General features: G+C 41.6%; 58 protein-coding genes, 17 tRNA genes, 1 rRNA gene, 3 pseudogenes and 2 other annotated features (1 of these 81 cut by a window edge). Of the genes and pseudogenes, 69 read left to right on the plus strand and 10 right to left on the minus strand.

What is annotated here, in order from left to right; translation table 11 throughout:
* Positions 1–33 precede the first annotated feature (33 nt).
* The 23 genes from rrf (at position 34) to TZ94_RS06355 (ending at position 6,625) form a co-directional block, all read left to right on the plus strand.
* A 5S ribosomal RNA gene (gene rrf, locus TZ94_RS06245) occupies positions 34–149 on the plus strand.
* A 4-nt stretch (positions 150–153) separates the two neighbouring features.
* A tRNA-Val gene (locus TZ94_RS06250) sits at positions 154–226 on the plus strand.
* Between the two features lie 2 nt (positions 227–228).
* Positions 229–301 (plus strand) — tRNA-Asp (locus tag TZ94_RS06255).
* Positions 302–319: 18 nt separating this feature from the next.
* Positions 320–392 (plus strand) — tRNA-Lys (locus tag TZ94_RS06260).
* A gap of 5 nt (positions 393–397) precedes the next feature.
* A tRNA-Leu gene (locus TZ94_RS06265) sits at positions 398–479 on the plus strand.
* A 12-nt stretch (positions 480–491) separates the two neighbouring features.
* Positions 492–564: transfer RNA gene (locus TZ94_RS06270), tRNA-Thr, on the plus strand.
* Between the two features lie 27 nt (positions 565–591).
* Positions 592–663, plus strand: a tRNA-Gly gene (locus TZ94_RS06275).
* Positions 664–670: 7 nt separating this feature from the next.
* Positions 671–756, plus strand: a tRNA-Leu gene (locus tag TZ94_RS06280).
* An 11-nt stretch (positions 757–767) separates the two neighbouring features.
* Positions 768–841: transfer RNA gene (locus TZ94_RS06285), tRNA-Arg, on the plus strand.
* 13 nt (positions 842–854) lie between these two features.
* Positions 855–928, plus strand: a tRNA-Pro gene (locus tag TZ94_RS06290).
* Between the two features lie 5 nt (positions 929–933).
* Positions 934–1,007 (plus strand) — tRNA-Met (locus TZ94_RS06295).
* A 13-nt stretch (positions 1,008–1,020) separates the two neighbouring features.
* A tRNA-Ile gene (locus tag TZ94_RS06300) sits at positions 1,021–1,094 on the plus strand.
* Between the two features lie 10 nt (positions 1,095–1,104).
* Positions 1,105–1,194, plus strand: a tRNA-Ser gene (locus tag TZ94_RS06305).
* Between the two features lie 10 nt (positions 1,195–1,204).
* A tRNA-Met gene (locus TZ94_RS06310) sits at positions 1,205–1,278 on the plus strand.
* Positions 1,279–1,282: 4 nt separating this feature from the next.
* Positions 1,283–1,355 (plus strand) — tRNA-Phe (locus TZ94_RS06315).
* Positions 1,356–1,374: 19 nt separating this feature from the next.
* Positions 1,375–1,445, plus strand: a tRNA-Gly gene (locus TZ94_RS06320).
* A 31-nt stretch (positions 1,446–1,476) separates the two neighbouring features.
* Positions 1,477–1,550 (plus strand) — tRNA-Ile (locus tag TZ94_RS06325).
* 6 nt (positions 1,551–1,556) lie between these two features.
* Positions 1,557–1,644: transfer RNA gene (locus TZ94_RS06330), tRNA-Ser, on the plus strand.
* A gap of 143 nt (positions 1,645–1,787) precedes the next feature.
* Complete coding sequence (locus tag TZ94_RS06335) at positions 1,788–2,933, plus strand: DUF4767 domain-containing protein (protein ID WP_045615237.1); 1,146 nt, start codon at positions 1,788–1,790, stop codon at positions 2,931–2,933.
* 135 nt (positions 2,934–3,068) lie between these two features.
* Positions 3,069–3,518 (plus strand): MarR family winged helix-turn-helix transcriptional regulator, encoded by a 450-nt coding sequence (locus tag TZ94_RS06340; RefSeq protein WP_052689736.1) that lies wholly within the window; start codon positions 3,069–3,071, stop codon positions 3,516–3,518.
* 18 nt (positions 3,519–3,536) lie between these two features.
* Positions 3,537–4,391 carry an SDR family oxidoreductase gene (locus tag TZ94_RS06345; protein ID WP_045615239.1) on the plus strand — a complete coding sequence of 285 codons (855 nt, stop codon included), beginning with the start codon at positions 3,537–3,539 and terminating at the stop codon, positions 4,389–4,391.
* Positions 4,384–5,112, plus strand: a complete 729-nt coding sequence (locus TZ94_RS06350) for an ABC transporter ATP-binding protein (protein ID WP_045615241.1) — start codon at positions 4,384–4,386, stop codon at positions 5,110–5,112. The genes TZ94_RS06345 and TZ94_RS06350 overlap by 8 nt, the downstream gene beginning before the upstream one ends.
* A complete protein-coding gene (locus TZ94_RS06355) occupies positions 5,105–6,625 on the plus strand; it encodes an ABC transporter permease/substrate-binding protein (protein WP_045615242.1) in 1,521 nt (506 codons plus the stop codon). The genes TZ94_RS06350 and TZ94_RS06355 overlap by 8 nt, the downstream gene beginning before the upstream one ends.
* 52 nt (positions 6,626–6,677) lie before the next feature.
* On the opposite strand, the gene TZ94_RS06360 is transcribed toward TZ94_RS06355, so the two are convergent.
* From TZ94_RS06360 to TZ94_RS06370, 3 genes are read right to left on the minus strand one after another with little or no spacing between them, the layout of a single operon-like run.
* Entirely contained in the window at positions 6,678–7,013 is a 336-nt protein-coding gene (locus TZ94_RS06360) for a hypothetical protein (protein ID WP_045615243.1), read from the minus strand.
* Positions 7,014–7,047: 34 nt separating this feature from the next.
* Positions 7,048–7,518: an HXXEE domain-containing protein gene (locus TZ94_RS06365; RefSeq protein ID WP_045615244.1), complete on the minus strand. Its 471-nt coding sequence runs from the start codon at positions 7,516–7,518 to the stop codon at positions 7,048–7,050.
* Positions 7,519–7,533: 15 nt separating this feature from the next.
* A complete protein-coding gene (locus TZ94_RS06370) occupies positions 7,534–8,073 on the minus strand; it encodes a TetR/AcrR family transcriptional regulator (protein WP_045615245.1) in 540 nt (179 codons plus the stop codon).
* A gap of 132 nt (positions 8,074–8,205) precedes the next feature.
* Here TZ94_RS06370 and TZ94_RS06375 point away from each other — a divergent pair, with 132 nt between their 5' ends.
* Positions 8,206–9,108 (plus strand): cation diffusion facilitator family transporter, encoded by a 903-nt coding sequence (locus tag TZ94_RS06375; protein WP_045615246.1) that lies wholly within the window; start codon positions 8,206–8,208, stop codon positions 9,106–9,108.
* 79 nt (positions 9,109–9,187) lie between these two features.
* A pseudogene (locus TZ94_RS09805) lies at positions 9,188–10,225 on the plus strand (zinc-binding dehydrogenase).
* A gap of 214 nt (positions 10,226–10,439) precedes the next feature.
* Here TZ94_RS09805 and TZ94_RS06390 read toward each other — a convergent pair.
* Complete coding sequence (locus TZ94_RS06390) at positions 10,440–11,441, minus strand: LacI family DNA-binding transcriptional regulator (RefSeq protein WP_045615248.1); 1,002 nt, start codon at positions 11,439–11,441, stop codon at positions 10,440–10,442.
* A 168-nt stretch (positions 11,442–11,609) separates the two neighbouring features.
* Here TZ94_RS06390 and TZ94_RS06395 point away from each other — a divergent pair, with 168 nt between their 5' ends.
* The 4 genes from TZ94_RS06395 (at position 11,610) to TZ94_RS06410 (ending at position 15,414) form a co-directional block, all read left to right on the plus strand.
* Complete coding sequence (locus TZ94_RS06395; RefSeq protein WP_045615249.1) at positions 11,610–12,788, plus strand: galactokinase; 1,179 nt, start codon at positions 11,610–11,612, stop codon at positions 12,786–12,788.
* Between the two features lie 11 nt (positions 12,789–12,799).
* Positions 12,800–13,459 carry an HAD family hydrolase gene (locus tag TZ94_RS06400; RefSeq protein WP_045615250.1) on the plus strand — a complete coding sequence of 220 codons (660 nt, stop codon included), beginning with the start codon at positions 12,800–12,802 and terminating at the stop codon, positions 13,457–13,459.
* Positions 13,459–14,940, plus strand: coding sequence for a UDP-glucose--hexose-1-phosphate uridylyltransferase (locus TZ94_RS06405; RefSeq protein WP_045615251.1), 1,482 nt, complete (start codon positions 13,459–13,461; stop codon positions 14,938–14,940). The genes TZ94_RS06400 and TZ94_RS06405 overlap by 1 nt, the downstream gene beginning before the upstream one ends.
* Positions 14,941–15,009: 69 nt before the next feature.
* On the plus strand, positions 15,010–15,414 hold the full coding sequence (locus tag TZ94_RS06410; RefSeq protein WP_045615252.1) for a PaaI family thioesterase: 405 nt from the start codon (positions 15,010–15,012) through the stop codon (positions 15,412–15,414).
* Positions 15,415–15,477: 63 nt separating this feature from the next.
* Here the strand turns inward: TZ94_RS06410 and TZ94_RS06415 are convergent, their stop codons facing one another.
* Positions 15,478–15,864, minus strand: a complete 387-nt coding sequence (locus TZ94_RS06415) for a bleomycin resistance protein (protein WP_045615253.1) — start codon at positions 15,862–15,864, stop codon at positions 15,478–15,480.
* 11 nt (positions 15,865–15,875) lie between these two features.
* Positions 15,876–16,703 (minus strand): exodeoxyribonuclease III, encoded by an 828-nt coding sequence (locus TZ94_RS06420; protein WP_006152698.1) that lies wholly within the window; start codon positions 16,701–16,703, stop codon positions 15,876–15,878.
* Between the two features lie 262 nt (positions 16,704–16,965).
* On the opposite strand from TZ94_RS06420, the pseudogene TZ94_RS09340 reads away from it, so the two are divergent.
* From TZ94_RS09340 to trpA, 12 genes and pseudogenes are all read left to right on the plus strand, one after another.
* A pseudogene (locus TZ94_RS09340) lies at positions 16,966–18,711 on the plus strand (ABC transporter ATP-binding protein).
* Positions 18,701–20,443, plus strand: coding sequence for an ABC transporter ATP-binding protein (locus tag TZ94_RS06435; RefSeq protein WP_045615256.1), 1,743 nt, complete (start codon positions 18,701–18,703; stop codon positions 20,441–20,443). The pseudogene TZ94_RS09340 and the gene TZ94_RS06435 overlap by 11 nt, the downstream one beginning before the upstream one ends.
* Positions 20,444–20,548: 105 nt before the next feature.
* Positions 20,549–21,241: a sugar transferase gene (locus TZ94_RS06440; protein WP_045615258.1), complete on the plus strand. Its 693-nt coding sequence runs from the start codon at positions 20,549–20,551 to the stop codon at positions 21,239–21,241.
* A 39-nt stretch (positions 21,242–21,280) separates the two neighbouring features.
* Positions 21,281–22,507: a DegT/DnrJ/EryC1/StrS family aminotransferase gene (locus tag TZ94_RS06445; RefSeq protein WP_045615260.1), complete on the plus strand. Its 1,227-nt coding sequence runs from the start codon at positions 21,281–21,283 to the stop codon at positions 22,505–22,507.
* Between the two features lie 60 nt (positions 22,508–22,567).
* Positions 22,568–22,799: a binding site (T-box leader), on the plus strand.
* Between the two features lie 161 nt (positions 22,800–22,960).
* Positions 22,961–24,139, plus strand: coding sequence for a tryptophan synthase subunit beta (trpB, locus tag TZ94_RS06450; protein ID WP_045615262.1), 1,179 nt, complete (start codon positions 22,961–22,963; stop codon positions 24,137–24,139).
* Positions 24,131–24,362, plus strand: a binding site (T-box leader). Its footprint overlaps the gene before it by 9 nt.
* Before the next feature lie 71 nt (positions 24,363–24,433).
* Complete coding sequence (gene trpE, locus TZ94_RS06460) at positions 24,434–25,795, plus strand: anthranilate synthase component I (protein WP_045615264.1); 1,362 nt, start codon at positions 24,434–24,436, stop codon at positions 25,793–25,795.
* Positions 25,792–26,358 carry an aminodeoxychorismate/anthranilate synthase component II gene (locus TZ94_RS06465; protein WP_045615265.1) on the plus strand — a complete coding sequence of 189 codons (567 nt, stop codon included), beginning with the start codon at positions 25,792–25,794 and terminating at the stop codon, positions 26,356–26,358. Before trpE ends, TZ94_RS06465 begins: the two co-directional genes overlap by 4 nt.
* Positions 26,359–26,368: 10 nt before the next feature.
* Positions 26,369–27,373, plus strand: a complete 1,005-nt coding sequence (trpD, locus tag TZ94_RS06470) for an anthranilate phosphoribosyltransferase (RefSeq protein WP_045615267.1) — start codon at positions 26,369–26,371, stop codon at positions 27,371–27,373.
* On the plus strand, positions 27,370–28,137 hold the full coding sequence (trpC, locus tag TZ94_RS06475; protein ID WP_045615269.1) for an indole-3-glycerol phosphate synthase TrpC: 768 nt from the start codon (positions 27,370–27,372) through the stop codon (positions 28,135–28,137). The genes trpD and trpC overlap by 4 nt, the downstream gene beginning before the upstream one ends.
* Complete coding sequence (locus TZ94_RS06480) at positions 28,124–28,723, plus strand: phosphoribosylanthranilate isomerase (protein ID WP_045615271.1); 600 nt, start codon at positions 28,124–28,126, stop codon at positions 28,721–28,723. Before trpC ends, TZ94_RS06480 begins: the two co-directional genes overlap by 14 nt.
* Positions 28,701–29,924, plus strand: coding sequence for a tryptophan synthase subunit beta (gene trpB / locus TZ94_RS06485; RefSeq protein WP_006149843.1), 1,224 nt, complete (start codon positions 28,701–28,703; stop codon positions 29,922–29,924). The genes TZ94_RS06480 and trpB (TZ94_RS06485) overlap by 23 nt, the downstream gene beginning before the upstream one ends.
* Positions 29,917–30,699, plus strand: a complete 783-nt coding sequence (gene trpA, locus TZ94_RS06490) for a tryptophan synthase subunit alpha (protein WP_045615272.1) — start codon at positions 29,917–29,919, stop codon at positions 30,697–30,699. Before trpB (TZ94_RS06485) ends, trpA begins: the two co-directional genes overlap by 8 nt.
* Here the strand turns inward: trpA and TZ94_RS06495 are convergent.
* Entirely contained in the window at positions 30,668–31,330 is a 663-nt protein-coding gene (locus tag TZ94_RS06495; RefSeq protein WP_045615274.1) for a prepilin peptidase, read from the minus strand. The genes trpA and TZ94_RS06495 overlap by 32 nt on opposite strands.
* Before the next feature lie 70 nt (positions 31,331–31,400).
* Here TZ94_RS06495 and TZ94_RS06500 point away from each other — a divergent pair, with 70 nt between their 5' ends.
* From TZ94_RS06500 to TZ94_RS10030, 8 genes and pseudogenes are all read left to right on the plus strand, one after another.
* Positions 31,401–31,856, plus strand: coding sequence for a GNAT family N-acetyltransferase (locus tag TZ94_RS06500; protein WP_045615562.1), 456 nt, complete (start codon positions 31,401–31,403; stop codon positions 31,854–31,856).
* Between the two features lie 85 nt (positions 31,857–31,941).
* On the plus strand, positions 31,942–32,691 hold the full coding sequence (gene truA / locus TZ94_RS06505) for a tRNA pseudouridine(38-40) synthase TruA (RefSeq protein ID WP_045615276.1): 750 nt from the start codon (positions 31,942–31,944) through the stop codon (positions 32,689–32,691).
* Positions 32,681–33,454 carry a bifunctional hydroxymethylpyrimidine kinase/phosphomethylpyrimidine kinase gene (locus tag TZ94_RS06510; RefSeq protein WP_045615278.1) on the plus strand — a complete coding sequence of 258 codons (774 nt, stop codon included), beginning with the start codon at positions 32,681–32,683 and terminating at the stop codon, positions 33,452–33,454. The genes truA and TZ94_RS06510 overlap by 11 nt, the downstream gene beginning before the upstream one ends.
* Positions 33,432–33,893, plus strand: coding sequence for an ECF transporter S component (locus tag TZ94_RS06515; protein WP_045615280.1), 462 nt, complete (start codon positions 33,432–33,434; stop codon positions 33,891–33,893). The genes TZ94_RS06510 and TZ94_RS06515 overlap by 23 nt, the downstream gene beginning before the upstream one ends.
* 58 nt (positions 33,894–33,951) lie before the next feature.
* Positions 33,952–34,176, plus strand: a complete 225-nt coding sequence (locus TZ94_RS06520) for a YqgQ family protein (protein ID WP_000646475.1) — start codon at positions 33,952–33,954, stop codon at positions 34,174–34,176.
* A gap of 5 nt (positions 34,177–34,181) precedes the next feature.
* Positions 34,182–34,562 (plus strand): rhodanese-like domain-containing protein, encoded by a 381-nt coding sequence (locus TZ94_RS06525; protein WP_045615282.1) that lies wholly within the window; start codon positions 34,182–34,184, stop codon positions 34,560–34,562.
* Between the two features lie 91 nt (positions 34,563–34,653).
* Entirely contained in the window at positions 34,654–34,881 is a 228-nt protein-coding gene (locus TZ94_RS06530; RefSeq protein ID WP_006149827.1) for a hypothetical protein, read from the plus strand.
* A 191-nt stretch (positions 34,882–35,072) separates the two neighbouring features.
* Positions 35,073–35,301, plus strand: a pseudogene (locus TZ94_RS10030) (hypothetical protein).
* A gap of 38 nt (positions 35,302–35,339) precedes the next feature.
* Here TZ94_RS10030 and TZ94_RS06540 read toward each other — a convergent pair.
* Positions 35,340–36,062 (minus strand): pseudouridine synthase, encoded by a 723-nt coding sequence (locus TZ94_RS06540; protein ID WP_045615284.1) that lies wholly within the window; start codon positions 36,060–36,062, stop codon positions 35,340–35,342.
* Between the two features lie 159 nt (positions 36,063–36,221).
* On the opposite strand from TZ94_RS06540, the gene typA reads away from it, so the two are divergent.
* Both typA and TZ94_RS06550 read left to right on the plus strand, forming a co-directional pair.
* Positions 36,222–38,063: a translational GTPase TypA gene (gene typA, locus TZ94_RS06545; protein ID WP_016465495.1), complete on the plus strand. Its 1,842-nt coding sequence runs from the start codon at positions 36,222–36,224 to the stop codon at positions 38,061–38,063.
* Between the two features lie 19 nt (positions 38,064–38,082).
* Positions 38,083–38,337 (plus strand): DUF3165 family protein, encoded by a 255-nt coding sequence (locus TZ94_RS06550; RefSeq protein ID WP_045615287.1) that lies wholly within the window; start codon positions 38,083–38,085, stop codon positions 38,335–38,337.
* Between the two features lie 54 nt (positions 38,338–38,391).
* Here TZ94_RS06550 and TZ94_RS06555 read toward each other — a convergent pair whose 3' ends face one another.
* Both TZ94_RS06555 and sstT read right to left on the minus strand, forming a co-directional pair.
* Positions 38,392–39,360 carry an aromatic acid exporter family protein gene (locus TZ94_RS06555; protein ID WP_045615289.1) on the minus strand — a complete coding sequence of 323 codons (969 nt, stop codon included), beginning with the start codon at positions 39,358–39,360 and terminating at the stop codon, positions 38,392–38,394.
* 60 nt (positions 39,361–39,420) lie between these two features.
* Positions 39,421–40,626, minus strand: coding sequence for a serine/threonine transporter SstT (gene sstT / locus TZ94_RS06560; protein ID WP_045615291.1), 1,206 nt, complete (start codon positions 40,624–40,626; stop codon positions 39,421–39,423).
* A 150-nt stretch (positions 40,627–40,776) separates the two neighbouring features.
* On the opposite strand from sstT, the gene TZ94_RS06565 reads away from it, so the two are divergent.
* The 18 genes from TZ94_RS06565 to rsmB form a co-directional block, all read left to right on the plus strand.
* A complete protein-coding gene (locus TZ94_RS06565; RefSeq protein ID WP_045615293.1) occupies positions 40,777–41,343 on the plus strand; it encodes a mechanosensitive ion channel family protein in 567 nt (188 codons plus the stop codon).
* Positions 41,344–41,394: 51 nt separating this feature from the next.
* Complete coding sequence (locus tag TZ94_RS06570) at positions 41,395–42,300, plus strand: magnesium transporter CorA family protein (protein ID WP_045615295.1); 906 nt, start codon at positions 41,395–41,397, stop codon at positions 42,298–42,300.
* A 16-nt stretch (positions 42,301–42,316) separates the two neighbouring features.
* Positions 42,317–42,844, plus strand: coding sequence for a YqeG family HAD IIIA-type phosphatase (locus TZ94_RS06575; RefSeq protein ID WP_045615297.1), 528 nt, complete (start codon positions 42,317–42,319; stop codon positions 42,842–42,844).
* A 2-nt stretch (positions 42,845–42,846) separates the two neighbouring features.
* The gene (gene yqeH / locus TZ94_RS06580) at positions 42,847–43,953 is read left to right on the plus strand and encodes a ribosome biogenesis GTPase YqeH (protein WP_006149823.1); all 1,107 of its coding nucleotides are present in this window, start codon (positions 42,847–42,849) and stop codon (positions 43,951–43,953) included.
* Positions 43,954–44,162: 209 nt separating this feature from the next.
* Positions 44,163–44,474: a ribosome assembly RNA-binding protein YhbY gene (gene yhbY / locus TZ94_RS06585; protein WP_045615299.1), complete on the plus strand. Its 312-nt coding sequence runs from the start codon at positions 44,163–44,165 to the stop codon at positions 44,472–44,474.
* Between the two features lie 50 nt (positions 44,475–44,524).
* On the plus strand, positions 44,525–45,154 hold the full coding sequence (locus tag TZ94_RS06590) for a nicotinate-nucleotide adenylyltransferase (protein ID WP_045615301.1): 630 nt from the start codon (positions 44,525–44,527) through the stop codon (positions 45,152–45,154).
* Positions 45,154–45,747, plus strand: a complete 594-nt coding sequence (gene yqeK, locus TZ94_RS06595) for a bis(5'-nucleosyl)-tetraphosphatase (symmetrical) YqeK (protein WP_045615303.1) — start codon at positions 45,154–45,156, stop codon at positions 45,745–45,747. Before TZ94_RS06590 ends, yqeK begins: the two co-directional genes overlap by 1 nt.
* Positions 45,748–46,098: a ribosome silencing factor gene (gene rsfS / locus TZ94_RS06600; protein ID WP_045615305.1), complete on the plus strand. Its 351-nt coding sequence runs from the start codon at positions 45,748–45,750 to the stop codon at positions 46,096–46,098. It abuts the gene before it with no gap.
* Positions 46,099–46,410: 312 nt separating this feature from the next.
* Positions 46,411–47,151, plus strand: coding sequence for a class I SAM-dependent DNA methyltransferase (locus TZ94_RS06605; protein WP_045615564.1), 741 nt, complete (start codon positions 46,411–46,413; stop codon positions 47,149–47,151).
* Between the two features lie 9 nt (positions 47,152–47,160).
* Positions 47,161–48,258, plus strand: coding sequence for a nucleotidyltransferase (locus TZ94_RS06610; protein WP_045615307.1), 1,098 nt, complete (start codon positions 47,161–47,163; stop codon positions 48,256–48,258).
* A gap of 133 nt (positions 48,259–48,391) precedes the next feature.
* Positions 48,392–48,646: a type II toxin-antitoxin system Phd/YefM family antitoxin gene (locus TZ94_RS06615; protein ID WP_198921333.1), complete on the plus strand. Its 255-nt coding sequence runs from the start codon at positions 48,392–48,394 to the stop codon at positions 48,644–48,646.
* Positions 48,647–48,649: 3 nt separating this feature from the next.
* The gene (locus TZ94_RS06620; protein WP_045615310.1) at positions 48,650–48,904 is read left to right on the plus strand and encodes a Txe/YoeB family addiction module toxin; all 255 of its coding nucleotides are present in this window, start codon (positions 48,650–48,652) and stop codon (positions 48,902–48,904) included.
* Positions 48,905–49,123: 219 nt separating this feature from the next.
* Positions 49,124–50,737 (plus strand): ribonuclease Y, encoded by a 1,614-nt coding sequence (locus tag TZ94_RS06625; protein WP_045615311.1) that lies wholly within the window; start codon positions 49,124–49,126, stop codon positions 50,735–50,737.
* A gap of 135 nt (positions 50,738–50,872) precedes the next feature.
* Positions 50,873–51,499 (plus strand): guanylate kinase, encoded by a 627-nt coding sequence (gene gmk, locus TZ94_RS06630; protein WP_045615312.1) that lies wholly within the window; start codon positions 50,873–50,875, stop codon positions 51,497–51,499.
* 24 nt (positions 51,500–51,523) lie between these two features.
* Complete coding sequence (rpoZ, locus tag TZ94_RS06635) at positions 51,524–51,838, plus strand: DNA-directed RNA polymerase subunit omega (RefSeq protein ID WP_006149960.1); 315 nt, start codon at positions 51,524–51,526, stop codon at positions 51,836–51,838.
* A gap of 84 nt (positions 51,839–51,922) precedes the next feature.
* A complete protein-coding gene (locus TZ94_RS06640; protein ID WP_045615313.1) occupies positions 51,923–54,319 on the plus strand; it encodes a primosomal protein N' in 2,397 nt (798 codons plus the stop codon).
* Between the two features lie 12 nt (positions 54,320–54,331).
* Positions 54,332–55,267, plus strand: coding sequence for a methionyl-tRNA formyltransferase (gene fmt, locus TZ94_RS06645; RefSeq protein ID WP_045615315.1), 936 nt, complete (start codon positions 54,332–54,334; stop codon positions 55,265–55,267).
* Positions 55,260–56,269, plus strand: partial view of a 16S rRNA (cytosine(967)-C(5))-methyltransferase RsmB gene (gene rsmB, locus TZ94_RS06650; protein WP_045615565.1) — the 5' portion only. Its footprint extends 304 nt past the window's final position; only the first 1,010 of its 1,314 coding nucleotides appear in the window; the start codon lies at positions 55,260–55,262; its stop codon lies beyond the right edge, outside the window. Before fmt ends, rsmB begins: the two co-directional genes overlap by 8 nt.

A 56,269-nucleotide genomic window follows, 5' to 3' on the forward strand; every position in this document is an offset into this window, starting at 1 on the left:
AGATATTCAATTTTGAGTAGGTATTACTCAGAGTTAAGTGACGATAGCCTAGGAGATACACCTGTACCCATGCCGAACACAGAAGTTAAGCCCTAGAACGCCGGAAGTAGTTGGGGGTTGCCCCCTGTGAGATATGGAAGTCGCTTAGCTCTAGGGAGTTTAGCTCAGCTGGGAGAGCATCTGCCTTACAAGCAGAGGGTCAGCGGTTCGATCCCGTTAACTCCCATAGGTCCCGTAGTGTAGCGGTTATCACGTCGCCCTGTCACGGCGAAGATCGCGGGTTCGATTCCCGTCGGGACCGTAATAACGAAAGTTATTTGACTCGTTAGCTCAGTTGGTAGAGCAATTGACTTTTAATCAATGGGTCACTGGTTCGAGCCCAGTACGGGTCATATTTGCGGGTTTGGCGGAATTGGCAGACGCACCAGATTTAGGATCTGGCGCTTAACGGCGTGGGGGTTCAAGTCCCTTAACCCGCATAATAGAAATTAGCCGGCTTAGCTCAGTTGGTAGAGCATCTGATTTGTAATCAGAGGGTCGCGTGTTCAAGTCATGTAGCCGGCATTTTTTTTAATATAAACCAGAGTCGATGCGAACGTAGTTCAGTGGTAGAACACCACCTTGCCAAGGTGGGGGTCGCGGGTTCGAATCCCGTCGTTCGCTTAGAGAGGCCGGGGTGGCGGAACTGGCAGACGCACAGGACTTAAAATCCTGCGATTGGTAACGATCGTACCGGTTCGATTCCGGTCCTCGGCATATAAAAATGAGCACCCTTAGCTCAACTGGATAGAGTACCTGACTACGAATCAGGCGGTTAGAGGTTCGACTCCTCTAGGGTGCATTACAATTTAATTCGGGAAGTAGCTCAGCTTGGTAGAGTACTTGGTTTGGGACCAAGGTGTCGCAGGTTCGAATCCTGTCTTCCCGATTGATGGCGGTGTAGCTCAGCTGGCTAGAGCGTCCGGTTCATACCCGGGAGGTCGGGGGTTCGATCCCCTTCGCCGCTATAATGATCTTGTTGGACCTTTAGCTCAGCTGGTTAGAGCTCTCGGCTCATAACCGAGTGGTCGTAGGTTCAAGTCCTACAAGGTCCATTGAAATGTTGGAGGATTACCCAAGTCCGGCTGAAGGGAACGGTCTTGAAAACCGTCAGGCGTGTAAAAGCGTGCGTGGGTTCGAATCCCACATCCTCCTTTATTATTAACGCGGGATGGAGCAGCTCGGTAGCTCGTCGGGCTCATAACCCGAAGGTCGTAGGTTCAAATCCTGCTCCCGCAATATTGGCTCGGTAGCTCAGTTGGTAGAGCAATGGATTGAAGCTCCATGTGTCGGCGGTTCGATTCCGTCTCGCGCCATTTTTTTATTAAGTATCATGCGGGTGTAGTTTAGTGGTAAAACTACAGCCTTCCAAGCTGTTGTCGCGAGTTCGATTCTCGTCACCCGCTTTGAACTTTGTTCAAGTACCAAGTTTTACTTGGGCGCGTAGCTCAGGTGGTTAGAGCGCACGCCTGATAAGCGTGAGGTCGGTGGTTCGAGTCCACTCGTGCCCATTAATAGGAGAATTACTCAAGAGGCTGAAGAGGACGGTTTGCTAAATCGTTAGGTCGGGTAACTGGCGCAAGGGTTCGAATCCCTTATTCTCCGTAATTAAAGAGCTGTAAAGCTCTTTTTTTATTTTCAAAAATTAATCTTGTAGTCTTTTATTATCCTTTCTAAAATGGTAAATTATTTGCTATAATGTAAGTGAAATCTAACACTAGTTGTTATTAAACTTAGAGGAGAAATTTATGAAATACCTTAAATTTTTAGGAAGTTTTTTTGTCTTATCCTTTAGTTTCTGTTCGTTTGGTTGTAGTAATCATCATACTGAAGTTTCTAGTAAAGATTCGAATTTATCTACTACTAGTCAATCTTTAACAACTATTGAGCAAACAACTGAAGTATCTAAAAAGGATTATAAAGTTTTATATAAGTCCGTATTTGATGATTATCAAAAAATACTTTCAACGTCTAAAGATCAAACTGCAATTGCAAATCTATATAAAAGTTTGAATGTTGCTGATCGTCCAATCAATAGTTGGTCTGTTGAAAATGCGGTGTATCAAGCGGATAAGATGCACTATGTTTATACAGATCTGAATCAGGATGGTGTTGAAGAATTATTAATAGGTGTTGAACAATCTAGTGATGATTATTTTATATTAGGTTTATATTATTTGGTGAACGAGAAACCTGTTCTTTTAGCAGAAGGATTTGTAGCTGGTCATGGTGGTGCAAGAAATTCTATGAATATCTATAAGGGTGGAGATATCCTAGAATTGAGTTGGTCCTCTGGTACTGGAGAAGGGAGAGGAGTCCTTTATCGTCTTAATTTAAATCCTCAAGCTGCAAGCAAACTGCAAGAACAGGATATTCGAGTCCCTGGGAATAAAAGCTTGCATTCGGATTTTGGTAAGAGTGAAGCCGAATTGCTGGATATTAAACAACTTGATTGGCAGAAATTCGAAACTTCTACTAGCAGGACTATTTCTGGTGAGAAACAAAAGGCTCCTTGGAATACTAATAAATCTGCGAAATTGGAAGCCTTTATTAAAGGATGGGGAGAAAGACTTGGGCAACCCAATTACAAAAAGGGAATTTCAGGAGGAGATGTTGGTGCGGATAATCTCTATACCTTTGGAAATGGACCAAGCGAAAAAATGGATGCTGTATACACGGATACAGGTTTAGGGAACGCTAAGTACAGAATCGTGGAGCGCTATAGTAACTGGGATAAATATCCGGATGTGCACAGCTACTTCTTTGCGATAACCAATACAGGAGAAGCGATTGTCTTTCATTCACCGACAACTAATGGTGGGATTATGTACTTGAAACCAACCGAAAATACAGAAATACAAGCAGAGTTCAAACGCTTAGTTGAAGAAGAGTAATGAAAAAAGAGTTTAGCCTTGGCTAAACTCTTTTTTTTTTAAAAGTTAATATTTCGATATCGAAATAGTTGACAGATGTAACAAAAAGAGTTACAATTTTTTTGAAAGTTCGATATAGAACAAAAAGGAGACAAAATGGACAAGATGTTAGGTGGCTATCAAGCTTTACAGATTCGCTTGTTGAATGGGCGTATCTTTCAAAAACTCTTGAGCAAGGGACCAGATGCTCAATACCGTAGTGAACAAGGTAAGATTTTAACAGTGCTTTGGAAAAAAGAGGATGGTCGGGCAACTGCTACGGATATCGCTCTAGCTTCTGGGTTAGCTAACAATACCCTGACAAGCATGATTAAGAAGTTAGAAGACCAGGGATTGGTTTCTGTAAAAGCTTGCACTCAAGATAAGAGAAGAAAATTTGTTTGTTTGACAGAATTGGGTTGGGCGCAAAAAGAGATTGGAGACCGTGTTAGTAAAGAATTGGGTGAAATTTTCTACCAAGATTTTTCGGATCAAGAAATCCGAGAATTTGAAGCCTATCAAGAGCGAATTATCTCAAATCTAAAAGCTAAAGAAAATGAAATCTAGGGAAAGGAAGTGACAGTTATGATAGGAATTACAGGTGTAACAGGGAACATAGGCTCATATGTGGCTGATCTTGTCGATAAAAAAGGAATCGCTTCAGTCCATCTAGCACGAAGCCCAGAGCGTGCAAAAGTCTACGCGTCTGCAGAAATCCGTAAAATAGTGTATGCCAATACTCCAGAGGTGGTTGAGGCCTTAAAGGGTATCGATACCTTGTTGATGGTCTCTGCTCGGGAAAATCCAGAGCGTGTCAAGGAGCACAAGGAGTTTTTAGATGCTGCAAAACTAGCAGGGGTGCAGCATATTGTTTATACCTCCTTTTATGGGGCAGATGAGAAGGCAACTTTTACCTTGTCTCGAGATCATGCCCAGACTGAAGCCTATATCAAGGAGTTAGGGTTCACCTACACTTTTTTGAGAGATAATTTTTACTTGGAATTTCTGATTGATATGGCGCTTGAAAATGGAGAGATTCGTGGTCCGGCTGGCAGTGGCCTTGTGTCAGCTGTTGCCCGTAAGGATACATCTAAGGTTGCAGCAGAAATTCTTTTAAATCCTAAGGAGTGGGAAAATCAAACCTTGAATCTAACAGGACCAGAGGATCTCTCTATGGAAGAAATCGTAGAGCTTCTCTCAAAAAATACCGGTAAGACCATCACGTATGTGGATGAATCAGTAGAAGAAGCCTATGAGTCACGGGAAAAATGGCCAGCACAAACTTGGGAGTATGATGCCTGGGTCAGTACCTATACAGCGATTAAAGCTGGCGAACAGGCTGGGGTTTCAACAGATATCGAAAAAGTCCTAAGGCATCCAGCAAGCAGCCTTTTGGATATTCTTAGAGATAGAAAACTTATTGAGGAAAAAAATGATTGAATACAAACATGTAGCTTTGCGCTACACGGAAAAGACCATTTTAAAAGATGTCAATCTCCGCATTGAAAATGGAGAATTCATGGTGCTAGTGGGTCCTTCAGGATCTGGTAAGACTACCATGATCAAGATGGTGAACCGTCTTTTGGAGCCGACAGATGGCAATATCTATATGGATGGGAAACGCATCAAGGACTATGATGAACGGGAGTTACGTCTCAGTACCGGCTATGTCCTTCAAGCCATTGCCTTATTTCCTAACTTGACGGTTGCGGAAAATATAGCTCTCATTCCTGAGATGAAGGGCTGGAGCAAGGAGAAAATCACCTCTAAAACCGAAGAACTCTTGAACAAGGTGGGGCTACCTGCTGCAGAGTACGCTCATCGGTTACCAAGCGAGTTATCTGGTGGGGAGCAACAGCGGATTGGTATTGTGCGAGCCATCATTGGGGAACCAAAAATTCTATTGATGGATGAACCTTTTTCAGCCTTGGATGCTATCTCTCGCAAGCAGTTGCAGGCTCTTACAAAAGAATTGCACAAGGAGTTCGGTATGACGACCATCTTCGTAACCCATGATACGGATGAGGCTTTGAAATTAGGGGATCGAATTGCAGTTTTGCAGGATGGAGAAATTCGTCAGGTCGCAGAACCTGAAACAATTTTACAAGCACCTGCGACGGACTTTGTAGCAAATTTGTTTGGAGGTAGCCTTCATGTCTAATTTGATTTCAACATTTCAAGAACGTTTTGGGGAATGGTTAACAGCCCTTGGACAACACTTGCAATTGTCTCTTTTGACCTTATTGGTTGCTATTTTTCTGACGATTCCTCTGGCGGTTTATCTAAATAGCCACAAAAAAGCGGCGAACTGGGTGCTACAAGTTGCGGGTATCTTCCAGACCATTCCCTCAATGGCTTTGTTGGGACTCTTTATTCCTTTCATGGGAATTGGAACCTTACCAGCCCTCACAGCCCTTGTCATTTACGCTATTTTCCCGATTTTGGAAAATACAATCACAGCCTTGAACGGCATTGATCCTAGTCTTGAGGAAGCAGGGATTGCTTTTGGAATGACCAAGTGGGAGCGACTCAAGAAGTTTGAAATTCCACTTGCCATGCCTGTCATTGTATCGGGGGTTCGTACAGCAACCGTTATGATCATTGGGACAGCGACTTTAGCCGCTCTTGTGGGAGCTGGAGGATTGGGCTCCTTTATCCTTTTGGGAATTGATCGTCGGAATGCTAGTCTCATTTTAATCGGGGCAATCTCATCAGCCATTTTGGCCATTCTCTTTAATGTTGTTCTCAAATGGTTGGAAAAGGCAAAGTTGCGTACAATTGTTGCAGCCTTTGCTGTTATGGTGCTTGGTTTGGGAGCTAGTTATGCTCCAAGCATGATTCCAAATAAAGAGAAAGAAAATCTGGTTATAGCTGGGAAGTTGGGACCTGAACCTGAGATTCTCATGAATATGTACAAGCTTCTCATTGAGGAAAATACGGATATGACGGTGACGGTCAAGCCTAACTTTGGGAAGACAGATTTCCTTTATCAAGCGCTGAAAAAAGGGGACATTGATATCTATCCAGAATTTTCTGGAACAGTGACAGAGAGTCTCCTCCAACCATCTCCACAAATTGGGCATGACCCAGAAAAGGTTTACGAGGTGGCTCGTGACGGCATTGCCAAACAGGATCAACTAGCCTTTCTTAAACCCATGGCTTATCAAAATACTTATGCTATAGCAGTTCCTAAAAAAATTGCGCAAGAATATGGACTTAAGACGATTTCAGACTTGAAAAAAGTAGAAGGACAGCTCAAGGCGGGATTCACTCTGGAGTTTAATGACCGTGAGGATGGAAACAAGGGCTTGCAGTCTGTTTATGGATTGAATCTCAATGTGGCAACCATGGAACCAGCTCTTCGCTACCAAGCCATCCAGTCAGGTGACATTCAAATTACAGATGCTTACTCAACGGATGCTGAAATTGCTAGGTATGACTTGATGATTTTAGAAGATGATCAACACCTCTTCCCACCTTATCAAGGGGCTCCACTCATGAAAGCTGAATTAATTGAAAAACATCCTGAATTGGAAGCAGTCCTCAATAAACTAGCCGGTAAAATCACCGAGAGCCAGATGAGTCAGATGAACTATCAGGTTGGTGTGGAAGGTCAATCGGCTGAAGAGGTTGCGCATGAGTTTCTCCTTCAAGAAGGAATACTTAAGCAATAATCAAAGGAGTATTAGTTTATGAGTATACAAAAAAGGATCAAAAGATCCTTTTTTATTGTACCAAGGCTAACAAGATGGTAAGCACCAGTGCAATTCCAATTCGAATCAGATGGTGGGCTGGATGGAAGTTTTCTTTTTGTTTGCCATTCCAATAGGCTCCGTAGCAAATTAATCCACAGCCAATCAGCCAAAGAGATAGTGCGATAATCGGCAAAAAGAAGTAGAGGAAGATAGATAAGGTCGCAAGGCTACTTCCGATAAGGAGAAATGTATTTCCTAGAGTGTGATTCCCTTTTTTAACTTCAGACAGAGAAGCCAATAAGTGAAGAAGAACAAAAGCAAGGGCAAAGAAGGCCGTAAAAAAGCCGAGAAGAATGGGGAAGAACATAGGGTTTCCTTTCTAAGATATGATTGCCTGAGTACTATTTTTTATGACTGATTTTATGAAGAATCATAAATGATACTACAAGATTTAAAATAATAACCAATAAGGTAAAAAGAGAGTAACCATAAAGTTTAATTGGAAATTCATTTTTGAGATTGCAAAGAGCAAACAAACTCGTTAAAATGCCCGTCAACAATCCGGGCACATATTTTCGAATAACGACTGTCTGAATCAGATGTCCTAAGACATGGTAGATATAAGCAATCACAATTGTTGTGTAAATAGTATAGTTGTTAAACCAGTAACTAAGAAAAAGTGATAAAAGTAGGATAAGAAATTGCTCCAAGACAATAGCATTGAAGGCAAAAGGCGTGTAATAAGACAGGATTCGATTGTTTGGAAACTGTGTCGATAGTTTCTTGACAAAGGATGGCATCCATATGATTTCTTCAAGTTCGTGAAGCATGAAGAGTGATGGAAATAGAAAGTAAAATTGCAAGCTGGTCATTGAAAATACTCCTTTCTAGTTGGAACCCACTTTTAAAATCTCCAAATAAAACTGGATGACTTCTTGTTCGCTATAATTTTTGCCTTTCTTCAACCACCAACTGAGAGTTTCGATGAAGTGGCTGACAACCAGATGCTGGAGATAGGAGTGAGGGATGGTTGGATGAGTATGGATTAGTTCGTCGGCTACCATTGGATAGACATCGTGTTCTAGTTCTTTTTGTAGCTGACGGATAAAATAATCGTTTTTAGAGAGCAAAAGACTGGTTACGTGGTCTTGATTTTTTTTGAAATGCTGAAAGATATGGGCCAGGTAGTCTTGTGGGGATAGGTGTTCAGCACGCTCAAAGAGATGATGAAAGAGCTTTTGGCAGAGTTCATCCAGTAGTAACTCCTTACTCTCGTAATGGCTGTAAAAAGTTGAGCGCCCTACATCAGCAAGGTCTATGATTTCCTGAACGGTGATGACCTCGTAGTCTTTTTGGTTGAGTAAGTGCAAGAAAGCCTGATAGATAGCTTTTCGAGTCTTGGTAATGCGACGATCCTGACTAGTCATATGGACACTTTGAACAAACTGTTCAGTAACTTACAAAGTAAATAGTTTGCTCCTATCCTTTCTGTAATGAATGTTAGATAATGATAATGAACAGGATGTTCATGAATCTATTATATCAGAGGAAACAGAATTATGAAGACAAAACATGCAGTTTGGTTAGCTTTTTTCTTGAATTTGAGTTATGCTATTGTCGAGTTTATCGCTGGAGGAGTATTTGGCTCTAGTGCGGTTCTTGCTGATTCTGTCCATGATCTTGGAGATGCAATCGCAATTGGGATATCAGCCTTTCTTGAAACTATCTCCAATCGTGAAGAAGACAGCCACTATACCTTGGGTTACAAACGGTTTAGCCTTCTAGGTGCCTTGGTAACGGCTGTGATTCTCATGACAGGCTCTGTTCTGGTTATCTTGGAAAATATAACGAAACTCTTTCATCCACAACCGGTCAACGATGAGGGAATCCTCTGGTTAGGAATCATAGCTGTCAGTATCAATGTATTGGCGAGTCTAGTAGTTCGTAAGGGAAAAACAAAAAACGAATCCATTCTTAGCCTGCATTTTCTGGAAGATACCTTGGGTTGGGTGGCTGTTATCCTAATGGCCATTGTTCTGCGATTTACCGACTGGTATATTCTGGATCCGCTCTTATCTCTTGTCATCTCTATCTTTATTCTGTCAAAAGCTATTCCACGTTTTTGGTCCACGCTTAAGATTTTCTTAGATGCTGTACCGGAAGGAGTAGATATCAAGCAAGTAAAAAGCGACTTGGAGCAGTTGGACCATGTTGCTAGCCTTAATCAGCTCAATCTCTGGACCATGGATGGTTTGGAGAAAAATGCCATTGTCCATGTTTGTCTAAAAGAAATTGAACAGATGGAGCTTTGCAAGGAATCGATTCGAAGCAAACTCAAAGATTGTGGTTTTCAAAATATCACCATTGAGATTGACGCAGACCTAGCAAGTCATCAAACTCATAAGCGAAATATGGAAGAGCTAGAAGCAGTCCAAAACCATGGACATGAACATCATCATTGATGAGGCGTAGTATAAGAGAGCGAAAGCTTCATAAAAAGTGTATACTTGAAGTAAGTTAGATACAGAGAGGTAAATGTTTATGAAATCAGCAGTCTATACCAAGGCAGGTCAGGTAGGTATTGAGGAAATCAAGCGTCCAAGCATTCAAGAGGCGGATGATGTTATTATCCGTGTGGTTCGTGCTTGTGTTTGTGGTTCGGACCTTTGGAGCTATCGTAATCCAGATATTAAAGCGGGTCACAAAAATAGCGGACACGAAGCAATTGGAATCGTTGAAGAAACTGGAGAGGCCATTACAACAGTCAAGCCCGGTGATTTTGTGATTGTACCATTTACTCATGGCTGTGGGGAATGCGACGCTTGTCGTGCTGGATTTGATGGTTCTTGTGACAATCATATTGGAAATAATCTAGGAGGAAATTTCCAGGCTGAGTATATCCGTTTCCATTTTGCCAATTGGGCACTTGTGAAAATTCCAGGTCAACCTTCAGATTATAGCGAAGGCATGCTCAAGTCACTTTTAACACTTGCTGATGTCATGCCGACCGGTTACCATGCAGCGCGTGTGGCTAATGTGCAAAAAGGCGACAAGGTTGTCGTTATTGGGGATGGGGCTGTTGGCCAATGTGCTGTTATTGCGGCTAAGATGCGTGGAGCTTCACAAATTATCCTTATGAGTCGTCACGAAGATCGATAACAAATGGCCTTGGAGTCAGGAGTGACAGCTGTTGTGGCCGAACGTGGTGAAGAAGGCATTGCCAATGTGCGTGAAATCCTCGGAGGAGGAGCAGATGCAGCACTTGAGTGTGTTGGTACTGAGGCGGCTGTTGAGCAGGCTCTGGGTGTCCTTCATAATGGCGGTCGTATGGGAATTGTTGGTGTGCCTCACTATAATAACCGTGCACTTGGTTCGACCTTTGCTCAGAATATTTCTGTTGCGGGTGGAGCAGCTTCTGCAACAACATACGATAAGCAATTCTTGCTCAAAGCTGTTCTTGATGGTGATATCAATCCAGGTCGCGTCTTTACTTCAAGCTATAAACTGAAAGATATCGACCAAGCTTATAAGGCTATGGATGAACGCAAGACCATTAAGTCTATGATTGTGATGGATTAATACTCTTCGAAAATCTCTTCAAACCACGTCAGCTTCACCTTGGATTATATATGTGACTGACTTCGTCAGTTTTATCTACAACCTCAAAGCAGTGCTTTGAGCAACCTGCGGCTAGCTTCCTAGTTTGCTCTTTAATTTTCATTGATTATAAAAAGAAAAACCTAATAGGATTTGAGAATCTCTATTAGGATTTTTTTATGTTTAAGTGTCGTACTTAATGCAAGGTGCTTTCTCTTAACGTCAGTTTGGTTCCAAGCATGGTGAGGCTTGGAATTTTACGCCCATGAAGAACTTCTCTGTTCAAAATATCCATTCCTGTACGTCCCATTTCTTCAGTGTAGACTGAGATACTGGAAAGGGGTGGGAACACTTGCTTGGTTAGAATAGTATCATTAAAGGAAATAATGCTCACGCGCTCTGGTATGCTGATGCTGGCTTCTTGAAGGGCGCGAAGAGCACCGATTGCCAAACTATCACTAGCTGCAAAAAAGGCTTGTGGAAGTTCATCTCCTAATTTTTCGATAGCCTCTTTCATCAAGTCATATCCAGATTGGGCAGTAAATAGTCCTTGGAAAATGAATTTCTCGTTATAAATTCCCTTTTCTTGTGTATAGGATTTAAAGTAACCTAAGCGTTTATCTGCGATGACTTCTTCTTGGTCAGTAGTCGTTTCAAGACCGGATAAGATACCAATCTTCTTAAGTCCGTGGTCTGTAAAGTAATCGACTACCTGTCTAACAGCATTATTAAAATCTGTAATGACACAGGTGTGGCCCAAGGCTATGGTATCACTATCTAGAAAAACTAGAGGTTTTTGATACTCTTCAAATGATGCAATCTGTGCTTTGCTAAATTTTCCAATACAAAGAATTCCAATGACTTCTTCGCTAAGCGTAAAAGGTTGATCATTGAAATAGCGCAAAATTTCGTAATCTAATTCTTGTGCCCTATTTTCGATTCCTAGTCGAATCTGGTAGTAGTAGAGGTCTTCCAACTCACCTTGTTCGCTGACCCACTGGATAATGGCAATCTTTTGTTTAAGTTTGTGATTTTCGCCAGTTTTGAGATGTTTGGTATAGCCTAGTTCTTCGGCGACAGTTAAAATACGATGTCGGGTTTCTTCTGTGACAGATAGACTCTGATCGCGATTGAGGACACGGGATACAGTTGCGATCGAGACAGAGGCTAACTGAGCAATATCTTTGAGTGTAGCCATAATTCCCCTCTTTTTTAGGTTATTATAACATATTTTTCTTGCTTTTTACTCATAGTTTAGTAAAATAACGGTAAAAATATTGACCTAAGCAAAACCCTTGGGTACAATAGAAGAAAACGATTACAGGATAAACTTTTTTACCTAATATTTCGTAAAAGGAGAATTCATATGACACAACATCTTACTGCTGAAGCACTTCGCAAGGATTTTCTTGCTGTTTTTGGTCAAGAAGCAGACCAAACCTTTTTCTCACCAGGCCGTATCAACTTGATTGGGGAACATACTGACTATAACGGTGGGCATGTTTTCCCAGCAGCTATCTCACTAGGAACTTATGGAGCAGCTCGTAAGCGTGATGACCAAGTATTGCGTTTCTACTCCGCTAACTTTGAGGATAAGGGCATCATCGAAGTTCCACTAGCTGACCTTAAGTTTGAAAAGGAACACAACTGGACCAACTATCCAAAAGGTGTCCTTCATTTCTTGCAAGAAGCAGGACATGTGATTGATAAAGGGTTTGATTTCTATGTCTTTGGGAATATCCCAAATGGAGCTGGATTGTCTTCTTCAGCATCTTTGGAGCTTTTGACAGGTGTCGTGGCAGAATACCTCTTTGACCTAAAATTGGACCGTCTAGACTTAGTTAAAATCGGAAAACTGACAGAGAATAACTTTATCGGCGTTAACTCTGGGATTATGGACCAATTTGCTATCGGTATGGGTGCAGACCAACGTGCTATTTACCTAGATACTAACACTCTAGAATATGACTTGGTTCCTCTTGATTTGAAGGACAATGTTGTTGTTATCATGAATACCAACAAACGCCGTGAACTAGCAGATTCTAAATACAATGAACGCCGTGCTGAGTGTGAAAAAGCAGTAGAAGAACTTCAAGTTGCCTTGGATATCCAGACTTTAGGCGAGTTAGATGAATGGGCTTTTGATGAATACAGTTACCTGATCAAAGACGAAAATCGTTTGAAACGTGCTCGCCACGCAGTTCTTGAAAATCAACGTACCCTTAAAGCACAAGCAGCTCTTCAAGCAGGAGAATTGGACAAGTTTGGTCGTTTGATGAATGCGTCTCACGTTTCTCTTGAGCATGATTACGAAGTGACTGGCTTGGAATTGGATACTCTTGTACATACAGCTTGGGCTCAAGAAGGTGTTCTAGGCGCTCGTATGACAGGAGCAGGCTTTGGTGGTTGTGCCATTGCCTTGGTTCAAAAAGATGCGGTTGAGGCCTTTAAAGAAGCTGTTGGCAAGCACTACGAAGAAGTAGTTGGCTATGCACCAAGCTTCTATATCGCTGAAGTTGCAGGTGGTACTCGCGTTTTAGACTAGGAGAGAAGGATATGGAAGCTGTAATATTTGATTTAGATGGCTTACTAGCCGATACTGAAATCATTTCTCTAAAAGTTTATCAAGAATTGCTTAGAGATTTTGGAATTCCTTTCACAGAAGAAACTTATTCTAGAGACTACAGTGGACATAGGGAAGAGGAGAATGTTCAACGATTTTTGGACACCTATGATTTACCTTGGAACTTTGACCAAACCTTGGCAAAAGTTTATGAACTGGAAGCTCAAATCTTAGCTCAAGGTGTAAATTTAAAAAAAGGTGCTAAAAATTTGCTCACTTATTTGCAAAAAGAAGGTATTCCAATCGCTTTAGCAACTTCAAGTGTTGAATCTCGAGCTAGAATGATATTGGATAGCAATGGTATATTATCCCTATTTGACCATCTAGTTTTTGCAAAAGATGTAAAGCGAAGCAAACCATACCCTGATATATTTTTAAAGGCCTGTAGTGATTTGAACGTTTTACCAGAGAATTGCTTGGTACTAGAGGATAGTGAAGCAGGGATTGAAGCGGCATCTAGAGCTGGGATTCCAGTTATTTGTATTCCAGATTTAAAAATACCAGCACAGTCTTTCTTAAATAAAACAGAACAAGTTTTTCAGGATTTAGATGCTGTTAGAGACTATTTAGAAAGTAAGAAGGAGGTTTTCTAGTGACCTTAGTAGAAAAATTTGTGACCAAAGTCATTGCAGAAAGCACCTTTGAAGAGTTGGATCGGATTTATCTGAGCAATCGCGTCTTGGCACTGGTGGGAGATGGAGTTCTTGAAGTTGAGACTGACCAAGATAACTTGATTGACCTCAAAGACCAGCTTGTTGAGGAAGCCGTTCGCTTGGAAATGATTGAAGATAGTCTGGCTGCGCGTGAAATTCTCGGTACTGACCTCATGGACTTAGTAACCCCTTGTCCGAGTCAGGTTAATCGTGACTTTTGGGCTACTTATGCCCAGTCCCCAGAGCAGGCGATTGCGGACTTCTACCAACTCAGTCAAAAGAATGACTACATCAAACTAAAGGCTATTGCAAAAAATATTGCTTATCGTGTACCGTCTGACTACGGAGAACTGGAGATTACCATCAATCTGTCTAAGCCTGAAAAGGATCCGAAAGAGATTGCGGCAGCTAAGTTAGTCAAGTCTAGCAACTATCCTCAATGTCAGCTTTGTATGGAAAACGAAGGCTACCACGGTCGTGTCAATCATCCAGCTAGAAGCAATCACCGTATTATCCGTTTTGATATTTCTGGGCAGGAGTGGGGCTTCCAATATTCTCCTTATGCGTACTTTAATGAGCACTGTATTTTCCTAGACAGTCAACACCGTCCTATGGCTATCAGTCGCCAAAGTTTTGAGCGTTTGTTAGCAATTGTGGAGCAGTTCCCAGGCTATTTTGCAGGCTCGAATGCGGACCTACCAATTGTTGGTGGTTCAATCTTGACCCATGATCATTACCAAGGTGGGCGCCATGTATTCCCAATGGAAGTGGCTCCTATTCAGAAAAGCTTTACCTTTGAATGTTTTGAATCAGTCAAAGCAGGAATTGTTCAATGGCCTATGTCTGTGATTCGATTGACGTCGGATTCAAAAGACGATTTGACTAACCTTGCTGAGAAAATCTTACTGGCTTGGCGTCAGTACTCAGATCCAAGTGTGCATGTCTTGGCGGAAAGTGATGGGACACCACATCATACCATCACACCGATTGCGCGTAAACGAGATGGACAGTTTGAGTTGGATTTGGTTTTGCGAGACAATCAAACATCCCCAGAGCATCCAGATGGTATCTATCATCCTCATAAGGATGTCCAACATATCAAGAAGGAAAATATCGGCTTGATTGAGGTTATGGGCTTAGCAATCTTGCCCCCACGCTTGAAGGAAGAAGTAGAGCAAGTAGCAGCTTATCTAGTCGGAGAGGATGTTTTAGTAGCAGATTATCACCAAGAATGGGCGGATGAGTTGAAAGAAAGTCATCCTGGATTGACTGATAAAGACCAAGCTCTCGAAATTGTCCAAGAATCTGTGGGTAAAATCTTTGCTCGGGTATTGGAAGATGCAGGAGTTTATAAGCAAACAGAAGAAGGACAGGCAGCCTTTATGCGTTTCGTGGAGCAGGTTGGGATTTTACCTGAATAAGTGCTTCTCCCTTGCACAGAGTCATGAAAAGTAGTATCATAGTGTCGTTTGAAACATCAGGAGGAACGTATGAAAGATTTTCACTTTGACGCTATATCTGCCTTTGAAAACTATGAAATTGAAAAAATGAGAGATGGTCACGTTGTGGTGACGACAAAAGTAGTGGACTCCTCACTCAACTATTATGGGAATGCCCATGGAGGCTATCTATTTACCCTTTGTGACCAAATCAGTGGTCTTGTGGTGATTTCGCTTGGCTTAGATGGGGTGACGCTCCAGTCTTCCATTAACTACTTGAAAGCTGGAAATCTAGGGGACCTTCTCACTATCAAAGGAGAATGTATTCATCATGGACGCACAACTTGTGTCGTCGATGTTGATATCACCAACAAAGATGGCCGAAATGTCTGCAAGGCAACCTTCACCATGTTTGTCACAGGCCAACGGTCTGAAGATAGACAGGTGAGGATTTAGAAATAAGAAAAAGAGGTCTATGCCTCTTTTTTTATTACTTTCCCACTCTAATGCTTTATTATCCTATTCACTAAATCTTAAAAAATAGCCATCTGGGTCTAAAACTGCAAATTCATGAGGATAGATATATTGTTCACCAACTCGAAATTCTCTTTTGGTCAAAGGACGATGAATAGGATAGTTAGACTCTATTACTTTCTGATAGAGTCGAGGGACATCCTCTATGCCGAAGGAGATGTTGACTCCACGACCAAAGGGGGAGCTCAACTCAGCTAGTTCCTCCTTACTCCCCTCCTCTAGCATTAGCTGGCAATCTTCAAGAGATAAGAAGAGGAAGTTTTCTTCTGGTCGCTCGTATTCGATTGTAAAACCCAGTAAATCACAGTAGAAGGAACGGGACTGTTCTATATTTGATACCATAAACTCGGGAATAACTGCATTGTAGTTCATATAGAAAATCCTTATAATTCAATCTCCAAGACAATCGGTGTATGGTCTTGGCGTGCGCCTGAGTCAATCATATCTGACTTGGTAACCTTGTCTGCCACACGGTTACTTGTGAGCCAGTAGTCGATTCTCCAGCCTGTATTGTTGATTTTTGAAGTCTTGCTGCGTTGTGCCCACCAAGTATAGCGTTCTGGCACATCGCCATGGATATGGCGGAAGGTATCTGTAAATCCTTTGGCTAAAAGGTTTGTAAATCCTTCACGTTCTTCGTCTGTAAATCCTGGTGAACGACGGTTGCTGGCTGGGTTTGCAAGGTCAATTTCCTTGTGGGCAACGTTGTAGTCTCCTGTTGCTAGGACAGGTTTTTGCTTGTCTAGTTGAGCCAAGTACTCTGCATATTTGACATCCCAGACTTGACGTTCTTCCAAGCGTTTGAGCCCATCACCAGCGTTTGGTGTGTAAACTTGAGTCACGAAAAATGTATCAAATTCTAAAGTGATGATACGGCCTTCAGAGTCCATGGTAGAAGGTGCACCGATTTCCGGGAAGCTGATAGTTGGAGTCAGTTCTTTCTTATAGAGGAACATAGTTCCAGCATAACCTTTACGAGCAGGTTCTTGAGAGGAACGCCAAGTATTTTCATATCCAGGAAAGAGTTCTTCTAACACCTCGAGGTGTTTTTTAGTAGGCCCTGTAGCTGAAAGCTTGGTTTCTTGGATGGCGATGATATCAGCGTCTTCAGCAACCAATGTTTGGAGGACGTCTTGTGATAATTTCGCACGTGCAGAATCGCTCGTCAATGCTGCATTGAGGGAATCAATATTCCATGAGATCAATTTCATAATGTTTACCTTTTCATTCAGATTATAGACAATATTATACCAGAAAAAGAAGGAATTCCCCAGCGTATGGTTTGAAAAATCCAGGTCATTCCTATATAATAAAGAATGATTTTTGTAAAAGATTGAAAATTAATGAAATGTTACTCCTTTGAGTATCTTTATCACTGAATATGACAAAGTTTAAGTTAGTGTCATCACCTATGAATAAGAAAAACCTGAGGTAGTCGCCTCAGGTTTCCATTTGTCATTAGAAAGGAATTTTATGTCCATCATCCAAAAACTCTGGTGGTTTTTTAAATTAGAAAAACGCCGTTACCTAGTTGGAATTGTAGCTTTGGTTTTGGTTTCTGTACTAAACCTCATCCCACCTATGGTCATGGGGCGCGTGATCGATGCCATCACTTCGGGACGATTAACACAAGATGAGCTCCTGATTCATCTCTTTTATCTCCTGCTGGCAGCTTTCGGGATGTACTACCTGCGTTATGTTTGGCGCATGTATATCCTAGGGACCTCCTACCGACTTGGACAAATCATGCGTTCAAGACTATTTGAGCATTTTACAAAAATGTCGCCTGCTTTTTATCAGAATTATCGAACTGGGGATTTGATGGCTCACGCAACCAATGATATCAATGCTCTGACTCGTCTAGCAGGTGGTGGTGTCATGTCAGCGGTGGATGCCTCTATCACAGCCTTGGTAACTCTCTTGACTATGCTCTTTAGCATTTCTTGGCAGATGACCTTGGTTGCCATTCTGCCCTTGCCATTTATGGCCTATGCGACTAGTCGTCTGGGGAGAAAGACCCATAAGGCTTTCGGAGAATCACAAGCAGCCTTTTCTGAACTCAACAATAAGGTTCAAGAATCTGTATCGGGTATCAAGGTAACCAAGTCCTTTGGCTATCAATCTGATGAGTTGGCATCTTTCCAGGAAGTCAATGATTTGACCTTCCAAAAGAATCTGCAAACCATGAAATATGATAGCCTCTTTGACCCCATGGTTCTACTCTTTGTTGGTTCTTCCTATGCCTTAACTCTCTTAGTCGGTGCCTTTATGGTGCAAGCGGGACAAGTAACCGTCGGTAATCTGATCACCTTTATCTCTTACTTGGATATGTTGGTCTGGCCCTTGATGGCGATTGGTTTTCTCTTTAACATTACTCAGAGAGGGAAGGTTTCTTATCAATGAATTGATAGTCTTTTGTCCCAAGAGTCACCTGTCAAAGAACCAGAATCTCCACTTAACGGGATTGAAAATGGGCGCTTGGACTATGCCATTGATCGTTTTGCCTTTGAAGACGAAGAGACGCTGAGAGATATCCACTTTAGCCTCGAAAAAGGGCAAACCTTGGGCTTGGTTGGGCAGACTGGTTCAGGGAAAACTGCTTTGATTAAATTGCTCCTACGTGAGTATGACGTTGACCAAGGAGCTATTTATCTAAATGGTCATGACATTCGTGACTATCGACTAGCTGACTTACGAAGTTTGATGGGATACGTCCCACAGGACCAATTTCTCTTTGCTAGCTCTATCTTAGAGAATATTTGTTTTGGAAATCCTGACCTACCTTTCTCAGCAGTAGAAGAAGCGACTCAGTTGGCTCAAGTCTATCAAGACATTCAAGCCATGCCTGAGGGATTTGATACAGTTATCGGGGAAAAAGGCGTTAGTCTATCTGGTGGACAAAAGCAACGTCTGGCTATGAGTCGGGCTATGATTTTAAATCCTGATATCTTGATTTTAGATGATTCTTTGTCAGCAGTGGATGCTAAGACAGAGTTCGCGATCATCGATAATCTCAAGGAAACTCGCAAAGATAAAACGACCATCATCTCAGCCCATCGCCTCAGTGCAGTTGTCCACGCTGATTTGATCTTGGTTATGCAAAATGGACAGATTATCGAACGTGGGACTCATGAGGACTTACTAGCCTTGGATGGTTGGTATGCCCAGACCTATCAGTCCCAACAATTGGAAATGAAAGGAGAAGAAGATGCAGAATAAGCAAGAACAATGGACAGTATTGAAACGATTGCTTGAGTATCTCAAGCCCTATAGCCTCTTAACCCTGCTAGCCCTATCATTCCTCCTAGCAACAACGGTTATCAAGAGTATCATTCCTCTGGTTGCTTCACACTTTATCGACCAGTATCTGGGGAATCTGAGTCAGTTTGCTGTTACTGTTTTGATAGTCTATTATGGTCTTTATATCCTACAAACCTTGATTCAATATATCGGTAATCTACTTTTTGCGCGTGTATCTTATAGCATTGTTAGAGATATTCGCAAAGATGCCTTTGCCAATATGGAAAAACTAGGTATGTCTTATTTTGACAAGACACCTTCAGGTTCTATCGTTTCACGATTGACCAATGATACAGAGACCATCAGTGATATGTTTTCAGGGCTGTTGTCTAGCTTTATTTCAGCTATTTTTATTTTTGTGACAACTCTTTATACAATGATGGTCCTGGATTTTCGTTTGACAGGTTTGGTTCTTCTATTTCTACCTTTGATTTTTATCTTGGTTAATCTCTATCGAAAAAAATCAGTTAAAATCATCGAAAAAACGAGAAGCTTTTTGTCAGATATAAATAGCACGTTGGCAGAAAGTATTGAAGGTATTCGAATTATTCAAGCCTTTAATCAAGAAAAACGCCTGCAGGAAGAATTTGATGAGATTAATGAAGAACACTACGTTTATGCCAACCGTTCAGTAGCCTTGGACGCCCTCTTTTTACGTCCTGCCATGAGTTTGTTGAAGCTCTTAGGTTATGCCGTTCTCATGGCCTATTTTGGCTATAGAGGCCTCTATATCGGGATGACAGCAGGTACCATGTATGCCTTTATCCAGTATATCAATCGTCTCTTTGATCCTTTGATAGAGGTCACGCAAAACTTCTCAATTCTTCAGACTTCGATGGTATCAGCAGGGCGAGTCTTTGCACTGATTGATCAAAGCAATTATGAACCTGTCCAAGCTGACAGTGAGCTAGCAATCAGAGAAGGAAATATTCGTTTTGAGCATGTGTCCTTCTCCTATGATGGAAAACACCAAATTCTCGATGATATTTCTTTTACTGTCAATAAAGGTGAAACCATTGCCTTTGTGGGACATACAGGTTCAGGGAAGTCCTCTATTATCAATGTCCTCATGCGTTTTTACGAATTTCAGTCAGGACGGGTTTTGATTGATAATGTAGACATTCGTAACTATAGCCATCAAGAGCTAAGAAAAAACATGGGTCTTGTCTTGCAGGAACCCTTCCTCTATCATGGAACTATCAAGTCTAATATCGCCATGTACCAAGAAATTAGCGATGAGGAAGTTAAGGCGGCAGCAGAGTTTGTGGATGCAGATGCTTTTATTCAAGAATTGCCTCAAGGCTATAACTCTCCTGTTTCAGAGAGAGGTTCTAGCTTTTCAACTGGTCAACGTCAACTTATTGCCTTTGCCAGAACAGTCGCCAGTCAGCCTAAAATCTTGATTTTAGATGAAGCGACAGCCAATATTGATTCGGAAACAGAAACTCTGGTTCAGAATTCCCTGGAAAAGATGCGAAAAGGGCGGACAACCATTGCCATCGCGCATCGTCTTTCTACCATCCAAGATGCTAATTGTATCTATGTCTTAGATAAGGGCCGGATTATCGAGAGTGGAACACACGAGGAGCTCTTGACTTTAGGTGGAACTTATCACAAGATGTATAGCTTACAAGCAGGAGCCTTATCTTAAAAGGAAGATTTAAAATGCTAGATTTCTTTCACCTAGCTATCTAATTTGTGGTATAATGAAGGATATTGATAAATTTTACTATACTAAAAACAGAGGAGAATATGCATGCTGAAATGGGATGAACTACCCTTCGAGATGCAATTAAGCGAGGTAAAACCATACTACCAGCTTGTGTCTAGAAGAAAAGGCTCACTGATTTTCAAGCGTTGTCTAGATTTGTTTCTAGCCGTAGTCTTGTTAATCTTGACCTCCCCCTTATTTCTGATTCTAAGCATCTGGATCAAGCTAGATAGCAAGGGTCCAGTTATTTACAAGCAAGTGCGGGTAACACAGTACAACCGTCATTTCAAGATTTGGAAATTCCGGACCATGGTGACGGATGCTGATAAAAAAGGAAGTCTAGTAACTTCTGCAAATGACAGTCGTATCACAAAAGTTGGAAATTTCATTCGACGTGTTCGTTTGGATGAATTGCCGCAATTGGTCAATGTCCTCAAAGGAGAGATGTCTTTTGTAGGAACACGCCCAGAAGTACCACGCTACACAGAGCAGTATAGCCCTGAAATGATGGCTACCTTGCTCTTACCTGCGGGGATTACATCCCTTGCCAGCATTAACTATAAGGATGAGGATGCCATCATCAGTCAAATGACTGCAAAAGGTATGACGGTTGACCAGGCTTATGTGGAAAGAGTCCTTCCAGAGAAAATGCACTTTAACCTAGCCTACCTACGTGATTTTAATTTCTTCGGAGATATCAAGATCATGTTCCAGACTGTAGTTGAAGTTTTAAAATAAAGTAGTCACAAGAGTGAATACAGTAAAAGGAGTAAATCAATGACAAAGTATAATATTCCATTTTCACCACCCGATATTACCGAAGCTGAAATTGCTGAAGTAGCCGATACCCTTCGTTCTGGTTGGATCACAACAGGTCCAAAGACAAAAGAATTAGAGCGTCGTCTGTCCGTCTATACTCAAACGCCTAAGACAGTCTGCCTCAACTCTGCAACAGCAGCTCTTGAATTGATTTTGCGCGTGCTTGAAGTAGGGCCTGGCGATGAGGTCATCGTTCCAGCTATGACCTATACAGCTTCATGTAGTGTCATTACTCACGTAGGTGCGACACCAGTGATGGTTGATATCCAAGACGATACCTTTGAAATGGACTATGACAAGCTTGAGCAAGCAATTACTGAGAAGACAAAGGTTATCATCCCAGTTGAACTTGCAGGGATTATCTGTGACTATGACCGTTTGTTCCAAGTTGTAGAAAAGAAACGCGACCTCTTTACAGCTGCTAGCAAGTGGCAAAAGGCCTTTAACCGTATTGTGATTGTCTCTGATAGTGCTCATGCTTTAGGTTCAACCTATAAGGGACAACCAGCTGGTTCAATTGCTGACTTTACTTCATTCTCTTTCCATGCAGTCAAGAATTTTACAACTGCAGAAGGAGGAAGTGCGACTTGGAAAGCAAATCCAGCTATTGATGATGAAGAAATGTATAAGGAATTCCAAATCCTTTCCCTTCATGGTCAAACCAAAGATGCGCTTGCTAAGATGCAACTAGGTTCATGGGAATACGATATCGTAACACCAGCCTACAAGTGCAACATGACAGATATCATGGCTTCACTTGGTCTAGTTCAGCTAGATCGTTATCCTGCTTTATTACAACGTCGTAAGGACATCGTGGATCGCTATGACCGTGGATTTGCAGGGACACCTATCCATCCATTGGCTCATGAGACAGATACTGTTGAATCTTGTCGTCACCTTTACATTACCCATGTAGAAGGTGCGAGCCTCGAAGAGCGCAATCAAATCATTCAAGAATTGGCTAAGGCAGGAATTGCAAGTAATGTTCATTACAAACCGCTTCCGCTTTTGACAGCCTATAAGAATCTTGGTTTCGATATGGCAGATTATCCAAGGGCTTATGCCTTCTTTGTAAACGAAATTACACTGCCACTTCACACGAAATTAACAGATGAAGAAGTAGACTATATCATTGAGACTTTTGTCAGAGTTTTTGAAGAAGTTCTTGCTTCTTCAAAAAACTAATAAAAAAAATTAGTAAAAAATGAATGAAAACGGTTGACAAAGAAAAAACAATAACATATAATTAACTCAACAAATCAGAAAAGTAGTTATTTTTGATCTTCAGGGAGCCTGTGGTTACTGTGAACAGGTGGTTGAAAGTAGTGAAATTGGGCTGATTTGAAACAATGAATTTGAAACAATGAAAATTCGGTGCGCACACCTTACAGTGCAACTTGTTGATAGACAAGGCAGAGATGTAAAGGGGATATTCTCTTTACAATTGAGGTGGTACCGCGTTACGAACGCCCTCACATGGAAGTAGATTCCGTGTGTGGGCTTTTTTCTATCCGTCATTTTGTTTATCTTTTATTAGGGAGTTAAGTCGCTTTGATGAACTTGAGTTCTATCTGCAGCTCCTTGCCCACTACTAAAAGAAAACAAAAAGCCGGATTCATACAGAAGGAGGAAAAATTTATGACAACTAAAGGATATTTTGGACAATTTGGTGGTAGTTTTGTACCAGAACCAATTCAGGTTTTACTAGATGAATTGGAAGTGACTTTTGAAAAATACAAGGATGATCCAGAGTTTTTAGCTGAGTTTCGCCATTACTTGAAGGATTATTCAGGTCGCGAAACACCGCTATATTATGCAGAAAGTTTGACAGAGCACCTAGGTGGAGCTAAGATTTATCTCAAGCGTGAAGACCTTAACCACCTTGGATCTCACAAACTTAATAATGTTTTGGGTCAAATTCTTCTTGCTAAACGCATGGGTAAAAAACGTGTCATTGCCGAAACAGGAGCTGGCCAGCACGGTGTTGCGACAGCTGCAGCTGCAGCTAAGTTTGGTATGGCATGTGATGTCTACATGGGGGCAGAAGATGTGGAGCGTCAACGTCTCAATGTCTTCCGCATGGAGATGATGGGAGCAACTGTTCACGCAGTTGAAACTGGGACTCGTACCCTCAAAGATGCAGTTGATGCAGCCTTTGGAGCATGGATGAATGACCTTGAAGCTTTCTACGTTTTAGGTTCTGCTGTTGGACCTCATCCTTATCCAACTATTGTTCATGAATTCCAAAAGGTTATTAGTGAAGAATCACGTCGTCAAATCTTGGAAAAAGAAGGACGTCTACCAGACTACGTCATTGCCTGTGTGGGCGGTGGTTCCAATGCCATCGGAGCTTTTTCACAGTATGTAGCTGATGAAGAAGTAAAATTGGTTGGGGTAGAAGCTGCTGGTCATGGACTTGACACAGACAAGCACGCAGCAACTATGACCAAGGGTAGTGTCGGAATTGTCGATGGAATGAAGACCTATGCAGTCTTTAAGGAAGATGGAGAGCTCGCGCCAGTTTACTCTATCTCAGCAGGTTTGGACTATCCAGGGGTTGGTCCAGAACATGCCTTCTTTAAAGACTCTGGTCGTGTAGAATATGTTGCAGCGACTGATGAAGAAGCTGTCCACGCCTTGCTTTTACTTAGTAAGACTGAAGGAATTATCCCAGCTATTGAAAGCTCCCATGCTATCGCAGAAGCAGTCAAACGAGCACCAAAACTAAGTAAAGATGAGATTATCATCATCAATGTCTCTGGTCGTGGAGACAAGGACGTAGCTGCTATTGCAGACTACCTTGAAGCTAAAAAATAAAAGATGGAAAAGATACAGAGATTTCTCTCACAGAGAGCTTGTGGTTGCTGAAAACAAGCAGAGAAAGCTGTAAGATTGGGTCCATTTGAAAATGAGAGAAGAAAACATGATTCTCAAGGGAGTGCCCTTTATCGCACAGCCTGTTACAAGAAGGTTCTGAGACAGGATTGAGAGATAGGAGAAATCCTATAATTGAGGTGGCACCGCGAATTTCGTCCTCACGCAAGTTATTTTGCGTGGGGATTTTTTGTAGAATAAACACGGGATTTAAGAAGAACTGAAAGGGAAATTACAATGGAACGAATCATTCATGGAGATGTTTTATCACCAATTTTGGCTTATATGCGCTTAAAGGGACAACACAAGGTCATACTTGAAAGTATCCCAAGAGAAAAGGAAAATGCTCGATTTTCTATCTTAGCCTATAATCCAGTTTTTGAAATTAAGTTTGAGAATGGAGTTCTTTATCAAAATGGTCAAGTGATTGATCGTGATCCCTTGGATTTCCTCTATGAGGTGACTCATAAGAGCCAGCACCATTCAGACCTACCTTTTGGTGGTGGAGCCATCGGCTTTGTTGGCTATGATATGATTTCTCTCTATGAAGAAATTGGCCAGCTTCCGGAGGATACGATTGGGACACCAGATATGCATTTCTTCGTATATGAGAGTTACATAGTTTTTGACCACAAGAAAGAAAAGATTCATATCATCGAGGATACTCTCTACAGTAATCGTAGCAATGATGAGCTAGAAGTTGCTTTAGATCAGGTTTTAGAGGAGTTGAAAATCCCTGCTCCAAATGAATTTGAAGATTTGGACCTTTCTCCACTTCAGTTTAGACCACATATTGCACCTCAGAAATTTGAAGAAATGGTAGAAACAGCGCGCGACTTGATTCGCAATGGAGATATGTTCCAATGCGTGCTCAGTCAGCGTTTCTCAGCAGAAGTAACTGGAAATCCTTTTGACTTTTACAGAAATCTCCGAGTGACCAATCCATCAAATTATCTCTACTTTTATGATTTTGGAAATTACCAAATTATCGGTGCCAGTCCAGAGAGCTTGGTTTCCGTCAAAAATGGCATTGTGACAACCAATCCAATTGCAGGTACGCGACCTAGAGGAGCTAATGACGAGGAAGATGTAGCACTTGCAAGTGATCTACTTTCTGATGAAAAGGAAACGGCAGAACACCGAATGTTGGTGGACTTGGGACGAAATGATATCGGTAGAATTGCTGAAACATCCAGTGTCCAAGTAACCAAGTATATGGAAGTGGAACTTTTCCGTTATGTCATGCATTTGACCAGCGTGGTTAAAGGACATTTATTACCAGAATTAACTGCCATGGATGCCTTGAAGGCGACACTTCCGGCAGGAACAGTATCGGGGGCACCAAAGATTCGGGCCATGAAACGCATCTATGAACTAGAAACAGAGAAGCGAGGCGTATACGCAGGAGCTATCGGTTACTTATCAGCAACTGGAGATATGGATTTTGCCATTGCTATTCGAACCATGATTCTTAAAAATAAAATAGCCTACGTACAGGCTGGTGCAGGAATTGTTTATGATTCCATCGCTCAGAACGAATACCAAGAAACAATTAACAAGGCTAAATCTATGACAAGAATGGGAGAACTAAGACCATGATCTTATTGATTGACAATTATGATTCATTTACCTATAACCTGGCTCAATACATTGGGAATTTCGCAGAAGTTCAGGTTTTGAGAAATGATGACCCACATCTTTATGAACATGCTGAAAAGGCAGATGGATTAGTTTTCTCTCCTGGCCCAGGTTGGCCAGCTGATGCTGGGAAGATGGAAGAAATGATTCGTGATTTTGCAGGCAAGAAACCGATTCTAGGGATTTGTTTGGGGCACCAGGCCATCGCAGAAGTCTTTGGTGGCAAGTTGGGCTTGGCTCCAAAAGTCATGCATGGCAAGCAGAGTCAGATTCGATTTGAGACTCCTTCCGTTCTCTATCAAGGAATCGAGGACAATCGTCCAGTCATGCGTTACCACAGTATTTTAATTGAAGAGATGCCAGAAGAGTTTGAAGTGACAGCTCGTTCGACAGATGACCAAGCTATTATGGGGATTCAACACAAAACTCTTCCGATTTATGGTTTGCAGTATCATCCAGAAAGTATTGGAACACCAGATGGCCTATCTTCTATTCAGAATTTTATCGAGAAAGTTGTAAAGTGAGGAAGACAAAATGAAAGAAATTATTGAAAAATTAGCCAACTTTGAAGATTTATCAAGTGTTGAAATGACAGATGTGATCGAACGCATCGTGACAGGGCGAGTGACAGAAGCACAAATCGCTTCACTTCTTTTAGCCCTCAAGATGAAGGGAGAAACACCTGAAGAAAGAACAGCCCTCGCTCAAGTCATGAGAGGACATGCTCAACACATTCCAACCAACATTCAAGATGCTATGGATAACTGCGGTACAGGTGGAGATAAGTCATTTAGCTTCAACATTTCTACAACTGCAGCCTTTGTCTTGGCAGGTGGTGGCATCCACATGGCCAAACATGGAAATCGTTCTATCTCTTCTAAATCTGGTTCAGCAGATGTCTTGCAAGCTTTGGGAATCAATATTGACCTTAAACCATCACAATTGGGTAAGGTATTTGACCAAACAGGAATCGTCTTTCTCTTTGCTAAAAACATGCACCCAGCCATGAAATACATTATGCCAGCTCGTTTGGAGTTGGGAATTCCAACCATCATGAATTTGACAGGTCCACTCATTCACCCAATGGTCTTGGAAACACAGCTTCTAGGAATTAGTCGTCCAGAACTTCTAGAAAGTACAGCTCAGGTTTTGAAAAACATGGGTCGCAAACGTGCTATCGTAGTAGCTGGTCCAGAAGGATTGGATGAAGCTGGTTTGAATGGTACTACCAGCATTGCCCTTCTTGAAAATGGTGAAATCACTTTGTCAACCTTTACTCCAGAAGATTTGGGAATGGAACGCATTGCCATTGAGGACATTCGTGGCGGAAATGCTCATGAGAATGCAGCCATCCTTGTCAGCGTTCTTAATAATGAACCAAGTCCATTCTTGGAAACAACCGTTTTAAATGCTGGTCTAGGATTCTACGCCAATGGTAAAGCAGACAGTATCAAGGACGGAGTTGAAATGGCACGCCAAGTGATTGCTAGTGGTAAGGCCCTTGAAAAACTCAGACTATTACAGGAGTATCAAAGATGAGTCAGGAATTTTTGTCACGTATCTTAGAGCAGAAGGCGCGTGAAGTTGAAAAGATGGAACGAGAGGAACTTCAGCCCTTGCGTGAAAGCTATCGCTTTGCTGAATATTTGAAAAACCATCAAGAACGTCTGCAAATTATTGCAGAGGTCAAGAAGGCGAGTCCAAGTATGGGTGATATCAATCTGGATGTGGATATAGTTCAACAGGCCCAGACTTACGAGGCTAACGGCGCTGTTATGATTTCTGTTCTGACAGACGAAGTTTTCTTCAAGGGGCATTTGGATTATCTTCGTGAGATTTCCAACCAAGTACAGATTCCGACGCTGAACAAGGACTTTATCATCGATGAAAAGCAAATCATCCGAGCTCGCAATTCAGGTGCGACAGTTATCTTGCTCATCGTAGCGGCTTTATCAGAAGAACGCCTCAAGGAACTGTATGACTATGCGACAGAGCTTGGTTTAGAAGTGTTGGTGGAAACTCATAATCTGGCTGAACTAGAAGCTGCTCACCGCCTTGGCGCTCAAATTATCGGTGTGAATAATCGTAATTTGACTACCTTTGAAGTTGACTTGCAGACTAGTGTAGACTTGGCCAAACACTTCAAGGACGATTGCTTGTACATTTCTGAATCTGCTATTTTTACAGAAGCAGATGCGAAACGAGTTGCACCCTACTTTAACGGAATTTTGGTAGGAAGAGCTCTCATGCAGGCAGAAAATGTAGCCCAGAGAATCAAGGAGTTGCAGATTGACAAAGGTTAAGATTTGTGGACTATCGACTAAAGGAGCGGTAGAAACAGCTGTGTCAGCTGGAGCAGACTACATCGGTTTTGTCTTCGCTCCTAGCAAAAGACAGGTGACCTTGGAACAAGCAGCAGAGCTAGCTAAGATTATTCCTACATATGTAAAAAAGGTTGGCGTATTTATTTCACCCAGTCGGTCAGAATTACTAGATGCGATTGAAAAGGTTGGTTTGGACTTGGTGCAGGTTCATGGTCAGGTGGCGGATGATTTGTTTGAGGATTTGCCTTGTGCCAGCATTCAGGCTGTGCAGGTGGATGGAGATGGTCACGTGCCCAATTCTCAGGCAGATTATCTCCTCTTTGATGCACCTGTGGCAGGAAGTGGCCGGACCTTTGACTGGTGGCAACTGGATACGACAGATCTAGCCCAGCCTTTCTTCATTGCAGGTGGGCTTAATGAGGATAATGTAGAAGAAGCTATTCAACACTTTACCCCCTTTGCAGTAGATGTTTCAAGTGGGGTAGAAACAGACGGACAAAAAGATCATGAAAAGATTAGAAGATTTATAGAGAGGGTAAAACATGGCATATCAAGAACCAAATAAAGAAGGATTTTACGGAAAATTCGGTGGACGTTTTGTTCCAGAAACATTGATGACAGCAGTATTGGAGTTGGAAGAAGCTTATCGTGAAAGTCAGGCAGATCCAAGTTTCCAAGAAGAGTTAAACCAACTTTTGCGCCAGTATGTAGGACGTGAAACACCTCTTTACTACGCAAAAAACTTGACCCAGCATATTGGTGGAGCCAAGATTTACCTCAAACGTGAAGACCTCAATCATACAGGTGCACATAAGATTAACAACGCCTTGGGACAAGTTCTTCTCGCTAAACGCATGGGCAAAAAGAAAATTATCGCTGAAACTGGTGCCGGTCAGCACGGTGTAGCAACTGCAACTGCTGCAGCCCTTTTCAACATGGAATGTACTATCTATATGGGTGAGGAAGATGTTAAACGCCAAGCCCTCAATGTCTTCCGAATGGAACTTTTGGGAGCCAAGGTGGAAGCTGTAACAGATGGTTCGCGCGTGCTCAAAGACGCGGTCAATGCAGCCCTTCGTTCATGGGTAGCCAACATCGATGATACCCACTATATCCTTGGTTCTGCCTTGGGGCCTCATCCTTTTCCAGAAATTGTGCGTGATTTCCAAAGTGTCATCGGTCGAGAGGCTAAACAACAGTACCGTGACTTGACAGGTCAAGATTTGCCAGATGCCCTAGTAGCTTGTGTTGGTGGAGGTTCTAATGCTATCGGTCTCTTCCATCCATTTGTGGAAGATGAATCTGTAGCTATGTATGGAGCTGAAGCGGCAGGACTTGGTGTGGATACAGAGCATCACGCAGCTACCTTGACCAAGGGTCGTCCAGGTGTTCTCCACGGTTCGCTCATGGATGTGCTCCAAGATGCCCATGGACAAATCTTAGAAGCCTTCTCTATCTCAGCAGGTTTGGACTACCCAGGTATCGGTCCAGAACATTCTCATTACCACGATATCAAGCGTGCGACCTATGTTCCTGTGACAGATGAGGAAGCCTTGGAAGGATTCCAACTCTTGTCTCGTGTGGAAGGGATTATCCCAGCTTTGGAGTCTAGTCACGCTATCGCCTTTGCGGTGAAATTAGCCAAAGAACTTGGTCCAGACAAGTCTATGATTGTCTGTCTATCAGGTCGCGGGGACAAGGATGTAGTTCAAGTCAAAGACCGTTTGGAAGCAGACGCAGCAAAGAAGGGAGAAGCTCATGCCTAAGACACTAACAGAAAAACTGAACGCTATCAAAGCAACTGGAAAGGGAATTTTTGTCCCCTATATTATGGCTGGAGACCATGAAAAAGGTTTGTCTGGTCTCGGTGATACAATTCACTTTTTAGAAGATTTGGGTGTTTCTGCCATTGAAGTGGGAGTTCCTTTCTCGGATCCGGTTGCAGATGGTCCTGTTATCGAAGAAGCAGGCTTGCGCAGTCTAGCTCGCGGAACCTCTACCCAGGCTCTAGTTGAAACCTTGAAAACCATTGAAACAGAAACCCCGCTTGTCATCATGACCTACTTTAACCCCCTCTTTCAGTACGGTGTGGAGAAATTGGTTAAAAATCTTGCTGATACAGCAGTCAAGGGCTTGATTATCCCAGACCTCCCTCATGAACATGCCAACTTTGTAGAGCCATATTTGGCGGATACAGACATTGCTTTAATTCCACTTGTCAGCTTGACGACAGGAATTGACCGTCAAAAGGAACTCATTGAAGGGGCAGAAGGATTTGTCTATGCCGTTGCTATCAATGGGGTAACAGGAAAATCAGGGAATTACCGAGATGATTTGGATAAGCACTTGGATCAACTTCATCAAGTGGCTGACATTCCAGTCTTGACAGGATTTGGTGTATCCACACAAGCTGATGTAGAACGCTTCAATGCTGTATCAGACGGTGTTATCGTTGGTTCCAAAATTGTTAAAGCTCTACATGAAGGTCAAGTGGCAGAAATTGCTGACTTTATCCGAGAAGCAGTAGCTTACCAAAAATAATCACACAAGTAGCAAGCAAGAGGAAGGGCACAAAAGGAAGTCTTTCCTTTTGCTTTAGTAGGAGAAAAGCTAGTATGCCGGTTGTGGAAGCAAATTGAATGAGAATCAGTATTTCGGTAAGACTAAAAACAAGGGCGCAAGAAGCCAGAAAGAGAAAATCACCTGCTCCTATACGGATATCGATAATATGAGCAATGATTCCAAGAATCAAGAAGAAAGCCATGATTAGATTCCAACTAGAGCAAGCCATTAGAAGCAGATGAAAGAAAATCCATACCAGTAAAGGATACTCCTGATGGCGAAAGTCGTAGATGCCCAAGGTCAGACCAGCGCTGATTAGGATGATTTGCCCCAAAGTTAGAAAATCCCAAGAAAAAGCTAAAAAGAGCAGTCCCGAGCACAACTCAAAGAGGGCATACCAGAAAGGATATCGTACCTTGCAATAGCGACAGCGAAAGCGATTGAATATCTGGGACACAATCGGAATCAAATCTAGTGGTCTCAAGCGAGTCTGACAAGAATCACAGTGACTAGCAGGAAAAACGATGGATTTCTCAGGGAAGCGATCGATGACTAAACCTAGAAAGGAAGCAAGAATCGTTCCAACAAGAAAAAAATAAAGATGAATCATACTTATTTATTCGGAAAAAATAAGAGAAAGAGTATAATAGTTGGATAAAGGAGAAATTTTAGGAGCAAATATGAAAATTCACTTTGAAAAAGGACTTCAGTTAGAAAATGCCCAACTCATTTGTCGCTGGTCTAATGCTTTGGGAGAAAGTTTCCAGAAGCAATGGATGGGTCCCAAAATTTCTTACCCCTTGATTGCCCAATCCTTGCAAAAGATGGAAGGGATTTTTTCCATTTTTGTTGGAGAAGAGTTTGTAGGCATCATCCAGAAAATCAAACTAGAAGATAAAAATCTTCATATTGGAAGATTTCTCATAGCTCCACAGAAGCAGGGAAAAGGAGTAGGTAGGAAAGCTTTCCAAGGCTTCGTTCAAGAAATGTTTGAAAATGAAGAAATAGAAAGTATTTCCCTAACGGTTTTTGAGTCAAATCAAAGAGCCAAAAATCTCTACCACAAAGAGGGATTTGAAATTGTTCAAACCATTGAAGTTCCAGAGCGAAAACAGATGATGAAAAAATCTAGATAAGAACTAAATTATACTAGAAACTGTCCCCTTACAATTTTTAATTCTCAAACTTGTTGCAGAGAAATTTTCTTGATAAAATAGATACATGACTAGATATAAAGCTATAATTTCTTATGATGGCTACGCTTTTGCCGGTTTTCAGCGGCAACCTCATGCGCGTAGTGTTCAGGAGGAAATTGAAAAAACTTTAACAAAATTAAATAACGGACAAGCTATTACCATTCATGGTGCTGGGCGAACGGACAGTGGCGTTCATGCTTTAGGACAGGTCATCCACTTTGATCTTCCCTATCAGATGGATGAGGAAAAACTTCGTTTTGCTCTTGATACCCAAAGTCCTGAAGATATCGATGTGATTTCGATTGAGATTGTGGCCGATGATTTTCATTGCCGTTATGCCAAGCACAGCAAGACCTACGAGTTTATCGTAGATAGAGGGCGTCCCAAAAATCCAATGCGTCGTCATTATGCGACTCACTATCCTTATCCACTCGATGTGGAGCGGATGCAGCTTGCTGTAAAAAAACTAGAGGGAACGCATGATTTTACTGGTTTTACAGCATCAGGGACTAGTGTGGAAGACAAGGTAAGAACGATCACGGAAGCTAGTCTTAGGGTTGATGAAACAGGGCAGTTTTTGACCTTTACCTTCTCAGGCAATGGTTTCCTCTATAAACAGATTCGAAATATGGTCGGAACCCTGCTTAAAATTGGTAACAACCGGATGTCGATTGAACAGATTGACCTCATCTTGGAGAAAAAAGATAGACAGTTGGCAGGTCCAACTGCAGCGCCTAATGGTTTGTATTTGAAGGAGATTCGTTATGAAGAATAATCGTATTTTAGCACTTTCAGGAAATGATATTTTTAGTGGTGGTGGATTAGCAGCTGACCTTGCCACCTATACCTTGAATGGTTTGCATGGATTTGTAGCCATGACCTGCTTGACTGCTTTGACAGAAAATGGTTTTGAAGTCTTTCCAACTGATGAAACTATTTTCCAACAACAGTTGGATAGCCTCAAGAGTGTAGACTTTGGAGGGATTAAGATTGGTCTCTTGCCGACAGTCGGTGTTGCTGAGAAAGCCTTGAATTTTATCAAGGAACGTGAAGGAGTTCCAGTAGTCTTGGACCCTGTATTGGTTTGTAAGGAAACGCACGACGTTGCAGTCAGTGAGCTCTGTCAAGAGTTGATTCGCTTTTTCCCTTATGTATCAGTGATTACTCCGAATCTTCCTGAGGCAGAGTTGCTTGCAGACCAAAAGATTGAAACCTTAGAAGATATGAAGGCTGTAGCCAAAAAACTACATGACTTGGGTGCGCCATCAGTGATTATCAAGGGTGGAAATCGCCTCAGTCAGGATAAGGCTGTGGATGTCTTTTATGACGGAGAAAATTACACAATTCTTGAAAATCCAGTCATCCAAGGACAAAATGCTGGTGCTGGATGTACCTTTGCATCAAGTATTGCCAGCCAGTTAGTCAAGGGAGAGGAACTCTTACCAGCAATTGAAAGTTCCAAAGCCTTTGTTTACCGAGCTATTGCCCAAGCAGATCAATATGGAGTGAGACAATATGAAGCAAACCAAAACAACTAAAATCGCCCTAGTATCCATCTTAGCAGCCAGTTCGGTCGTATTGGGGTATTTTATAAAAATCCCGACCCCAACCGGAATTTTTACACTTTTGGACGTTGGAGTCTTCTTCACAGCTTTTTACTTTGGTAGTCATGAAGGAGCCATTGTCGGAGGTTTAGCAGGATTTCTCATTGACCTTATTTCAGGTTATCCTCAGTGGATGTTTTTTAGCTTACTTAATCATGGTTTCCAAGGCTATTTCGCAGGTGTTAAAGGGAAATGGCAATGGCTAGGATTAGTCTTTGCGACTATTTTCATGGTAGCTGGCTATGCTCTAGCATCGGCTTGGATGAATGGTTGGGGAGCAGCCATACCAGAAATCATCCCAAATCTCTTGCAAAATATCGTTGGAATGACTTTAGGATTTCTTCTTTGTCATAGTGTAAAGAGATTCAGATAATCGTGAAAAAGGGAATCCTCTGCAGGAACTATTGAAAAAACTCTGATTATTTGCTAAAATGAAAGCTATGAAAACACTCTATGATGTGCAACAATTTCTCAAACAGTTTGGCATTATTGTCTATATGGGGAAACGTCTCTATGATATTGAGCTAATGAAGATTGAACTATCTCGAATTTATGATGCTGGCTTGATGGACAAGCTGGATTATTTAGAAGCGGAAGCTGTTCTTCGTAGAGAGCACAAACTAGAATTAGACTATTTAGAAAAAAATGGAGATTAAGTATTATGGTAACTTGGGTATTATGGGGACTTGTCGTAGCGATGTTGGCATGGATGGGATACAACTATCTTCGCATTCGTCGAGCAGCGAAAATCGTAGACAATGCAGAGTTTGAGTCTTTGATTCGTATAGGTCAGTTGATTGACTTGCGTGATCCAGCTGACTTCCACAGAAAACATATCCTCGGAGCTCGTAATATCCCTTCAAATCAATTGAAGACAAGTCTCGCAGCGCTTCGCAAGGATAAGCCTGTTCTTCTCTATGAAAATCAACGTGCGCAACGTGTCACAAATGCAGCGCTTTTCTTGAAAAAACAAGGTTTCTCAGAAATCTATATCCTTTCTTACGGATTGGATTCTTGGACAGGAAAGGTGAAATCTAATTAACAATGTGAAAAAAAACTTGTCACATATGTTTAATATAGATACCGATTTTTTATGGTATAATAATTTATATAAATTTTAAGGAGTTTTTATTATGCAAGAAAAGAAAAAAGCATCGCTTGTTTTAGGTATCCTATCTATCGTCCTTGGTTTGTTATCTCCAATCGTCGGTCTGATTTTGGGTATCATTGGATTAGTATTGGGGAATTCACACCAAAATCAATCTGGACTAAATTATAAAACAGAAAAAATTCTCAATATCGTAGGGATTGTTATTTCAGTCCTTAACTGGATTGCAGGAGTCATTTTGATGATGCACTAATCAGGATTCTAACAAAAAAAGCTTTATTTTTAAAGCTTTTTTGTTTTACCCATTTTTCGTTAAGTGGTTTTTAATCATTTCTAATTTTTTGATTAGGGATAGTCACAGAGTGGAAATACATGTTATCTAATAGATATAGCCAACACCTATGGTATAATGATTGCGTAATAAATTTAAGGTTTTTTTTGAAAATGCAAGAAAAGAAAAAAGCTTCACTTGTTTTGAGTATCCTATCTATCATATTTGCCTTCGGATTTCCAGTGTTCAGTATTATTTTTGGTGTTTTTGGTTTGGTCTTGACTAATTCATATCAAAAAGAGTCTGGACTATAAGACAGAAAAAATTCTCTCTATTTTAGGGATTGTTCTCTCTGTACTTTTCTGTATTCTAGTTATCTCGCAACTTTCGGGAATTCATTAAAACAAAAAAGCTTTATTTTTAAAGCTTTTTTTGTTTTGTCATCTTTTCTCTAAGTAGTTTTTAATGATTTTCAATTCCTCTTGATTCAAGTGTCGATATTGACCTTCTGCTAGCTCTGAATCTAATGTAAAGTCCCCGAACTGAACTCGTTTGAGGGCGGTGACCTTGACACCGACTGAGAGGAACATTTTCTTGACCTGATGAAATTTTCCTTCAGAGATGGTGATGGTGGCTCGGCTGAGGCTAGGACTTGAAGATAGAATCTCAAGCAGAGCAGGTTTACAAATAGTTCCATCAAGAAAGACAATCCCGTTTTTGAATTGCTGGATGTGATTTGGTGTGAGCAAGCCGTTCACCTCAACTTGGTAAGTTTTATCCACATGATACTGAGGGTGGAGGAGTTGAAAACCTAGAGGGCCATTATCTGTTAGGAGGAGTAGCCCTGTCGTATCTCTATCCAATCGACCAATTGCGTATAGCTGATTCGACTGGAGATGTTGAGGAAGTAGATCCATAACTGTTGGGAGCTTCTTGTCTTTGCTTGCTGTCACGACACCATTTGGTTTGTGAAGCATGAGGTAAGTATGTTCATATCCTTGGATTTTTCTATCTTTGAAAATCAACTCTTGCAACCCTGTATCAACATTCTGTGCAAGGGAAGTAGCAGGGAGTCCATCAACTAAGATTTCTTTTTTGAGAAGAGCTTGTTTCATTGTTTTTCGACTAATTTTTTCTTGGGCTAATAATTTATCTAAACGCATACCAGCCTATCTTATCACAAGTCGATATTTTTGAAAAGAAAAGAGAAGAAATGAATTTTCCTTTGAAAACATTTACACTTACTTGAGTTATGCCATTTGCTTAAAATTGTGGTATAATCGTTCAGTTAGAAAATAAATTTGAAATAAATAGAGGAAATCATGACAAAATTAAGAGAAGATATCCGTAATATCGCGATTATCGCCCACGTCGACCACGGGAAAACAACCCTCGTTGACGAATTGTTGAAACAATCTGAAACTCTTGACGCACGTACAGAATTGGCTGAGCGTGCAATGGACTCAAACGATATCGAGAAAGAGCGTGGAATCACCATCCTTGCTAAAAATACAGCCGTTGCTTACAACGGAACTCGTATTAACATCATGGACACACCAGGACACGCGGACTTCGGTGGAGAAGTTGAGCGTATCATGAAAATGGTTGACGGTGTTGTTTTGGTCGTAGATGCTTACGAAGGAACTATGCCACAGACTCGTTTCGTATTGAAAAAAGCCTTGGAACAAGACCTTGTGCCGATCGTTGTAGTTAATAAAATCGATAAGCCATCAGCTCGTCCAGCAGAAGTAGTAGATGAAGTCTTGGAACTCTTCATCGAGCTTGGTGCGGATGATGACCAACTTGACTTCCCAGTCGTTTATGCGTCAGCGATCAACGGAACTTCTTCATTGTCAGATGATCCAGCAGATCAAGAAAAGACTATGGCGCCAATCTTTGACACCATTATTGACCACATCCCAGCTCCAGTTGATAACTCAGATGAGCCACTTCAATTCCAAGTGTCACTTCTTGACTACAATGACTTCGTAGGTCGTATCGGTATTGGACGTATCTTCCGTGGTAGTGTCAAGGTTGGGGACCAAGTTACCCTTTCTAAATTAGACGGAACAACGAAGAACTTCCGGGTTACAAAACTCTTTGGTTTCTTTGGTTTGGAACGTCGTGAAATTCAAGAAGCTAAAGCTGGTGACTTGATTGCCGTATCAGGTATGGAAGATATCTTCGTTGGTGAAACCATCACTCCTACGGACGCAGTTGAAGCTCTTCCAGTTCTTCACATCGATGAACCAACACTTCAAATGACCTTCTTGGTTAACAACTCACCATTTGCTGGTCGCGAGGGTAAATGGGTTACTTCACGTAAGGTTGAAGAGCGTCTTCAAGCAGAATTGCAAACAGACGTTTCTCTTCGTGTAGACCCAACGGACTCACCAGATAAATGGACCGTTTCAGGACGTGGGGAATTGCACTTGTCAATCCTTATCGAGACTATGCGTCGTGAAGGATATGAGCTTCAAGTTTCTCGTCCAGAAGTTATCATCAAAGAAATCGATGGTGTTAAATGCGAGCCGTTTGAACGCGTGCAAATCGATACACCAGAAGAATACCAAGGATCTGTTATCCAAAGCCTTTCTGAACGTAAGGGTGAAATGTTGGATATGATCTCAACTGGTAACGGTCAAACTCGTTTGGTCTTCCTAGTTCCTGCGCGTGGTTTGATTGGATACTCAACTGAGTTCTTGTCAATGACTCGTGGTTACGGGATCATGAACCATACCTTTGACCAATACTTGCCATTGATTCCAGGTGAAATTGGCGGACGTCACCGTGGTGCCCTCGTTTCTATCGATACTGGTAAGGCAACAACATACTCAATCATGTCTATCGAAGAACGTGGAACAATCTTTGTCAACCCAGGTACTGAGGTTTATGAAGGAATGATTATCGGTGAAAACTCTCGTGAAAATGACTTGACTGTTAACATCACGAAAGCGAAACAAATGACCAACGTTCGTTCAGCTACTAAAGACCAAACTGCGGTTATCAAGACTCCTCGTATCTTGACGCTTGAAGAATCACTCGAGTTCTTGAACGATGATGAATACATGGAAGTAACACCTGAATCAATCCGTTTGCGTAAACAAATCCTCAACAAGGCAGAACGCGAAAAAGCAAATAAAAAGAAAAAATCAGCTGAATAAGAGCTAGAAAGAGCAGAAAATGGTCTATTTAATCATAGGGATTTTATTACTCTTACTTTATATCTTTGCGACTCCCCAAAGTATCAAGGGAACCGTCAATGTTGTTACTCTGGTTTTTGGACTAGTTGCCCTCTTGATCTTGTTGATGCTGTCGGCTCTACAAATCTTCCAACTTCCAGCAGAAATTTTTATTACATTGGGGATGCTAGCTCTTACCTACTTTAGTTTGAGAGATATCAGTCTCATGTCTATTCGAAAGAAGCGAGAAAATTAAATCTATTAATAACAAAAAAACTTCTATTAGCAACTGAGTTGCCGATAGAAGTTTTTATTTGTTACTGTTATTGTCAGAATAACGGTTGTAGAAATCTACTTTTATCTGGATAAAGTGTTCTAATTCACGGAAGAGTTGCAAGAGAGTCGCCCGTGTTTCAAACTCTTCTCTTGTTTTAGGGAGGCTTCGATTGCGAAATACCTGTAGGTAGCTCTCGATATCATTCAATAAATCGTAGGCTGAATTAGTTTGACTCAGTTGACTAGCTGTCTTTGAAAAGAGCTGTGCGACAATAAGGCTCTCACTTGCGGCTAGTTGGCAAGTATTAATCTGTTGTGCCATATTTCTCAAGATACGAGTTTGCCTTTGTCGCATCTCAAAGTAGTGAATATGATAATCTGTCTGATGAAAGAGATGGTCAGAGTGGTCGAGGTAAACCAGCTTAAGCGCCTCCTCGAGCAGCTGGTCAAGTTCATTTACGAGTTGTGCTTGATTACGACCGTCTCCTCTTTTTAGATAGTAAGCTAGGCGTAGAAGGACATTTCTGAGTTTATCTTCAACAAGAATATGATAGCGTTGGATTTCTTTTTCACGCGAAGACATATAGAGATTGACCAGCAGTGCAAAGCCAGTACCGATTAGAAATAGTAGTAGTTCGTTCACTAAAAGTTCTGGTGAGGTTGATTGCTGGATTAAGAGATGGCTGACCAAGACGCTACTAGGGGTAATCCCAATTTCCCAACCTAGTTTATAGGCCAGGGGAACATAGATTGCTAAGTACAGTCCAAAACTCCATATGTGATATCCAGTCAGTTGGAATGCTATGACACCAACCAGTAGTGCAAGGAGAGTTGAGAAAAGGCGATTTCGAGCTAGTTTGATAGTGCTTCTTCGAGTGTTTGAAAGGCTCAAAATAGCAATGATACCAGCTGATACAGCAGATGATAAATCAAAAAAGTAGGCTAGCAAACAAGCGAAACAGGTTGCTAGGACTAATTTCAAAGTACGTTGTGTGATAGACATAAAACACTTTCCTAATGAATAATCGTTACACTATTAATTATAAAAGGAATTTGAAATAGGTCAAGATTTCTGACTTGCATATTCTGCGACTGCGGTAAAGAGGACATCTGTCGAAGAGTTGAGGGCAGTTTCGCAAGAGTCTTGGACAACACCAATGACAAATCCGACGGCAACAACTTGCATGGCAATATCGTTGCTAATACCAAAAAGACTGCAGGCAACAGGGATGAGTAGAAGAGAACCGCCAGCAATTCCAGATGCTCCGCAGGCAGAGATAGCTGCGACAATACTGAGCACAAAAGCAGTTGCAAAATCAACTGAAATTCCTAAAGTATTAACAGCGGCTAAGGTCAAAACGTTAATGGTAACTGCCGCACCAGCCATATTAATGGTTGAACCTAGTGGAATAGAAACTGTATAAGTATCTGGATTAAGACCAAGATCTTCACAGAGTTTCATATTAACAGGGATATTCGCAGCAGAGCTACGAGTGAAGAATGCTGTAACACCGCTGACACGTAGACATTTCAACACTAGTGGATAGGGATTTCTCTTCATGAATAGAAAGGCAATCAGTGGATTGATGACTAGAGCCACTATAAACATAGTTGCAATTAAAAGTCCCAGTAAAATACCATAGTTTGTTAGGCTAGCAATTCCCTGATCCGAAATAGTTTGAAAGACTAATCCGAGGATACCAAAAGGTGCTAAATTAATAATCCAGCCAACAATCTTAGAAACAACATCCGACATGGTTTTCAAAAGATCTTTGCTGTGACTACTAGCCTCTCTCATAGCAATTCCAAAGACAATAGCCCAAGATAGGATACCGATGTAATTAGCTTGGATGATAGCGTTTAGAGGATTGTCAACCAATTTTAATAGAAGATTGCTCAGAACCTGCCCAATACCGTCTGGTGAAGTCACTTCAGTTGTTGTGGCAGTTGTTAAGCTAATCTGAATAGGAAAGAGAAAGCTCATGAAAACTGCTACAAGGGCGGCAGCAAAAGTTCCGAGTAAATAGAGTAAAATAACTGTTCTTATATTTGTAGTCTTTCCTTTTTGGTGCTGAGACAGGGCGTTAGCTACAAGGAAAAAGACTAGAATGGGTGCGATGGCTTTAAGGCCACCAACAAAAAGATTGCCTAGGAGTCCGATTCCTGAAAATTGAGGAAAAAGTATTCCAAATAAAGCTCCAAGAAGCATTCCAATCAGGATACGTTTGATAAGGCTTGTCTTGTTCCAGGCACGAATAATTCTTCTCATACAGATTCTCCTTCTTGAGTAATAGTTACGATTATAGTATAAATATACTTCAAAAGCAAGCGGAATATAAATTTTATATAACAAAAATGCATATTTATAAAAAATTCGGACTGTGCCGATTTATGATATAATAGTAGAAAGGAGTTTTACATGCAAGAATTTTTTAAAAGTTATTTTGATAAGCTAGATTTAACCTCAGTATTTGAGAATCTCTTGACCAAAGTGATTTCTCTTTTAATTTTATTTGTACTATTTTATATTGCTAAAAAGCTACTTCATGCGGCTGTAAAGAAAATAGTGAAACCATCGCTAAAATTTTCAAATCGGGACGCGGGAAGACAGAAGACAATTTCGCGTTTGCTTGAAAATGTCTTTAATTACATTCTCTATTTCTTCTTAGTCTACTGCATTTTATCTATCCTAGGACTGCCTGTATCCAGTTTACTAGCTGGTGCTGGGATTGCTGGGGTTGCAATTGGTATGGGGGCGCAGGGCTTCTTATCAGATGTTATCAATGGTTTCTTTATTCTCTTTGAACGCCAGTTGGATGTAGGAGATGAAGTTGTTTTGACAAACGGTCCCATTACTGTATCGGGAAAAGTAGTTAGTGTCGGCATTCGAACCACTCAACTAAGAGGTGAAGACCAGGCTCTCCACTTTGTTCCCAACCGTAATATCACTGTGGTTAGCAATTTTTCAAGAGAAGAAGAGAACTGAAATTTTACTTGATTTATGGTACAATAGAGGGAGTTTGACAGAGGAGAAATGATGGTTTTAGATAAACAATTAGGAAATGGTTGTACCTGGATAAATCTTGATATCGAAAAAATTAAAAATCTTGGAGATTTATCTGAAATCTATGGTTTGGATAAGGAAACCATCGAATATGCTCTGGATAGAAATGAACGAGCCCACATGGACTATAACCGTGAAAATGGGACTGTAACTTTTATCTACAATGTTCTGGATCTTGAGAAGGACAAGGAATACTATGAAGCCATTCCTATGACCTTTATCGTTGAAAAACAACGAATGATTACGATCAGTAACCATAAGAACGCTTATGTGATTGAACGTATGCTGACTTATCTTAAAACTCATGAAACGATTTCAATCTACAAGTTTCTCTTTGCCAGCTTAGAGCTTATCAGTAACGCTTATTATCCTGTCATCGAAGAAATGGATAAAAGTAAGGACGAAATTAGTGCCTTGCTACGTCAAACCACGACAAAGAAAAATCTCTTTGCTCTCTCTGATTTGGAGACTGGTATGGTTTACTTGACAGCTGCGGCAAAACAAAATCGACTTCTATTGGAACATATCCAAGGTCATGCTCTTTATCGGAGATTTAACGATGTCGAACGAGAGCAGTTTGATGATGCCATGATTGAAGCCCATCAGTTGGTGTCTATGACAGATTTGATTTCTCAAGTCTTACAACAACTCTCTGCTTCTTACAACAACATCCTAAACAATAACCTGAATGATAGTTTGACAATTTTGACTATTATCTCCGTCTTACTAGCAGTACTTGCGGTTATTACAGGTTTCTTCGGGATGAATGTTCCTCTACCATTTACAGAAGAGCCAAATGCTTGGATTTATATCTTAATGGCTAGCTTGATTTTATGGGCAGCCTTATCTCAATGGCTGAAGAAAATTACTAGGAAATAAAAGAGAAGGAGCCAGAATGGCGATTGAACATTACATGCCAGACTTTGCTGTAGAAGCAGTATATGATTTGACAGTCCAAAGCCTGAAAGACCAAGGGATCAAAGCTGTTTTGGTCGATTTGGATAATACCCTCATTGCTTGGAATAACCCTAATGGGACTCCAGAAATGAAGCAGTGGTTACATGACCTTCGTGATGCTGGTATTCGTATCATCGTAGTGTCCAATAACTCTAAAAAACGCGTTCAACGGGCAGTTGAAAAATTTGGAATTGACTATGTTTATTGGGCTTTGAAGCCTTTTACTTTCGGGATTGACCGTGCCATGAAGGAATTCCACTTTGAGAAAAACGAAGTAGTCATGGTTGGAGATCAGCTCATGACGGATATTCGAGCAGCTCACCGTGCAGGGATTCGTTCGATTTTGGTCAAACCCTTGGTCCAGCATGATTCTATCAAAACGCAAATCAACCGTGCTCGTGAGCGCCGTGTCATGAAACAAATCACTGAAAAGTACGGGCCTATCACATATAAAAAAGGAATCTAACTATGGAAGAAATTCTCTGTATTGGTTGTGGAGCAACCATTCAGACGGAAGATAAGACTGGTCTTGGATTTACACCTCAGTCAGCACTTGAAAAAGGTTTGGAGACTGGAGAGGTTTATTGCCAACGTTGTTTCCGTCTTCGTCATTATAATGAAATCACAGATGTGCAGCTGACGGATGATGATTTCTTAAAACTTTTGCACGAGGTGGGAGATAGTGATGCCTTGGTGGTTAACGTTATTGATATCTTTGACTTCAATGGATCAGTTATCCCAGGATTACCACGCTTTGTATCAGGTAATGATGTGCTCTTAGTCGGAAATAAAAAAGATATCCTACCTAAGTCAGTAAAGGCTGGGAAGATTAGCCAATGGCTGATGGAACGTGCCCACGAAGAAGGTCTGCGTCCTGTGGACGTTGTTCTGACTTCAGCTCAAAATAAGCATGCTATCAAGGAAGTCATTGAAAAAATCGAGCATTACCGTAAAGGACGCGATGTCTATGTAGTTGGGGTGACTAATGTCGGTAAATCAACTCTTATCAACGCCATTATCCAGGAAATTACGGGTGACCAGAACGTCATCACAACTTCACGCTTCCCAGGGACAACTCTAGATAAGATCGAGATTCCGCTTGATGACGGTTCTTATATCTACGATACGCCGGGGATTATCCATCGTCATCAGATGGCTCACTACTTGACAGCTAAAAATCTCAAGTATGTCAGTCCTAAAAAGGAAATCAAACCTAAAACCTATCAGCTCAATCCGGAGCAAACTCTATTTTTAGGGGGCTTGGGACGCTTTGACTTCATCGCAGGAGAAAAGCAAGGTTTCACAGCTTTCTTTGACAATGAACTCAAACTTCATCGTACCAAGCTTGAAGGGGCCAGTGACTTTTACGATAAGCACCTGGGAACCCTCCTTACACCACCAAATAGCAAGGAAAAAGAAGATTTTCCAAAACTAGTCCAACATGTCTTTACTATCAAGGATAAGACAGACCTCGTTATCTCAGGACTAGGCTGGATCCGTGTAACAGGAACTGCAAAAGTAGCCGTCTGGGCCCCAGAAGGCGTCGCAGTCGTCACACGAAAAGCAATTATTTAAACACAGAAAGGAAAGAGTTATCTTTATAAAGGCGAGCATTGCGAGCCCATAACGAATACTTTTCGCCGTGGTGGCAGTTGGTACAAGAAATTGTACCAACAACGGAAAATCTGAGACCTTAGGCTCAGATTTTAGTCATGAAAGTCCGAAGGACTTTGCTGACGTCCGTCACCACTTCAGAAAAGTATAAAAACTCTTTTAAAGAAAATATGTCATTAACATCGAAACAACGTGCCTTCCTCAACAGCCAGGCACACACCCTCAAACCCATCATCCAAATCGGGAAAAATGGACTTAACGACCAAATCAAAACCAGCGTTCGTCAAGCGCTTGATGCCCGCGAATTGATCAAGGTTACTCTCTTACAAAACACAGATGAAAACATCCACGAAGTAGCTGAAATCTTGGAAGAAGAAATCGGTGTAGACACAGTTCAAAAAATCGGACGCATCTTGATTTTGTATAAACAATCAAGCAAGAAAGAAAATCGCAAGATTTCTAAAAAAATTAAAGAAATCTAAGCATGACGCTCCAAAAACTGTTTTTACAGAAGAATAAAGGAGATTAGCCTATGGCAATCGAACTATTAACTCCCTTTACCAAAGTGGAGTTAGAGCCAGAAATCAAGGATAAAAAACGCAAGCAAGTTGGAATTTTGGGTGGAAATTTCAACCCTGTTCACAACGCCCACCTTATCGTGGCGGACCAAGTACGCCAGCAGTTGGGATTGGATCAGGTTCTGCTCATGCCTGAGTATCAACCGCCTCACGTAGACAAAAAGGAAACCATTCCTGAGCACCATCGTCTCAAAATGCTTGAATTGGCTATCGAAGGAATCGAAGGTTTAGCTATTGAGACAATTGAGCTGGAGCGCAAGGGTATTTCCTACACCTACGACACCATGAAGCTTCTAACAGAGAAGAATCCAGACACAGATTACTATTTCATTATCGGTGCCGATATGGTAGACTATTTGCCTAAGTGGTATAGAATTGATGAGTTGGTGGAACTAGTTCAGTTTGTGGGAGTTCAGCGACCACGTTACAAAGCAGGGACTTCTTATCCAGTTATCTGGGTGGATGTGCCCCTCATGGATATTTCATCTAGTATGGTGCGTGACTTTTTCGCTCAAGGACGAACACCCAACTTTCTCTTGCCTAAGCCAGTGCTAGACTATATCGAGAAAGAAGGACTTTACTGATGGCATACCAAGACTATATCAACTGTTCCCGTGAAGAATTGTTGGAAAAGATGGCAGAGCTTCTACCCGAGAAGCGGTTGACCCATTGTCTGGGTGTGGAGCGTGCAGCCATTGAGCTTGCAGAACGATTTGGAGTTGATGCTGAGAAAGCAGGTCTAGCAGGTCTTCTTCATGACTATGCTAAAAAACTATCAGATCAAGAGTTTCTAGACTTGATTGACCGATATCAACTAGATCCAGACCTCAAAAACTGGGGTAATAATGTTTGGCATGGTATGGTCGGAATTTACAAGATTCGAGAAGATTTGAACTTGCAAGACTCTGAAATTTTGCGCGCAATAGAAATCCATACAGTCGGGGCTGATCAGATGACGGAGCTTGACAAGGTTATCTATGTCGCAGACTATATCGAGCGCAATCGTGCTTTTCCAGGTGTGGACCAGGCACGTGAGATTGCTGAACTATCACTAAATAAGGCGGTAGCTTACGAGACAGCTCATACCGTGGAGCATTTAGCTCATCAGGGATTTCCCATCTATCCCCAAACCCTTGAAACCTATAACGCCTATGTGCACTATTTGAAAGAGGACTAAATGAACGAAAAAGAATTACTAGAACTAGTCGTGAAAGCGGCTGATGAGAAACGTGCCGAGGATATCCTCGCACTTGATGTACAAGATTTGACTAGTGTGACAGACTATTTTGTTATCACTAGCTCTATGAATAGCCGTCAGTTGGATGCTATCGCTGAAAATATCCGTGAAAAAGTAGCGGAAGCAGGCTTTAAAGGCAGCCATGTCGAAGGTGATGCAGCTGGAGGTTGGGTGCTACTAGACCTCGGTGATGTTGTAGTGCATATCTTCTCAGAAGAAATGCGTGCCCACTATAATCTAGAAAAACTCTGGCATGAGGCTGCCTCTGTAGACCTCTCAGAAACTTTATAGTCTTTTCCTTTATCTTTTATTACGGCGTTAACTCATTTTGCCTAACTTTAGTTATGCCTGCAATTCGTTGCCTAGTACTAAAAGCAAACGAAAAGACTATAGCGTTACAATTGAACTCAGTTGCAGTCAACTGGGTTTTATTTGCTTATTTTAGAAAAATTGATTGAAAGGTAAGAGTGTCGTGTTTTGTTCATCTTGAAACTGAACACGAGCTAAAAGCTGCGAGAAGAAGATAAACTTTCTTTGTATCTGACGATACAGCAGAAAGTTTCTTATTTTCTCCTTGCTTTTAACGCTCTTTGTATCTTAATTATGGCTACTTATGAAACTTTTGCGGCTGTTTACGATGCAGTTATGGATGATAGTTTATATGACAAATGGACGGACTTTTCCCTCCGTCATCTGCCTAAGACTAAGGAGAGAAAGAGACTCTTGGAATTGGCTTGTGGGACAGGGATCCAGTCTGTGCGCTTTTCTCAAGCTGGCTTTGATGTGACTGGGCTTGATTTGAGTGCGGATATGTTGAAGATTGCTGAGAAGAGAGCGGCTTCAGCCAAGCAAAAGATTGATTTTATTGAAGGCAATATGCTGGATTTGTCCAAGGCGGGGAAATACGATTTTGTGACTTGCTACTCGGACTCAATCTGTTACATGCAGGATGAGGTTGAAGTCGGGGATGTCTTTAAAGAAGTCTATAATGCCCTCAATGAAGATGGGGTCTTCATCTTTGATGTGCATTCGACCTACCAGACAGATGAAGTCTTCCCAGGTTATTCTTATCATGAAAATGCGGAAGATTTTGCCATGCTCTGGGATACCTATGAGGATGCAGCACCACATTCTATCGTGCATGAGTTGACTTTCTTTGTTAAGGAAGCAGACGGTTCCTTTAGTCGTCATGATGAAGTCCATGAAGAGCGTACTTATGAGGTCTTGACTTATGATATTTTACTAGAACAGGCTGGATTCAAATCCTTCAAACTCTTTGCGGACTTTGAAGACAAGGAACCAACAGAAACTAGCACTCGTTGGTTTTTCGTCGCGCAGAAATAGGAGAATATCATGACCATTACAGGTATTATAGCGGAGTTCAATCCTTTTCATAATGGACACAAATACCTGCTGGAACAGGCTAAAGGGTTGAAAGTTGTGACCATGTCTGGGAATTTCATGCAACGAGGCGAGCCGGCTATCGTTGACAAGTGGATACGAGCCCAGATGGCGCTGGAAAATGGTGCTGATTTGGTCGTAGAATTACCCTTTTTAGTCAGTGTACAAGCAGCGGATTTCTTTGGTCAAGGTTCAGTAGATATCTTGGCTCGTTTGGGGATTGATACCCTTGCCTTTGGGACTGAAGAAGTTCTGGATTACCAGAAAATTGCTGATTTATACGCAGAACGTGGTCAAGAGATGGAATTCTTCATGGAAAACTTACCTGATTCTCTTTCTTACCCTCAGAAAACCCAAGCTATGTGGAAGGAGTTTGCAGGTCTTGATTTTTCTGGAGATACGCCCAATCATGTCCTTGCACTAGCATATGCTAAGGCGGTAGCAGGGCGAAAGATCAAACTGCATCCAATTCAACGTCAGGGAGCGGGTTACCATTCTGTGGACAAGGATGTTGACTTTGCATCTGCAACAGCCCTCCGTCAGCATCAAACAGATCAGAATTTTCTAGAGCGTTTTATGCCTTCTGTTGAACTTTTTGAAAATGCTAGTAAGGTGAGTTGGGAAGATTATTTTTCACTCTTACGCTATCAAATCTTGTCAAATCCTGACCTAACTAACATTTATCAGGTCAATCAAGAAATGGCGGTGCGCATCAAGGATGCTATCAAGACAGCTCAGTCTGTGGAAGAATTAGTCGAGATAGTTGCTACCAAACGCTACACCAAAGCGCGTGTGCGACGCCTCTTGACCTATATCTTGGTACAAGCTAGAGAAAGTGACCTGCCAGAAGCCATTCATGTCCTTGGTTTTACCGAAAAAGGAAGACAACACCTTAAAACTCTTAAGGAGCAGGTTAATCTAGTTAGCCGAATCGGTAAAGAACCCTGGGATGCTATGACTCAAAAGGCAGACCAGATTTATCAACTGGGACACCCTAGTGTCGTAGAACAAAATTTTGGCAGAGTGCCAATCAGAATCGAATCGAACTAAGTCTACTGAAAGGTAGGCTTTTTTTAGTTTTTTTCGAATAACTAGATAGAAATGAAAAAATCTTGTACAAGTTCCTGACAATTTTTTTCTTTTCGTGTATAATAGTGGAAAAGAGGTAAAACGAGGTATGGTTATGGAAGCAGTTCTTTATTCAACATTCCGAAATCATTTAAAAGACTACATGAAGAAGGTAAACGATGAGTTTGAACCTTTGACGGTGGTCAATAAAAATCCAGATGAAGATATTGTAGTCCTATCAAAGAGCGAGTGGGATAGTATTCAAGAAACTTTGAGGATTGCTCAGAATAAGGAACTTTCTGATAAGGTCTTGCGAGGAATGTCCCAAGTTCGTGCAGGACGCACGCAGGTTCATGTGATTGAGGAGTGATGAATGCTACTCAAGTTTACAGAAGATGCCTGGGCGGATTATTGCTACTGGCAAACTCAGGACAAGAAAACATTAAAAAGAATCAACAAACTAATCAAGGATATTCAACGTGATCCATTTACAGGAATTGGGAAACCAGAGCCACTCAAATACGATTACCAAGGAGCCTGGTCACGTCGCGTTGACGCTGAAAATCGCTTGATTTACATGATGGATGGAGATAGCATCGCTTTCTTATCCTTTAAAGATCATTACTAAGTCTACTGTGAGGTGGACTTTTTTCTTATTTTTTGCAAAAAAAAATTCTTTTATAAAATAGTTAGGTTTAAGAAGCTTATTTTACTAAGGAAAATGAAGATATTGCTCCTAAAAATAACTAAAACAACTTCCATTTAAGGTTTGTTAAAAATATTTTTTTGTGGTAAAATGTATAAGAATGCATGTCATTCGGATAAACAAATAAATTGAGGTAAAAACATGGAAATTATGGCGATTGTTATAGTTGTTTTTGCCGTCATCATTGGTTTAGTCATTGGATATGTCAGCATCTCAGTCAAGATGAAATCATCACAAGAGGCTGCAGAGTTGATGCTTTTAAATGCTGAACAAGAAGCAACTAATTTACGAGGACAAGCTGAGCGCGAAGCGGATTTATTAATCAATGAAGCTAAAAGCGAAAGCAAATCCCTTAAAAAAGAAGCACTATTGGAGGCTAAAGAAGAAGCCAGAAAATACCGCGAAGAAGTGGACGCTGAATTTAAGTCGGAGCGTCAAGAACTCAAGCAAATCGAAAGTCGTTTGACGGAGAGAGCTACGAGCCTTGACCGTAAAGACGATAATTTGACGAACAAAGAAAAAACACTTGAACAAAAAGAACAAAGTATTTCTGATAGAGCAAAAAACCTTGATGCACGTGAAGAGCAACTAGAGGAAATTGAAAAGCAAAAGCAAGCTGAACTTGAGCGTGTCGGAAGTCTGACTCAGTCGGAGGCGAAAGATATTATCTTAGCCCAAACAGAAGAAGACTTGACTAAGGAAATTGCTAGCCGCATTCGTGAGGCAGAGCAAGAAGTCAAGGAACGTTCAGATAAGCTTGCTAAGGATATCTTGTCCCAAGCCATGCAGAGAATTGCTGGTGAGTATGTAGCTGAGTCTACAAACTCAACCGTTCATCTGCCTGATGATACTATGAAAGGTCGTATCATTGGTCGTGAAGGTCGCAATATCCGTACTTTTGAAAGTTTGACAGGGGTTGATGTCATCATTGATGATACGCCAGAAGTGGTAACCTTGTCAGGTTTTGATCCTATCCGCCGTGAGATTGCCCGTATGACGATGGAAACCTTACTTAAGGATGGACGTATTCACCCAGCTCGTATCGAAGAGTTGGTTGAGAAAAACCGTCAAGAAATTGATAACCGTATTCGTGAATATGGTGAAGCTGCAGCCTACGAAATTGGGGCGCCGAACCTTCACCCTGACTTGATGAAGATCATGGGTCGCTTACAGTTCCGTACTTCATACGGACAAAATGTCTTGCGACACTCAATCGAAGTGGCTAAGTTAGCTGGTATCATGGCTAGCGAACTTGGTGAAAATGCGGCTCTTGCCCGTCGTGCAGGATTCCTTCACGATATTGGTAAAGCCATTGACCGTGAGGTAGAAGGCAGCCACGTTGAGATTGGTACAGAATTGGCTCGCAAGTATAAGGAACACCCAGTTGTGATCAATACTATTGCTAGCCACCACGGAGATGTAGAACCTGAGAGTGTGATTGCAGTTATCGTTGCTGCAGCGGATGCCTTAAGTGCAGCCCGTCCAGGAGCTCGTAGCGAATCGCTTGAAAGCTACATCAAACGTCTCCATGATTTAGAGGAAATCGCGAATAGCTTTGAAGGTGTTCAAAATAGCTTTGCCCTTCAAGCAGGTCGTGAAATCCGCATCATGGTAAACCCAGGTCAAATCAAGGACGACAAGGTCACAATCTTGGCTCACAAAGTTCGTGAGAAAATTGAAAGTAATCTCGATTACCCAGGAAATATCAAGGTAACCGTGATTCGTGAACTTCGTGCAGTTGATTATGCAAAATAAATAAGAAAGAGCAGTTGAAAAATTACTGCTTTTTTGTTACACTAGATAGAAAGATTGTAGTAAGCAGAAATGCCTTCACAAAGATAATTCTGATGAATTTTCGAGTCATTTCACAAACTATCCAAAGGAGACATCATGGCAGACCGTGGCTTACTAATCGTTTTTTCAGGTCCTTCTGGAGTTGGAAAAGGAACGGTTAGACGAGAAATTTTTGAGAGTTCTGAAAATCAATTCCAATATTCTGTATCTATGACAACACGGGCTCAACGTCCAGGTGAAGTAGACGGTGTTGATTATTTCTTCCGTACACGCGAAGAATTTGAAGAGTTGATTCGTCAAGGACAAATGTTAGAGTATGCAGAGTATGTAGGCAACTACTACGGAACTCCTCTGACCTATGTCAATGAAACCCTTGATAAGGGAATCGACGTCTTCCTTGAAATTGAAGTACAAGGGGCTCTCCAGGTCAAGAAAAAAGTTCCAGATGCAGTCTTTATCTTTTTGACACCACCAGATTTGGAAGAATTGCAAGATCGTCTCGTAGGCCGTGGTACAGATAGCGCAGAAGTGATTGCCCAACGTATCGAAAAAGCTAAAGAAGAAATTGCTTTGATGCGTGAGTATGACTATGCTATTGTTAATGACCATGTTGCTCTTGCCGCAGAACGTGTCAAACGTGTGATTGAAGCAGAACATTTCCGTGTCGATCGTGTTATCGGTCACTATCAGGATATGCTACCAAAGTCTCCGACTATTCGATAAACTATAGAAAACAGGTACAAACAAATGATGCTTAAACCCTCTATTGATACCTTACTTGACAAGGTACCATCAAAATATTCACTCGTAATCTTGTTAGCAAAACGTGCTCACGAATTAGAAGCTGGAGCAACTCCAACACAAGAATTCAAATCTGAAAAATCTACACTTCGTGCCTTGGAAGAAATTGAATCTGGGAATGTAACCATCCACCCAGATCCAGAAGGAAAACGCGAAGCTGTTCGTCGTCGTATCGAAGAAGAAAGACGATTGAGAGAAGAAGAAGAAAAGAAAATCAAAGAGCAAATTGCGAAAGAAAAAGAAGAAGGTGAAAAAATTTAAGGTTGGGGGGACTCAATCTTATTTTTTCTATTGCAAGAATACTCAATCAATTGAAACGATTTAAGAAGAGAAGGAGGTGAGGATATGGCTATTGCAAAAATCATTGTAGATGTTCCTTTGATGCAGACAGACCAGCCCTATAGCTACAAGATTCCAGAGGAATTTGAGGGGATGCTAGAAGTTGGTATGCGGGTTCATGTACCCTTTGGGAAGGCTAATCGCTTGATTCAGGGAATTGTTCTTGGAATTGAACAAGAAAATGATGCGGAAGTGGCAGACGATGACTTGAAAGAGATTGCCGAAGTGCTGGACTTTTCTCCTGTCTTAACGGAGGAACAACTCTGGCTAGCTGAAGAACTACGTAAGTCAGTATTCTCTTATAAAATTTCCATTCTTAAAGCAATGCTTCCTGGGTTTTTGAACTCTAGCTATGATAAGATCCTCTATCCTCTGGAAGGCTTGAGTCAAGAAGACAGACATCGTTTGTTTGGTTCGCAGGAGTCTCTAGCATTTTCATCTCTAGACTTAGAAAAGCAGGCTGAGATGATGCGGTTGACTCGAAAAGGTCTTTTAAAACTAGAGTACCAGGCTGTGGATCAGAAGAAAGTTAAGACGCAGTCTTGGGTTGAAGTGAATCGTGACAAATTAGAAAAACTAGAAATCTCAAACCGTGCCAAGAAGAAATTGGAACTGCAAGATTATTTATTAGCACATCCTGAAACAGTTCCTCTGGCTGATTTGTTAGAACATTACTCACGCGAACAAGTTAACTTCTTTGTGGAACATGGTGCTGTTACCATCGTTCAAAAGGAAGTCCAACGCTCAGCTGCCTACTTTGAAGGAATTGAGTCGAATCAAGCCCTAGAGTTAAACCCAGAGCAAAAACAAGCCTGTGAGGCAGTTGTTGGAGCGATTGGTAAGCAGCAACCTCCCTTTCTACTTCAAGGAATTACAGGAAGTGGGAAAACCGAGGTTTACTTGCAGATTATCCAAGGTGCTTTGGATATGGGAAAAACAGCAATTGTTCTAGTTCCGGAAATCTCTCTGACACCTCAAATGACGGAGCGCTTTATTGCACGGTTTGGCGATAAAGTAGCCATTCTCCACTCTGGCTTGTCAAATGGTGAAAAGTATGATGAATGGCGCAAGGTGGAGCGTGGAGAAGCTCAGGTAGTCGTTGGGGCTCGCTCGGCTATTTTTGCACCTTTAAAAAATCTAGGGGTCATCATTATTGATGAAGAGCATGAGGCAAGTTACAAGCAAGACAGCAATCCTCGATACCATGCTAGAGATGTGGCTCTTTTACGAGCACAGTACAATCAAGCAGCATTAATCCTTGGTTCTGCAACGCCAAGTTTAGAAAGTCGTGCGCGTGCTGGTAAGGGTGTCTATCAACATCTACGTCTAACTCAACGTGCCAATCCTTTAGCAAGCATTCCTGAGGTTCAACTGATTGACTTCCGTGATTACATCGGGCAGAATGAAACGTCAAACTTTACACCTCCTCTGATTGAGGCAATTAAAGATCGACTGGATAAAAAAGAGCAGGTTGTTCTCATGCTCAATCGTCGTGGTTATTCTAGCTTTGTCATGTGCCGAGAATGTGGGACCGTGGATACCTGTCCTAACTGCGATATTTCCTTGACGCTGCATATGGATACTAAGACTATGAACTGTCATTATTGTGGTTTTTCTAAGGAAATCCCCCATGTCTGTCCAAACTGTCAGAGTCGTAGTATTCGATACTATGGAACAGGAACTCAAAAGGCCTACGATGAGCTAACAGAACTCTTTCCTCAGGCTCGCATTCTGCGAATGGATGTAGATACAACACGTAAAAAAGGCAGTCACCAAGCTCTACTTGAACAATTTGGCAATGGTGAAGCGGACATATTGTTAGGAACCCAGATGATTGCCAAGGGCTTGGATTTTCCAAATGTGACCTTGGTTGGTGTTCTCAATGCGGATACTGCCTTGAACCTGCCTGATTTCCGTTCTTCTGAGAGGACCTTCCAACTCTTGACCCAGGTAGCAGGACGAGCAGGACGAGCTGAAAAGGCAGGTCAGGTCTTGATTCAGTCCTATAATCCACAACACTATGCAATTCGTTTTGCCAAGGATCAGGACTACGAAGGTTTCTATGCCTATGAAATGGGTATCAGACGTCAGTTGGGTTACCCACCTTATTATTTCACTATTGGGATTACCTTATCTCATAAAAAAGAAGAAGAGGTTCTTAGACGTGCTTATCAAGTGATGGGTATTTTGAGGTCTGGTTTGTCGGATGCTAGTATCATCCTTGGACCAACGCCTAAACCTATCGCTCGCACGCATAACCTCTATCATTATCAGATTTTAATCAAATATCGTTTAGAAGATGAGTTAGCCTCGACTCTTAATCAGGTCTTAGCCCTAACTCAAGAACGTGAAAATAGCGAACTTCGTCTCAGTATTGATCACGAACCGCAGCAATTTTTGTAAAAAGGAGAAAAGATGACAAAACTAATCTTTATGGGAACGCCCGATTTTTCAGCGACCGTTTTGAAGGGACTTTTGTCAGATGATCGCTATGAAATCGTGGCCGTCGTGACGCAGCCAGATCGCGCAGTCGGTCGTAAAAAAGTCATCCAAGAAACCCCAGTGAAACAAGCAGCTAAAGAAGCAGGGCTTCCTATCTACCAACCCGAAAAATTATCAGGTAGTCCAGAAATGGAAGCTATCATGAATTTGGGAGCTGATGGGATTGTGACTGCAGCTTTTGGACAATTTCTCCCAAGTAAACTCCTTGATAGCATGGATTTTGCAGTCAATGTGCATGCTTCGCTCCTTCCTAAACACCGTGGTGGAGCTCCCATTCATTATGCCTTGATTCAAGGAGATAAGGAAGCAGGTGTTACCATTATGGAAATGGTCAAGGAAATGGATGCAGGAGATATGATTTCTCGCCGTAGCATTCCCATTACCGATGAGGACAATGTCGGAACCTTGTTTGAAAAATTGGCGATTGTTGGTCGTGATCTGCTTTTGGATACTCTTCCTGCTTATATAGCTGGTGAAATTCAGCCTCAACCACAAGATCCAAACCAGGTTACATTTTCTCCAAATATCAAACCTGAGGAAGAAAAGTTGGAATGGAACAAGACCAACCGTCAACTCTTTAACCAAATCCGTGGGATGAATCCATGGCCTGTTGCTCATACTTTCCTCAAGGGAGATCGTTTTAAGATTTATGAAGCCCTGCCTGTAGAAGGGAAGGGTAATCCGGGTGAGATTCTCTCCATCGGTAAGAAGGAGTTGATCGTCGCAACAGCAGAAGGAGCTCTATCTCTCAAACAGGTTCAACCAGCAGGAAAACCTAAGATGGACATTGCTTCCTTCCTTAACGGTGTGGGACGAACTTTAGCAGTAGGAGAACGATTTGGTGACTAAAGTAGAAACGGCTAGAAGTGTAGCCTTGAATGTACTTGAGGACGTTCTTGTCAATCAAGCCTACTCCAATATCGCCTTAAATAAACACCTTAAGGGAAGTCAACTGTCAGTAGCAGATAAGGGGTTGGTGACAGAACTTGTTTATGGGACCGTAGCTCGTAAACTAACTTTAGAATGGTATTTGTCTCACTTTATTGAGGATAGAGACAAGCTAGACAGCTGGCTCTATGTTTTGCTTCTCATGAGCGTCTATCAACTCCAATACTTGGATAAGCTTCCTGATCATGCAGTAGTCAATGAAGCCGTAGAAATTGCAAAATCTCGTAAGAAAGGCAGTGAAAAACTAGTCAATGCTATTCTGCGCCGTATTTTGCGTGAGGGTTTGCCAGATATCACCACTATCAAACGTAAAAATAAGCGTGATTCCATTGCTTACTCTCTTCCAGTTTGGTTGGTTTCTAAACTCAAGGAAGAGTATGGAGAAGCGCGAGCTCAAGCGATTTTTGAAAGTCTTTTAAAACGCAACAAAGCTAGTATTCGAGTGACAGATTTGAGCCGCAAAGAGGAAATTAAAACTTTACTTGATGCCAGTGATTCGATTCTGTCTGCTGCTGGTTTGGTCAAGGAGCAAGGGCATTTTGCTAGTCATGACTTATTTGCTGAAGGGGCTATTACCATCCAGGATGAGTCTAGTCAGTTGGTTGCGCCTACACTAGATTTACAAGGAGATGAGCAGGTTTTAGATGCCTGTGCGGCTCCTGGTGGCAAGACAGCCCATATGGCGTCTTATCTAACGACAGGTCAGGTAACAGCTCTGGATTTCTACGACCATAAACTCACTTTGATTCAAGAAAATGCTCAGCGTTTAGGTGTAGCAGATCGTGTGCAAACGCAAAAACTGGATGCTCGAAAAGTGCATGAGTTTTTTGGCAAGGATCAATTTGATAAGATTCTAGTCGATGCCCCTTGTTCAGGGATTGGACTTTTACGTCGGAAACCAGA

This window comes from Streptococcus infantis (genome assembly GCF_000960085.1).
In the GTDB taxonomy this organism is placed as follows: Bacteria; Bacillota; Bacilli; order Lactobacillales; family Streptococcaceae; genus Streptococcus; species Streptococcus infantis_C.

Coding starts and splice junctions, on each gene's coding strand:
- TZ94_RS06520 (WP_000646475.1), top strand. CDS start 33,952: ATGAAAGCTATGAAAACACTCTATGATGTGCAACAATTTCTCAAACAG.
- TZ94_RS06410 (WP_045615252.1), top strand. CDS start 15,010: ATGAAAGATTTTCACTTTGACGCTATATCTGCCTTTGAAAACTATGAA.
- TZ94_RS06355 (WP_045615242.1), top strand. CDS start 5,105: ATGTCTAATTTGATTTCAACATTTCAAGAACGTTTTGGGGAATGGTTA.
- TZ94_RS06370 (WP_045615245.1), bottom strand. CDS start 8,073: ATGACTAGTCAGGATCGTCGCATTACCAAGACTCGAAAAGCTATCTAT.
- TZ94_RS06525 (WP_045615282.1), top strand. CDS start 34,182: ATGGTAACTTGGGTATTATGGGGACTTGTCGTAGCGATGTTGGCATGG.
- TZ94_RS06565 (WP_045615293.1), top strand. CDS start 40,777: ATGCAAGAATTTTTTAAAAGTTATTTTGATAAGCTAGATTTAACCTCA.
- yhbY (WP_045615299.1), top strand. CDS start 44,163: ATGTCATTAACATCGAAACAACGTGCCTTCCTCAACAGCCAGGCACAC.
- TZ94_RS06435 (WP_045615256.1), top strand. CDS start 18,701: ATGCAGAATAAGCAAGAACAATGGACAGTATTGAAACGATTGCTTGAG.
- TZ94_RS06605 (WP_045615564.1), top strand. CDS start 46,411: ATGGCTACTTATGAAACTTTTGCGGCTGTTTACGATGCAGTTATGGAT.
- TZ94_RS06390 (WP_045615248.1), bottom strand. CDS start 11,441: ATGGCTACACTCAAAGATATTGCTCAGTTAGCCTCTGTCTCGATCGCA.
- yqeK (WP_045615303.1), top strand. CDS start 45,154: ATGGCATACCAAGACTATATCAACTGTTCCCGTGAAGAATTGTTGGAA.
- TZ94_RS06350 (WP_045615241.1), top strand. CDS start 4,384: ATGATTGAATACAAACATGTAGCTTTGCGCTACACGGAAAAGACCATT.
- typA (WP_016465495.1), top strand. CDS start 36,222: ATGACAAAATTAAGAGAAGATATCCGTAATATCGCGATTATCGCCCAC.
- trpB (WP_006149843.1), top strand. CDS start 28,701: ATGGCATATCAAGAACCAAATAAAGAAGGATTTTACGGAAAATTCGGT.
- TZ94_RS06440 (WP_045615258.1), top strand. CDS start 20,549: ATGCTGAAATGGGATGAACTACCCTTCGAGATGCAATTAAGCGAGGTA.
- fmt (WP_045615315.1), top strand. CDS start 54,332: ATGACAAAACTAATCTTTATGGGAACGCCCGATTTTTCAGCGACCGTT.
- TZ94_RS06620 (WP_045615310.1), top strand. CDS start 48,650: ATGCTACTCAAGTTTACAGAAGATGCCTGGGCGGATTATTGCTACTGG.
- TZ94_RS06610 (WP_045615307.1), top strand. CDS start 47,161: ATGACCATTACAGGTATTATAGCGGAGTTCAATCCTTTTCATAATGGA.
- trpD (WP_045615267.1), top strand. CDS start 26,369: ATGAAAGAAATTATTGAAAAATTAGCCAACTTTGAAGATTTATCAAGT.
- TZ94_RS06395 (WP_045615249.1), top strand. CDS start 11,610: ATGACACAACATCTTACTGCTGAAGCACTTCGCAAGGATTTTCTTGCT.
- TZ94_RS06540 (WP_045615284.1), bottom strand. CDS start 36,062: ATGCGTTTAGATAAATTATTAGCCCAAGAAAAAATTAGTCGAAAAACA.
- TZ94_RS06550 (WP_045615287.1), top strand. CDS start 38,083: ATGGTCTATTTAATCATAGGGATTTTATTACTCTTACTTTATATCTTT.
- trpE (WP_045615264.1), top strand. CDS start 24,434: ATGGAACGAATCATTCATGGAGATGTTTTATCACCAATTTTGGCTTAT.
- TZ94_RS06465 (WP_045615265.1), top strand. CDS start 25,792: ATGATCTTATTGATTGACAATTATGATTCATTTACCTATAACCTGGCT.
- TZ94_RS06345 (WP_045615239.1), top strand. CDS start 3,537: ATGATAGGAATTACAGGTGTAACAGGGAACATAGGCTCATATGTGGCT.
- TZ94_RS06400 (WP_045615250.1), top strand. CDS start 12,800: ATGGAAGCTGTAATATTTGATTTAGATGGCTTACTAGCCGATACTGAA.
- trpC (WP_045615269.1), top strand. CDS start 27,370: ATGAGTCAGGAATTTTTGTCACGTATCTTAGAGCAGAAGGCGCGTGAA.
- TZ94_RS06495 (WP_045615274.1), bottom strand. CDS start 31,330: ATGATTCATCTTTATTTTTTTCTTGTTGGAACGATTCTTGCTTCCTTT.
- TZ94_RS06415 (WP_045615253.1), bottom strand. CDS start 15,864: ATGAACTACAATGCAGTTATTCCCGAGTTTATGGTATCAAATATAGAA.
- yqeH (WP_006149823.1), top strand. CDS start 42,847: ATGGAAGAAATTCTCTGTATTGGTTGTGGAGCAACCATTCAGACGGAA.
- TZ94_RS06365 (WP_045615244.1), bottom strand. CDS start 7,518: ATGACCAGCTTGCAATTTTACTTTCTATTTCCATCACTCTTCATGCTT.
- trpA (WP_045615272.1), top strand. CDS start 29,917: ATGCCTAAGACACTAACAGAAAAACTGAACGCTATCAAAGCAACTGGA.
- TZ94_RS06555 (WP_045615289.1), bottom strand. CDS start 39,360: ATGTCTATCACACAACGTACTTTGAAATTAGTCCTAGCAACCTGTTTC.
- TZ94_RS06500 (WP_045615562.1), top strand. CDS start 31,401: ATGAAAATTCACTTTGAAAAAGGACTTCAGTTAGAAAATGCCCAACTC.
- TZ94_RS06590 (WP_045615301.1), top strand. CDS start 44,525: ATGGCAATCGAACTATTAACTCCCTTTACCAAAGTGGAGTTAGAGCCA.
- rsfS (WP_045615305.1), top strand. CDS start 45,748: ATGAACGAAAAAGAATTACTAGAACTAGTCGTGAAAGCGGCTGATGAG.
- TZ94_RS06340 (WP_052689736.1), top strand. CDS start 3,069: ATGGACAAGATGTTAGGTGGCTATCAAGCTTTACAGATTCGCTTGTTG.
- TZ94_RS06510 (WP_045615278.1), top strand. CDS start 32,681: ATGAAGAATAATCGTATTTTAGCACTTTCAGGAAATGATATTTTTAGT.
- gmk (WP_045615312.1), top strand. CDS start 50,873: ATGGCAGACCGTGGCTTACTAATCGTTTTTTCAGGTCCTTCTGGAGTT.
- TZ94_RS06420 (WP_006152698.1), bottom strand. CDS start 16,703: ATGAAATTGATCTCATGGAATATTGATTCCCTCAATGCAGCATTGACG.
- TZ94_RS06515 (WP_045615280.1), top strand. CDS start 33,432: ATGAAGCAAACCAAAACAACTAAAATCGCCCTAGTATCCATCTTAGCA.
- TZ94_RS06375 (WP_045615246.1), top strand. CDS start 8,206: ATGAAGACAAAACATGCAGTTTGGTTAGCTTTTTTCTTGAATTTGAGT.
- TZ94_RS06625 (WP_045615311.1), top strand. CDS start 49,124: ATGGAAATTATGGCGATTGTTATAGTTGTTTTTGCCGTCATCATTGGT.
- TZ94_RS06640 (WP_045615313.1), top strand. CDS start 51,923: ATGGCTATTGCAAAAATCATTGTAGATGTTCCTTTGATGCAGACAGAC.
- trpB (WP_045615262.1), top strand. CDS start 22,961: ATGACAACTAAAGGATATTTTGGACAATTTGGTGGTAGTTTTGTACCA.
- TZ94_RS06360 (WP_045615243.1), bottom strand. CDS start 7,013: ATGTTCTTCCCCATTCTTCTCGGCTTTTTTACGGCCTTCTTTGCCCTT.
- TZ94_RS06335 (WP_045615237.1), top strand. CDS start 1,788: ATGAAATACCTTAAATTTTTAGGAAGTTTTTTTGTCTTATCCTTTAGT.
- rpoZ (WP_006149960.1), top strand. CDS start 51,524: ATGATGCTTAAACCCTCTATTGATACCTTACTTGACAAGGTACCATCA.
- sstT (WP_045615291.1), bottom strand. CDS start 40,626: ATGAGAAGAATTATTCGTGCCTGGAACAAGACAAGCCTTATCAAACGT.
- TZ94_RS06575 (WP_045615297.1), top strand. CDS start 42,317: ATGGCGATTGAACATTACATGCCAGACTTTGCTGTAGAAGCAGTATAT.
- truA (WP_045615276.1), top strand. CDS start 31,942: ATGACTAGATATAAAGCTATAATTTCTTATGATGGCTACGCTTTTGCC.
- TZ94_RS06445 (WP_045615260.1), top strand. CDS start 21,281: ATGACAAAGTATAATATTCCATTTTCACCACCCGATATTACCGAAGCT.
- TZ94_RS06530 (WP_006149827.1), top strand. CDS start 34,654: ATGCAAGAAAAGAAAAAAGCATCGCTTGTTTTAGGTATCCTATCTATC.
- TZ94_RS06615 (WP_198921333.1), top strand. CDS start 48,392: ATGGAAGCAGTTCTTTATTCAACATTCCGAAATCATTTAAAAGACTAC.
- TZ94_RS06570 (WP_045615295.1), top strand. CDS start 41,395: ATGGTTTTAGATAAACAATTAGGAAATGGTTGTACCTGGATAAATCTT.